At 62.5% G+C, this 57,553-nt stretch carries 51 protein-coding genes and 1 tRNA gene (2 of these 52 cut by a window edge); 18 read left to right on the top strand and 34 right to left on the bottom strand.

What is annotated here, in order from left to right; genetic code table 11:
- The 5 genes from EV286_RS01595 to EV286_RS01575 all read left to right on the top strand — a co-directional run.
- A protein-coding gene (locus EV286_RS01595; protein ID WP_165932764.1) for an NUDIX hydrolase crosses the window boundary here: on the top strand, positions 1-267 show its 3' portion. It extends 231 nt beyond the left edge of the window; 267 of the gene's 498 nt are visible here — the last part of the coding sequence; the start codon falls outside the window, past its left edge; it ends in the stop codon at positions 265-267.
- Positions 268-345: 78 nt separating this feature from the next.
- Positions 346-1,848, top strand: a complete 1,503-nt coding sequence (locus EV286_RS01590) for an inorganic phosphate transporter (protein ID WP_132955245.1) — start codon at positions 346-348, stop codon at positions 1,846-1,848.
- Between the two features lie 13 nt (positions 1,849-1,861).
- Entirely contained in the window at positions 1,862-2,599 is a 738-nt protein-coding gene (locus tag EV286_RS01585) for a 16S rRNA (uracil(1498)-N(3))-methyltransferase (RefSeq protein WP_132955244.1), read from the top strand.
- A gap of 148 nt (positions 2,600-2,747) precedes the next feature.
- A complete protein-coding gene (locus EV286_RS01580) occupies positions 2,748-4,121 on the top strand; it encodes a glutamate--cysteine ligase (RefSeq protein ID WP_132955243.1) in 1,374 nt (457 codons plus the stop codon).
- 95 nt (positions 4,122-4,216) lie between these two features.
- Positions 4,217-5,116 carry a DUF937 domain-containing protein gene (locus tag EV286_RS01575; protein ID WP_132955242.1) on the top strand — a complete coding sequence of 300 codons (900 nt, stop codon included), beginning with the start codon at positions 4,217-4,219 and terminating at the stop codon, positions 5,114-5,116.
- A gap of 88 nt (positions 5,117-5,204) precedes the next feature.
- On the opposite strand, the gene EV286_RS01570 is transcribed toward EV286_RS01575, so the two are convergent.
- Positions 5,205-5,492, bottom strand: coding sequence for a DUF1127 domain-containing protein (locus EV286_RS01570; protein ID WP_132955241.1), 288 nt, complete (start codon positions 5,490-5,492; stop codon positions 5,205-5,207).
- A 203-nt stretch (positions 5,493-5,695) separates the two neighbouring features.
- On the opposite strand from EV286_RS01570, the gene EV286_RS01565 reads away from it, so the two are divergent.
- Positions 5,696-6,649, top strand: coding sequence for a LysR substrate-binding domain-containing protein (locus EV286_RS01565; protein WP_132955240.1), 954 nt, complete (start codon positions 5,696-5,698; stop codon positions 6,647-6,649).
- Positions 6,650-6,682: 33 nt separating this feature from the next.
- Here EV286_RS01565 and EV286_RS01560 read toward each other — a convergent pair whose 3' ends face one another.
- Together EV286_RS01560 and katA are read right to left on the bottom strand one after the other, a co-directional pair.
- Positions 6,683-7,327 (bottom strand): TetR/AcrR family transcriptional regulator, encoded by a 645-nt coding sequence (locus tag EV286_RS01560; protein ID WP_132955239.1) that lies wholly within the window; start codon positions 7,325-7,327, stop codon positions 6,683-6,685.
- A gap of 178 nt (positions 7,328-7,505) precedes the next feature.
- Positions 7,506-8,990, bottom strand: a complete 1,485-nt coding sequence (katA, locus tag EV286_RS01555) for a catalase KatA (RefSeq protein ID WP_132955238.1) — start codon at positions 8,988-8,990, stop codon at positions 7,506-7,508.
- Positions 8,991-9,119: 129 nt separating this feature from the next.
- On the opposite strand from katA, the gene EV286_RS01550 reads away from it, so the two are divergent.
- Positions 9,120-10,025, top strand: coding sequence for a hydrogen peroxide-inducible genes activator (locus EV286_RS01550; protein WP_132955237.1), 906 nt, complete (start codon positions 9,120-9,122; stop codon positions 10,023-10,025).
- 4 nt (positions 10,026-10,029) lie between these two features.
- On the opposite strand, the gene EV286_RS01545 is transcribed toward EV286_RS01550, so the two are convergent.
- From EV286_RS01545 to EV286_RS01525, 5 genes are all read right to left on the bottom strand, one after another.
- Positions 10,030-10,905: a dienelactone hydrolase family protein gene (locus tag EV286_RS01545; RefSeq protein ID WP_132955236.1), complete on the bottom strand. Its 876-nt coding sequence runs from the start codon at positions 10,903-10,905 to the stop codon at positions 10,030-10,032.
- Between the two features lie 143 nt (positions 10,906-11,048).
- Entirely contained in the window at positions 11,049-11,465 is a 417-nt protein-coding gene (locus EV286_RS01540; protein ID WP_132955235.1) for an MAPEG family protein, read from the bottom strand.
- Between the two features lie 95 nt (positions 11,466-11,560).
- On the bottom strand, positions 11,561-12,112 hold the full coding sequence (locus EV286_RS01535) for a hypothetical protein (RefSeq protein WP_132955234.1): 552 nt from the start codon (positions 12,110-12,112) through the stop codon (positions 11,561-11,563).
- 2 nt (positions 12,113-12,114) lie between these two features.
- Entirely contained in the window at positions 12,115-13,614 is a 1,500-nt protein-coding gene (gene guaB / locus EV286_RS01530) for an IMP dehydrogenase (RefSeq protein ID WP_132955233.1), read from the bottom strand.
- Between the two features lie 213 nt (positions 13,615-13,827).
- Positions 13,828-14,820 (bottom strand): MBL fold metallo-hydrolase, encoded by a 993-nt coding sequence (locus tag EV286_RS01525; RefSeq protein ID WP_132955232.1) that lies wholly within the window; start codon positions 14,818-14,820, stop codon positions 13,828-13,830.
- 224 nt (positions 14,821-15,044) lie between these two features.
- Between EV286_RS01525 and EV286_RS01520 the strand changes: the two genes are divergently transcribed.
- Positions 15,045-16,463, top strand: a complete 1,419-nt coding sequence (locus tag EV286_RS01520) for a DHA2 family efflux MFS transporter permease subunit (RefSeq protein WP_132955231.1) — start codon at positions 15,045-15,047, stop codon at positions 16,461-16,463.
- Positions 16,464-16,525: 62 nt separating this feature from the next.
- Here the strand turns inward: EV286_RS01520 and EV286_RS01515 are convergent, their stop codons facing one another.
- Together EV286_RS01515 and EV286_RS01510 are read right to left on the bottom strand one after the other, a co-directional pair.
- Entirely contained in the window at positions 16,526-17,248 is a 723-nt protein-coding gene (locus EV286_RS01515; RefSeq protein WP_132955230.1) for an RlmE family RNA methyltransferase, read from the bottom strand.
- Between the two features lie 115 nt (positions 17,249-17,363).
- The gene (locus EV286_RS01510; RefSeq protein WP_132955229.1) at positions 17,364-18,944 is read right to left on the bottom strand and encodes a Ppx/GppA phosphatase family protein; all 1,581 of its coding nucleotides are present in this window, start codon (positions 18,942-18,944) and stop codon (positions 17,364-17,366) included.
- 248 nt (positions 18,945-19,192) lie between these two features.
- Between EV286_RS01510 and EV286_RS01505 the strand changes: the two genes are divergently transcribed.
- Positions 19,193-19,266: transfer RNA gene (locus tag EV286_RS01505), tRNA-Gln, on the top strand.
- A gap of 70 nt (positions 19,267-19,336) precedes the next feature.
- Here EV286_RS01505 and EV286_RS01500 read toward each other — a convergent pair.
- From EV286_RS01500 to EV286_RS01485, 4 genes are all read right to left on the bottom strand, one after another.
- On the bottom strand, positions 19,337-20,839 hold the full coding sequence (locus EV286_RS01500; protein ID WP_132955228.1) for an FAD-dependent monooxygenase: 1,503 nt from the start codon (positions 20,837-20,839) through the stop codon (positions 19,337-19,339).
- 75 nt (positions 20,840-20,914) lie between these two features.
- A complete protein-coding gene (locus EV286_RS01495; protein WP_245500582.1) occupies positions 20,915-21,223 on the bottom strand; it encodes an MliC family protein in 309 nt (102 codons plus the stop codon).
- 72 nt (positions 21,224-21,295) lie between these two features.
- Entirely contained in the window at positions 21,296-22,636 is a 1,341-nt protein-coding gene (locus tag EV286_RS01490) for a sensor histidine kinase (protein WP_132955227.1), read from the bottom strand.
- Complete coding sequence (locus EV286_RS01485) at positions 22,633-23,292, bottom strand: response regulator transcription factor (RefSeq protein ID WP_132955226.1); 660 nt, start codon at positions 23,290-23,292, stop codon at positions 22,633-22,635. Before EV286_RS01485 ends, EV286_RS01490 begins: the two co-directional genes overlap by 4 nt.
- Positions 23,293-23,550: 258 nt before the next feature.
- On the opposite strand from EV286_RS01485, the gene cmoA reads away from it, so the two are divergent.
- The 6 genes from cmoA to EV286_RS01455 all read left to right on the top strand — a co-directional run bounded on the left by cmoA (position 23,551) and on the right by EV286_RS01455 (position 32,042).
- Complete coding sequence (cmoA, locus tag EV286_RS01480) at positions 23,551-24,312, top strand: carboxy-S-adenosyl-L-methionine synthase CmoA (RefSeq protein ID WP_132955225.1); 762 nt, start codon at positions 23,551-23,553, stop codon at positions 24,310-24,312.
- Between the two features lie 13 nt (positions 24,313-24,325).
- Positions 24,326-25,072 (top strand): isoprenylcysteine carboxylmethyltransferase family protein, encoded by a 747-nt coding sequence (locus tag EV286_RS01475; protein WP_132955224.1) that lies wholly within the window; start codon positions 24,326-24,328, stop codon positions 25,070-25,072.
- A 736-nt stretch (positions 25,073-25,808) separates the two neighbouring features.
- A complete protein-coding gene (locus tag EV286_RS01470; RefSeq protein WP_132955223.1) occupies positions 25,809-26,945 on the top strand; it encodes a cupin domain-containing protein in 1,137 nt (378 codons plus the stop codon).
- A gap of 128 nt (positions 26,946-27,073) precedes the next feature.
- A complete protein-coding gene (locus tag EV286_RS01465) occupies positions 27,074-27,628 on the top strand; it encodes a TetR/AcrR family transcriptional regulator (protein ID WP_132955222.1) in 555 nt (184 codons plus the stop codon).
- Positions 27,629-27,674: 46 nt separating this feature from the next.
- Complete coding sequence (locus tag EV286_RS01460; protein ID WP_132955221.1) at positions 27,675-28,862, top strand: efflux RND transporter periplasmic adaptor subunit; 1,188 nt, start codon at positions 27,675-27,677, stop codon at positions 28,860-28,862.
- A 9-nt stretch (positions 28,863-28,871) separates the two neighbouring features.
- The gene (locus tag EV286_RS01455) at positions 28,872-32,042 is read left to right on the top strand and encodes an efflux RND transporter permease subunit (protein ID WP_132955220.1); all 3,171 of its coding nucleotides are present in this window, start codon (positions 28,872-28,874) and stop codon (positions 32,040-32,042) included.
- A 125-nt stretch (positions 32,043-32,167) separates the two neighbouring features.
- Here the strand turns inward: EV286_RS01455 and EV286_RS01450 are convergent, their stop codons facing one another.
- On the bottom strand, positions 32,168-33,409 hold the full coding sequence (locus EV286_RS01450) for an MFS transporter (RefSeq protein ID WP_132955219.1): 1,242 nt from the start codon (positions 33,407-33,409) through the stop codon (positions 32,168-32,170).
- A 126-nt stretch (positions 33,410-33,535) separates the two neighbouring features.
- Here EV286_RS01450 and EV286_RS01445 point away from each other — a divergent pair, with 126 nt between their 5' ends.
- Positions 33,536-35,056, top strand: a complete 1,521-nt coding sequence (locus EV286_RS01445; protein ID WP_132955218.1) for a winged helix-turn-helix domain-containing tetratricopeptide repeat protein — start codon at positions 33,536-33,538, stop codon at positions 35,054-35,056.
- 45 nt (positions 35,057-35,101) lie between these two features.
- On the opposite strand, the gene EV286_RS01440 is transcribed toward EV286_RS01445, so the two are convergent.
- The 4 genes from EV286_RS01440 to EV286_RS01425 all read right to left on the bottom strand — a co-directional run bounded on the left by EV286_RS01440 (position 35,102) and on the right by EV286_RS01425 (position 38,726).
- Entirely contained in the window at positions 35,102-35,821 is a 720-nt protein-coding gene (locus EV286_RS01440; RefSeq protein WP_132955217.1) for a hypothetical protein, read from the bottom strand.
- A gap of 156 nt (positions 35,822-35,977) precedes the next feature.
- A complete protein-coding gene (locus EV286_RS01435) occupies positions 35,978-37,216 on the bottom strand; it encodes a Zn-dependent hydrolase (RefSeq protein WP_132955216.1) in 1,239 nt (412 codons plus the stop codon).
- Between the two features lie 21 nt (positions 37,217-37,237).
- Entirely contained in the window at positions 37,238-37,882 is a 645-nt protein-coding gene (locus EV286_RS01430; RefSeq protein ID WP_132955215.1) for a TenA family protein, read from the bottom strand.
- Between the two features lies 1 nt (position 37,883).
- Positions 37,884-38,726, bottom strand: coding sequence for a BtpA/SgcQ family protein (locus tag EV286_RS01425; RefSeq protein ID WP_132955214.1), 843 nt, complete (start codon positions 38,724-38,726; stop codon positions 37,884-37,886).
- Positions 38,727-38,752: 26 nt separating this feature from the next.
- Between EV286_RS01425 and EV286_RS01420 the strand changes: the two genes are divergently transcribed.
- Positions 38,753-39,652 (top strand): PfkB family carbohydrate kinase, encoded by a 900-nt coding sequence (locus EV286_RS01420; RefSeq protein WP_132955213.1) that lies wholly within the window; start codon positions 38,753-38,755, stop codon positions 39,650-39,652.
- A gap of 8 nt (positions 39,653-39,660) precedes the next feature.
- On the opposite strand, the gene EV286_RS01415 is transcribed toward EV286_RS01420, so the two are convergent.
- The 13 genes from EV286_RS01415 to EV286_RS01355 form a co-directional block, all read right to left on the bottom strand.
- Entirely contained in the window at positions 39,661-40,431 is a 771-nt protein-coding gene (locus tag EV286_RS01415) for a glutamine amidotransferase (RefSeq protein WP_132955212.1), read from the bottom strand.
- Between the two features lie 33 nt (positions 40,432-40,464).
- Complete coding sequence (locus tag EV286_RS01410; protein WP_132955211.1) at positions 40,465-41,532, bottom strand: phosphotriesterase; 1,068 nt, start codon at positions 41,530-41,532, stop codon at positions 40,465-40,467.
- Positions 41,533-41,539: 7 nt separating this feature from the next.
- Entirely contained in the window at positions 41,540-42,538 is a 999-nt protein-coding gene (locus tag EV286_RS01405) for an ABC transporter permease (RefSeq protein WP_132955210.1), read from the bottom strand.
- On the bottom strand, positions 42,535-43,350 hold the full coding sequence (locus EV286_RS01400) for an ATP-binding cassette domain-containing protein (protein ID WP_132955209.1): 816 nt from the start codon (positions 43,348-43,350) through the stop codon (positions 42,535-42,537). Before EV286_RS01400 ends, EV286_RS01405 begins: the two co-directional genes overlap by 4 nt.
- Positions 43,347-44,303, bottom strand: a complete 957-nt coding sequence (locus tag EV286_RS01395; RefSeq protein ID WP_207909711.1) for a substrate-binding domain-containing protein — start codon at positions 44,301-44,303, stop codon at positions 43,347-43,349. Before EV286_RS01395 ends, EV286_RS01400 begins: the two co-directional genes overlap by 4 nt.
- 33 nt (positions 44,304-44,336) lie before the next feature.
- Positions 44,337-45,362, bottom strand: a complete 1,026-nt coding sequence (locus tag EV286_RS01390; RefSeq protein WP_132955208.1) for a LacI family DNA-binding transcriptional regulator — start codon at positions 45,360-45,362, stop codon at positions 44,337-44,339.
- 127 nt (positions 45,363-45,489) lie between these two features.
- The gene (locus EV286_RS01385) at positions 45,490-46,560 is read right to left on the bottom strand and encodes a nitronate monooxygenase (protein ID WP_132955207.1); all 1,071 of its coding nucleotides are present in this window, start codon (positions 46,558-46,560) and stop codon (positions 45,490-45,492) included.
- Between the two features lie 65 nt (positions 46,561-46,625).
- Positions 46,626-46,862, bottom strand: coding sequence for a 4-oxalocrotonate tautomerase family protein (locus EV286_RS01380; protein ID WP_132955698.1), 237 nt, complete (start codon positions 46,860-46,862; stop codon positions 46,626-46,628).
- Between the two features lie 52 nt (positions 46,863-46,914).
- The gene (locus tag EV286_RS01375; protein WP_132955206.1) at positions 46,915-47,625 is read right to left on the bottom strand and encodes an SDR family oxidoreductase; all 711 of its coding nucleotides are present in this window, start codon (positions 47,623-47,625) and stop codon (positions 46,915-46,917) included.
- A 283-nt stretch (positions 47,626-47,908) separates the two neighbouring features.
- Positions 47,909-48,865: a LysR family transcriptional regulator gene (locus EV286_RS01370; RefSeq protein ID WP_132955205.1), complete on the bottom strand. Its 957-nt coding sequence runs from the start codon at positions 48,863-48,865 to the stop codon at positions 47,909-47,911.
- Between the two features lie 137 nt (positions 48,866-49,002).
- Entirely contained in the window at positions 49,003-50,067 is a 1,065-nt protein-coding gene (locus EV286_RS01365) for an alpha/beta hydrolase (protein WP_132955204.1), read from the bottom strand.
- A gap of 170 nt (positions 50,068-50,237) precedes the next feature.
- On the bottom strand, positions 50,238-50,654 hold the full coding sequence (locus EV286_RS01360; protein WP_132955203.1) for an organic hydroperoxide resistance protein: 417 nt from the start codon (positions 50,652-50,654) through the stop codon (positions 50,238-50,240).
- Between the two features lie 60 nt (positions 50,655-50,714).
- Positions 50,715-52,004, bottom strand: coding sequence for an epoxide hydrolase (locus EV286_RS01355; RefSeq protein ID WP_132955202.1), 1,290 nt, complete (start codon positions 52,002-52,004; stop codon positions 50,715-50,717).
- A 292-nt stretch (positions 52,005-52,296) separates the two neighbouring features.
- On the opposite strand from EV286_RS01355, the gene EV286_RS01350 reads away from it, so the two are divergent.
- A complete protein-coding gene (locus tag EV286_RS01350; RefSeq protein WP_348633503.1) occupies positions 52,297-55,176 on the top strand; it encodes a winged helix-turn-helix domain-containing protein in 2,880 nt (959 codons plus the stop codon).
- Between the two features lie 105 nt (positions 55,177-55,281).
- On the opposite strand, the gene EV286_RS01345 is transcribed toward EV286_RS01350, so the two are convergent.
- Positions 55,282-56,487: an NAD-dependent formate dehydrogenase gene (locus tag EV286_RS01345; protein WP_132955201.1), complete on the bottom strand. Its 1,206-nt coding sequence runs from the start codon at positions 56,485-56,487 to the stop codon at positions 55,282-55,284.
- Positions 56,488-56,730: 243 nt separating this feature from the next.
- Positions 56,731-57,553: the 3' portion of a LysR family transcriptional regulator gene (locus tag EV286_RS01340; protein WP_132955200.1), read on the bottom strand. 98 nt of this gene lie beyond the right edge of the window; 823 of the gene's 921 nt are visible here — the last part of the coding sequence; the start codon falls outside the window, past its right edge — the gene reads right to left on this strand; it ends in the stop codon at positions 56,731-56,733.

Below are 57,553 nucleotides of genomic sequence, written 5' to 3'. Positions count from 1 at the left end.
CGTGGCTCCGTCGATACAGAAACGCTCGGCAGCTACGGCTACCAGAAGGTCCTGAAGGACGGGATCAAGGTCGATTGCAAGGTCAAGGTCTACGGTCTACAGGTTTCCGACCTTGCGAAGACCTACAAGGAAAAGGGCGAGCGCGAGATCGAGTGGGTCTCCTGCAACGAAGCCGTAAAGCGCGTCAACGAGCCTGAACTCAGGGACATCATCCTGGCTTTCCAGCGGAAGATGGCAGACCAGCCTGCGACCAAGGACAAGAAATAAACGTCGCGGGACAGTCGCGGAACTCTTGCATATCGGCCCACCTGGGGCCAATGCAGGAGCCTCGACCGAGGAAATGCCATGCCTGACCGACCGGCAATACTGACGAAGCGGACACTCGACAAGGACCTCGACAAGCTCACCCATGTCGAGGACGCGACGAAGCACGTCTCGCGGAGCCTCGTCGCGCCTGGAATCGGCCTCATCTTCCTCGGCCTGGCGATGCTTTCCGCCGGTGTCTATGTGTTCAATCGTCCGGACGCCGTCCTGATCATCGCCGCGTCCGCGCTGGCCGCCTACATGGCCATGAACATCGGCGCGAACGACGTGACGAACAATGTCGGCGCGGCTGTCGGCGCGCGCGCCATGACGATGGCCCAGGCACTGATCATCGCGGCGATCTTCGAGGTGCTCGGCGCCATGATTGCCGGCAACGAGGTGGTGAAGACCATCTCCTCGGACATCGTCGATGCGGTTCATGTCGGCAACAATGAGATACTCGCGTGGATCATGATGTCGGCGCTCATTGCCGCCGCGCTCTGGATCAACCTCGCCACATGGCTACGTGCGCCGATTTCAACGACCCACGCGATCGTCGGCGCCGTCGTCGGCGCCGGCATTGCCGCCGTCGGGCCGGCGCCGGTGAATTGGGAGGTGATGCTGGAGATCTCGGCCGGATGGATGCTTTCTCCCATCCTGGGCGGCATCATCGCGGCGTCCCTGCTCTTCTTCATCAAGACCTTCATCATCTACCGCGACGACAAGATCGCCGCCGCCCGGCGCTGGGTCCCGGTCCTCGTAGCGATCATGGCCGGCGCGTTTACCTCCTATTTGCTGTTGCAGCTGCAGATATCGGCAGGTCTTTCCAGACTGACGGTGAGCCTCCTCGGCGTTTTTGCAGGCCTGCTTTTCTGGCTTTTTGCGCACCCGTTTGTCGCGCGTCAGGCAGAAGGCCTTGAGAACAAGAACAGTTCCCTTCGTTCGCTGTTCCGCCTGCCGCTCATAGGCTCCGCAGCACTCCTTTCTTTTGCCCACGGTGCGAATGACGTTTCCAACGCCATCGGGCCTCTGTCGGCTGTGGTGCGCTCGGCCGAGGCCGGCCTTTTATCCCGCGATGCGCCCCTTCCGATCTGGGTCATGCCGATCGGCGCTTTCGGCATTTCGGTGGGATTGCTCCTCTTCGGGCCGCGCCTGATCCGGCTGGTCGGCGAGCAGATTACTAAGCTCAACCCGATGCGCGCCTATTGCGTAGCGCTTTCGGCTGCGCTCACCGTGATTGCGGCCTCGTGGCTCGGGCTGCCGGTAAGCTCGACCCACATCGCCGTCGGCTCGGTCTTCGGCGTCGGCTTCTTCCGTGAATGGTACACCCGCCACTCGAGGCGCCGGCTCGCCTATATGCGCCAGAAGGCCGAGCACTGGCACATCGACGAGCCCGAGGAGCGCAATGCCGACGAAGCGCGCCGGCGCTATCTCGTTCGCCGCTCGCATTTCATGACGATCATCGCCGCGTGGATGATCACCGTCCCCGTCACGGCCACGCTTGCGGCAGCGGTTTATTGGGTTATGTTCGCGCTCTTTGTTTGAGGAACGGAGCGACATGCGGGCCAATTTTCGTATGCAGCGGCTTTTTGTCGAGCAGGCGCTCGGCCGGGGTGCCGAGGTCGAGGCCAACGGCGAGCAGTTCAACTACCTCGCCAATGTGCTGCGGTTGACCGAGAGCGCGGAGATCCTCCTTTTCAACGGCCGGCACGGTGAGTGGAAGGCGCGGATAGGCTTCCCCAGCCGCAAGCGGATCACCATGACCGCGATCGAAGAGACACGACCGCAGCCGGAGCCCTGCGACCTCCACTACCTCTTCGCGCCGCTGAAGGTCGGGCGGTTGGACTATCTGATCCAGAAGGCCGTCGAAATGGGCGCCGGCGTGTTGCAGCCGGTGATGACGCAGCACGTGCAGGGCAAGATCACCAACCTGGAGAAGGTGAAAGCCAATGCTATCGAGGCGGCCGAGCAATGCGGCGTGCTCGGCATTCCCGAGGTGCGGGAGCCCGTGAGGCTACAGGATCTCCTCGACGGCTGGCCGAAGGAGCGGCGCATCATCTACTGCGACGAGGGCGATGCCGGACAGAACCCGCTGCCGCTTCTCTCCAGGATCACCGAGAAGCATCTGGCACTCCTGATCGGGCCCGAGGGAGGCTTTTCGGAGGAAGAGCGCGCCATGCTTCGCGGCCTGGATTTCGTCACGGCCATCCCCCTCGGTCCCCGCATCCTGCGCGCGGACACGGCGGCGGTCGCGGCGATGGCATTGATCCAGGCAAGTGTCGGCGACTGGAATTAACCCTGGCATCGCCTGCCGGCAGAATACGCTGCTATTTTTTTGATGAAGTGTTGAAACGATTTCACTTGCAACATACGTGGGAGCGGTCCTAATCACCCTTCCAATCGCCCGGTTTTTTCCTGGCCCCTCCCATTGCAGGTAGACTTGAATGGCTCGCGATACCACGGACCAGACGCCGCTCTCTTCGGTTCAGGAGCTGACCGATTATCTTGCCGAGGGGAGCAAGCCGAAGGAGAAATTTCGCATCGGCACCGAACACGAGAAGTTCGCCTTCTTTCGTGCCGACAACAGCCCCGTGCCCTACTTCGGCGAGGCGAGCATTTCCGCATTGCTGAAGGGACTGCAGGAGAAATCGGGCTGGGACCCGATCATGGATCGCGGCAATATCATCGGGCTTGGCGAACCGAGCGGGATGGGCGCGATCTCGATCGAGCCGGGCGGGCAGTTCGAGCTGTCGGGTGCACCGCTGGAGACGATCCACCAGACCTGCAAGGAATCGAACCAGCACCTGGCGACGTTGCGCGAGATCGCCGAACCGCTCGGCATCCGCTTCCTGGGTATCGGCGGCAGCCCGAAATGGACGCTCGCAGAGACGCCGCGGATGCCGAAGTCGCGCTACGAGATCATGACGCGCTACATGCCGAAGGTCGGCTCCAAGGGCCTCGACATGATGTACCGGACCTGCACGATCCAGGTTAACCTCGATTTCTCCTCCGAAGAGGACATGCGCCGCAAGATGCGCGTGTCGATGAAGCTGCAACCGCTTGCGACGGCGCTGTTCGCCTCCTCGCCCTTCACCGAAAGCAAGCCGAACGGGCTCGTCTCCTGGCGCGGCGATATCTGGCGCGACACCGACAACCAGCGCTCCGGCGTCCTCGATTTCAGTCTGAAAGAGGATTTCCAGTTCCGAGACTATGTCGAGTGGGCGCTTGACGTACCGATGTATTTCATCGTGCGCGATGGCCGTTATCGCGACTGTACCGACATCACTTTCCGCCAGTTCATGAACGGCGCGCTGAAGGGCGAGATCGTCGATTGGGAACCGACGATGGGAGACTGGACCAATCATCTCTCGACGCTCTTCCCTGACGTGCGCCTGAAGCGTTTCCTCGAAATGCGCGGCGCCGACGGCGGTCCGTGGCGCCGCATCTGTGCGCTGCCGGCCTTCTGGGTCGGCCTGCTCTATGATGACGCAGCGCTCGAAGCTGCAGATTCGTTTACACGCGACTGGACCTATGCCGACGTCATGGCCATGCGCAACGCCGTGCCAACGCGCGGCTTGCAGGCGGAACTCGGTGGTAGAGGTCTCCTCGACGTGGCACGCGACGTCGTCTCCATCTCGCGCGACGGCCTGAAGTCGCGCGCGCGACTGAACGGTGAAGGCCAGGACGAGAGCATATTCCTGGCGCCTCTGGAGGAGGTGCTCGCAAAGAGGGCGACACTCGCCGACGATCTGCTGATGCTTTATCACGGGCGCTGGAATGGCAGCGTGGAGCCGGTTTTCGAGGAATATCAATACTGAGCGCTTGAACGCGCTGGGAAAAACCGGTTTGCGCGTTTCTTTTTCCGGATATAGTGGTCTGAATGCACGCATGTGACTCGGGGAAAGGAACATCGATGCTGCCACTCTTCGAAATGATGATGCAGGCGCAGAACGGAGCAGCCATGGATGCCATGGCCAAGCAGTTCAACCTGGCTCAGGAGCAGGCGACCAAGGCCATGGCCGCGCTCATGCCCGCATTTTCCTCCGGTCTCAGGCGCAGCACCGAAAATCCCTATGACTTCATGAGCTTGATGCAGTCCGTTGGTACCGGAAACTACGGCAAATATTTCGAGGACATGAGCCGCGCCTTCACGCCGGAAGGTATTTCCGACGGCAACAATATCCTCGGGCAGCTCTTCGGATCGAAGGAGGTTTCCAAGGCGATTGCTGCGCAGGCGGCGCAGATGACCGGCATCGGCCAGGAAATCTACAAGAAGATGCTGCCGGCGATGGCCGATACGCTGATGGGCGGGCTCTTCAAGCAGACGACCGGGCAGATGAGCGCCCCCGTCAATCCCTTCGTCAACACTGCCATGGGCGAGATGGTGCAGAAATGGCTGGAGAGCACGGGCTTTGCCCCAAAGCCGCAGAAGGCGCCCGAGCCCAGCATCTTCGACAATCCTTTCACACAAGCGATGCAGCTGATGTTCGCGCCGCAGGCACCGAAACGCAGTGATGCGCCGGTCGCAAACCCTTTCCTGGACAATCCATTCGCCAAGGCATTCCAGGAGATGATGGGTGGTTTCGCTCCAAAACCGGCGGCGCAACCGCAGCCTGAGCCCGAGCCAGAACCGGCGCCCAAGGCAACGCCCGCCCTCGACCTCACTGCCTACAGCGACATGCTGAACTCGATGTTCGACAGCGGGCTGGAAGTCCAGAAGAACTACCAGAAAAGCATGGAAGCCATCTTCGACAGCTACAGCAAGGCGCCGGAAAAGCCGGCACCTTCGCGCAAGGCTCCGAAGGGCAAATAAAAAGCCCGGAGACCGCTTGGGAAAGCCGGTCACCGGGCAGTCGGCAGGGCTAATTGGCTATCACCCTGCGGGGAAAATCGGGCCCCTGCTAGTCAGCAAGAGTGAGGCGTGCGCGCTGGCGCGCCGTTCGTGCAAGCTGGGACGACGGATCTTCAAAAAACGTCGCATTCAGGAGCGCAGAATTGAGGTCGGCCCGCGTGAGGCCGATATCCCTCAACTGATTGTCGTCGAGCTCGTGGAGCTGGTTGACTTCCATCCGATTGCGGAAAACACGCAGGGCGGATGCAACCAATGTCCAGCCGCTGGCCACACGTCCGAAGAACGTCGTTGCCGGCTGGCCGAGCTCGAAGTCTATAATCCGGTCTGTCGTGCGCATCGGTGTATCCTTTCTTTGAGGCGCGCAACAACCCACTCCTCCCAAGAGGTCCTTCGGGAGAAAGCTAGGTTGAAATACAAGCGGACAGACAGTGGGTCTGTCCTTCATTCTGCTGATTTGCATCGTGAAGATGCCAAAGACCTATTGATCAGTCCAACGAATGTTTCTAATGGTTATCATCATATCTTTTCATAGGTGAGATCATGTCGGCACCGCTTGATATCGACCAGTTGCAGACCTTCATCGCCATCGTGGACTCGGGTAGCTTCACCAGAGCGGCCGAGCGCGTGTTCAAGACACAGTCGGCCGTCTCGATGCAGATGCGCCGCCTGGAGGAACGCGTCGGGAAGCAGCTTTTCATCAAGGACGGCCGCGGCAACCGGCTGACTGCCGAAGGCGACAAGCTGTTGAACTACGCTCGCCGCATCATCCGCCTCAACAACGAGGCCATTGCCGCCTTCGACGACAACCGTCTGGAGGGAACGCTGCGCATCGGCACGCCCGACGACTATGCCGACCGCTACATGCCGGAGATCATCGGCCGCTTCGCCAAGACCCATCCGAGCGTCGAGCTCTATATCGTCTGCGAACCGTCGGTCGACCTGGCCGAGCGCATGAGCCGCGGCGAGCTCGACATCGCGCTCGTCACCCACAATCCGCGTGAACGCATGTCGGACGTGGTGCGCACGGAGCCGCTTTGCTGGGTCGCATCGGCCAACCATCCGATCCGGGACGACGCGCCGGTTCCGCTCGCGGTCGGGCGACGAGACTGCCAGTGGCGCCAGCTTGCCTGTTCGGCCCTGGATGCCGTTGGGCGCGAGCACCAGATCCTGTTTACCAGCTGGTCCTGCACAGTGGTTGCGGCCGCGGTGCTTGCGGGCATGGCCATTTCGGTGATGCCGGAGTCGGCGCTGCGCACCGGCATGAAGGTTCTGACCCAGGCGGACGGCTTTCCCGCCCTGCCCCCGGTACAGATCGGCATCATGAAGCGGCCGGGCGTTTCCTTGTCTCTCATGAATGCAATCACGGCACATATCACCGCCTGCCTCGACAACATCACGCCGGCGGCGGTCGATGACGGCCTCGAGTCGGACGTAAAGACCTATGTGCGGAACTATCCGCGTCAAAGAGCCGGGCAGGTTTTGCCGAGCTGGTAAGGCCCAGAAGCGGCGGGGCCCTGGCGGCCTCGCCTATGCCTTGCCCGCGGCAGGCTCGGGGGCAAACAGGGCGATACGGATCGCCTGTTTCCATTCCGCCATCATGCGCTTTGCCAGCGCCTCGTCGCTGAGAACCGCCAGGCGGATCGATGCACCGATCAGATGACTGAAGAGGTTGAAGCGTGCATGCCAGTCCACGCTGCTATCCGGCGGCAGGAGATGCGCGACAGCACCCTGGAAGATATCCGCGACGCGGCTGCTGTGTTGAATATTCAGACGCAGCAGATCCTGGTCGGTCTCGGTTCCCATCCATACGCCGAGATAGGTCGGATCGGTGCGGTAGGCATGGTAGTACCAGTCGATCATGCCGCAGGTAAGGTCCAGTGCGTGCTCGAGCGAATGGACCGAGCTGAAAGCTTCGGCTGTCTTTGCCTGGATTGCCGACGCGTGCCGGTCAAAGAGGGCCTTTACGATCGCCGCCTTCTCCGGAAAGTACTGGTAGACGGACCCGATCGGCACCTTCGCGACGGCGGCGAGCTCCGTCATTCGCATTCCATTCACGCCCTTGGCCGCGATCAGTTCGGCGGCAGCGGAAAGGATGGTGTCGAGCCGCTGAATGCTGCGTTCCTGCTGGGGCTCCCGACGAAGCGTGATGCGGCTCAACCCAGTGGCACTCATGGTGTCCCTATAAATCCCTAAGAGCGAACCGAGCCTGTCCAATACCTGCCCAGCGGCCCGATATGACATGCACAGGTTCACTCCCGGTAAAAGGAACATGTGGCATTTTAAGGATGCCGTCCCACCAAAAAAATCGGGGCCGCAGGCCCCGATTCTGTAGGTATTCCAATAGATAACGCTACTCGGCGGCGGCGCTGATCGTATCCGGATCGTAGCCGTGGGCAGCCTTCAGGGCAGCCCGGACGCCGGCTTCATAGTCCGGATGAATGAGCTTGAAATGACCAAGCTGCCGCTCGACGATCTCTTTCGGCACACCGCCCATCGCGGCCGCAATGTTGGAGAACAGGCGCGCACGCTGACCTTCATCGAAGAGATTGAAGAGTGCGCGGGGCTGCCCGTAGTCGTCGTTACCTTCGCGGTGGTTGAAGCGCGCCATGTCGCCGACGATCCGCAGCGGCGGTTCCTGGGCGGCAGGTTGCTCGACCGGTCCGCTGAAGGAATTCGGCTCGTAGTAGGCGTCCGGGTTGCCGGTGCGGATGCCGCCAAACGTATTCATCTGCCCATCCCGATGATAGTGATGGATCGGCACCTTCGGCTGGTTGATCGGAATGTTTTCGTAGTGGGTGCCGAGACGGTGGCGATGGGCATCGGCATAGGAGAAGATGCGGGCCTGCAGCATCTTGTCCGGCGAGAAGCTGATCCCGGGCACGATGTTGGAAGGCGAGAAAGCCGCATTCTCGATTTCGGCGAAGTAGTTTTCGGGATTGCGGTTCAGCTCCAGAACACCGATTTCGATCGGCGGATAGTCGCCATGCGGCCATACCTTGGTCAGGTCGAAGGGGTTGTACGGTGTCTTGTCGGCATCGAGCTCCGGCATCACCTGCACCTGAACGGTCCAGCGCGGATAGTTACCCTGCTCGATCGAGCCGTAGAGGGCCTCCTGATAGCTCTCGCGCGTCTTGCCGATCACCGATTCAGCCTCGGCATTGGTGTAGAACTTGTGGCCGTGCTGGGTCTTGAAGTGGAACTTGACCCAAAAGCGTTCGCCCGCATCGTTCCAGAACGAATAGGTGTGGGAACCGTATCCGTTCATGTGGAGCGGCGACGTGGGACAGCCGCGGTCGGACATGAGGATCGTTACCTGATGCAGGGATTCAGGCGAAAGCGACCAGAAGTCCCACATGGCGGTCGCCGACCGCAGGTTGGTCTTCGGATGGCGCTTCTGGGTGTGGATGAAATCCGGAAACTTGTAAGGGTCACGGACAAAGAAGACCGGCGTGTTGTTGCCAACGAGGTCCCAATTGCCCTCCGAGGTGTAGAACTTCAATGCGAAGCCGCGCACGTCGCGCTCGGCATCGGCCGCACCGGCCTCACCGGCAACGGTTGAGAAGCGGGCAAGCATTGGCGTTTCCGCGCCGGGCTGCAGCGCCGCAGCCTTCGTATACATCGAGATGTCGCCGGTGATCTTCAGCGTACCATGGGCACCCCAGCCCTTCGCGTGAACCGGGCGTTCAGGGATGCGCTCGCGATTCTGGTGGGCCAGCTTTTCGATGAGCTGGTAATCCTGAAGCATAACGCCGCCGCGCGGACCTGCCGTGATGGAATTCTGGTTGTCGGGGACGGGCGCGCCGGCGGTCGTCGTCAGTGGTGGGCGATCGGCCATATCTGTATCCTCCTTTGGGACGGGAATTTCATCCGAGCGTTCTCCTGAGCTCGAGCCTTGAAGTTGTCCCATTGACCGACGATAATTTCCAATCGTATTTACTGTCCCGGTCAATCGGAAAAACTGATCGTGCTGACGCTCCGACAGATGCGCTACTTCGAAGCCCTTGCATCCACTCGCCATTTCGGGAGGGCGGCGGAACTCGTCCATATCAGCCAGCCTGCGCTCTCCGCGCAGATCATGGAAATGGAGGAATATCTCGGCGCAAGACTGGTCGAGCGGGTGCGCGGCAAGACGATCCTCACGCGCAAGGGGGAAGAAATCCTCGCGCATGTGCGGATCATTCTGAACGAGGTCAACCGGCTGGAGCGGAGTGCAAGGAGCGACGGCGGCACGCTGCAGGGGCTGATCCGAATCGGCATCATTCCCACGGTTGCGCCCTATCTGGTGCCGCAGTTCATTCCGCAGCTGCGACAGGGGTACCCGGCCGTCGAGATAGAGCTGAAGGAGGCCGTCACCAGCCGCCTGATCGCCGACCTCTCCGAAGGAAAGCTGGATGTCGTCATTGCGGCAATGCCGATTGAGGCGGAAGGGATCGCCACGCGCTCGCTTTTCACCGACCGCTTCTTCATGGCGGTCGCGGAGAACGGAGAGGCGGTGCTGATGTCACCGCTGACCGAGACCGAGGTGAACGTGGATCGCCTGCTGCTGCTCGAGGAGGGCCACTGCCTGAGAGACCAGGCACTTGCCGTCTGCAGCGCCGGCAAGCGAAGCCTCGTCAATTTCGGCGCGACATCGATGGCAACGCTGCTTCAGATGGTTTCGCACGACATGGGGATGACGCTCATCCCGGAGATGGCGATCCCGACCGAGACGAGCCGAAACGCCATCCGCATCGTTCCCTTTGCCGAACCTCAGCCTTCTCGCGAGATCGGCCTTGCCTGGCGCCGCAGCGACCAGCGTGACGCAGACATGGCCGCTCTGGCGGAGGTCATCATCGCCGCCAGCCCATCACCCTATGAAGAGGCCGCCTGACCGGTCAGGCGAGGTTCTTCTTCAGGAAATCCACCGTCCGCTGCCACGCAAGATCGGCCGCCGCCTTGTTGTAACGTGCAGCCGAAGTGTCGTTGTTGAAGGCGTGGTTCACGCCATCATAGATGAAGATCTCGAAGTTCTTGTTGTTCGCCTGAAGCTCCTTGCGGTAGGCGTCGACGCCAGCATTGATGCGGTCGTCCAGCCCGGCATAATGGAGCAGCAGGGCAGCCTTGATGTTGGGAACCGCGTCTGCCGGCGGCTGCATGCCGTAATAGGCAACGCCCGCCTTTAGCTCCGGAGATTTCGTGGCAAGGCTGTTGACCAGGCCGCCGCCCCAGCAGAAGCCGATCGCGCCGACATTGCCGTTGGTACCCGGCACCCTCGAAAGATAGAGGACGCTCGCCTCGGCATTCGCGATTGTGGTTGCCGGATCCAGCTTGCTGAACATCTCGCGTGCCTGATCCTCGTTTTCGGGCGTGCCGCCCTCCGGCGACAGGAAATCGACGGCGAGAGCGACAAAGCCCTCCAGCGCCATGCGCCGCGCAACGTCGCGGATATGAGGATTGAGGCCGCGGTTCTCGTGAATGACGATGACGCCGCCGAGCGGCGCCGAGGCATCCTTCGGTCGTACGAGATAGCCTTTCATCTCGCCATTGCTGCCCGGAAAGGTCACGTCCTCCGCCGTCAGGCGACTGTCGTCTGACGCGACCATCTCGGCCGCAGCCTTGTTGGCGGCAAGCAGCGGCACGATGATCGCCGCACTCGCTGCCGAGCCGGCAAGCTTCGTCAGCTTGTCCATGAAGGCGCGTCGGTCCAGCGTAAGGTGCGTATACTCGTCATAGGCGTTGATCATCGCCTGGGTGATGTTCGGCCTTTCCATGGGTTTTCCTCCTTTTTCCCACCCGGACGGCGAGCTCCGCGCCGGCGCCATCCTCCGACAGGATATGTCAGCGGGTGGTAACGGAGGAACACAACTGCGTTACCGCGGCCCGCGTGGCCGCTGGAATTGCGCAACCGCAGAGATCAGCTTGCAAGCATCCACGAGGCGAGCCAGGCCCACATCGCGCCCAGCACCACGTAACCCGCGGCAAAAAGCGGGCTGCGATAGCGCAGGTTGTTGCTGGTGATATGGACATAGGCATGCAGGAAGCGCGTCGCGACAAACGCCCAGGCAAGCCCGACCGCGATCAGATTGTCGGCCTCGGTCATATAGAGAAGGATGCAGCAGAGGTGGAAGAGGACGGGCAGCTCGAACTGATTTCCGATGCTGTGACGAACCACAAGGCTCTCGGGCGGCTCGTCTCTGTTGAGGCGAAACTGGTCCTGGGTCGCCTTGCCCGCCTTGACGACCGCGCTGCGGCGCAGCCCGAGCACGCCATAGAGGCCAAACACGAGCACTACGTGAGCGATCATGGGCCAGAACATTTCATAGCCGGTCATAGAACACTCCCTTTCCCCTCTGACGCTTGCGCCGAGCAGTAGCCGAAAGGCAGAGGAGATGCCAGTGCCCGGGCGGCACCGCCGGGCAGCCGGCTTCAGTCGGAGCGCGGGAGCGTACGGACCATCAGAAAGCGGACGATGAGGATCAAGCAAATGGCGAGGCTTGCGAATTTCAGCCGCGTCAGCCACGGCAGAAGTGCGGCGGCGATCCCTGACGAGGGACTTTCGCCGAAGGCGAGCAAGCCTGCGATATTCTCGGCGTAGTCTGCCAGTCCGTAAATTAAGGGCAGGACATAGGTGATCCTGCCAAGGACCGGGTGGACGCTCCGCCCGCGCCAGGCGTCTATCGGGCCAAGCCTCATGAAAATCAGAAGAAGCAGCGCGGTCAAAGCCGCCGGCAGGACGAGCTCCGGGCCGAGATACATGGCCCGCAAGATGCCGGCCGCCGTCTCGTTCTGGGCGAGAAGCTGCTGCATGCGGACGACGGTCGAAACGTCGTAGCCGGCGAAATAGGTGTCCAGCATCGCCTGCCCCGTATCGTGCTGGAAGGGCAGGACGTAACCGAAGATGTCCCAGGCAAGAAGCGCGGCGCAGACGGCCGCGAGCAGCACCATGATCCAGGTCGGAATCGCGCTGCCCGCCGTCATTCTCAGCCGCCGGCGCCCGGATAGTTCGGGCTTTCGCGCGTGATGGTCACGTCATGGGCGTGGCTTTCGCGCAGGCCTGCGCCGGAGATGCGCACGAAGGTGGCGCGCTCCTGGAAATCCTTGAGGTCGGAGCCGCCGACATAACCCATCGCCGCCTTCAGGCCGCCTGCCAGCTGGTGCAGCACGCCGGAAACGGGACCCTTGTAGGGAACCTGACCTTCGATGCCTTCCGGCACGAGCTTCAGCGTATCGCGGACTTCCGCCTGGAAATAGCGGTCGGCCGAGCCGCGGGCCATCGCGCCAACCGAGCCCATGCCGCGATAGGCCTTGAAGGAGCGGCCCTGGTAGAGATAGACCTCGCCGGGGCTTTCATCCGTGCCGGCAAGCAGAGAGCCGATCATGCAGGCGGAGGCGCCGGCTGCGATAGCCTTTGCAAGGTCGCCCGAGAACTTGATACCGCCATCTGCGATCACCGGAATATTGGCGGCCTGTGCCGCGTCGACGGCCGACATGATTGCCGCAAGCTGCGGCACGCCGACGCCGGCGACGATACGGGTCGTGCAGATCGAGCCAGGACCGATGCCGACCTTGACTGCATCAGCGCCGGCATCGATCAAGGCCAGCGTTCCGTCGCGGGTCGCAACGTTGCCCGCCATGACGCGGACCGAGTTTGAGAGCTTCTTGACCCTCGTCACCGCGTCAAGAACGCGCTGTGAATGGCCATGCGCGGTATCAACGACCAGCAAGTCTACGCCAGCAGCGATCAGGCGCTCGGCGCGGTCGAAGCCGTCGTCACCCACGCTGACGGCGGCGGCGACGCGAAGCCTGCCCTGCGCATCCTTGGAGGCGTTCGGATTGAGCTGGGATTTCTCGATATCCTTGACGGTGATGAGACCGACGCACCGGCCCTCGCCATCCACGACGAGCAGCTTTTCGATGCGATGCTGATGGAGAAGCCGCTTGGCCTCCTGCTGGTCGACGCTTTCCTTGACCGTGACCAGGTTTTCCCGCGTCATCAGTTCGTAGATCTTCTGCGACGGGTCGGAAGCAAAGCGGACATCGCGGTTGGTCAGGATGCCGACTAGGCGGCCACTGCGGCCGCCACCGCCATTCTCGACGACCGGAATGCCGGAAATGCCGTGCGCCTTCATGAGGCCCAGGGCATCGGCAAGTGTCTCATCCGGGCCGATCGTCACGGGATTGACGACCATGCCGCTTTCGAACTTCTTCACCTGATGAACCTGCTCGGCCTGTTCGACCGGCGTCAGGTTGCGATGGACGACGCCGATGCCGCCGGCCTGCGCCATGGCGATGGCGAGCCGGCTCTCGGTCACCGTGTCCATGGCTGCGGAGATGATGGGAAGGTTGAGATCGATATCCTGCGCGATGCGCGTCGCGATATTCGTCTGGCCCGGCATCACTTCGGAATGCCCGGGCTGAAGAAGCACGTCGTCGAAGGTTAGCGCGTCCGCGCCGGTTGCCGTCTCTATGATGCGTGCCATGGCCAATTTCCTCGTCTTAAAGAAAATGCAAAAGCCTTCCGGAACGAATCGTCCGCCCGGGCGGTTTCACAAGGGTTTCTTGGAAGTTGGCGAGGGCTGGTAACACGTCTATGACAGGAAGGGAATAGCAAAAAGCCCGGCGAGGGTACCGGGCTTGAGATGGCTGCTATGCGTTCCAAGCATCGGCGGAGAGCGAAAGAACGCGCCTTTCCATCAGATATCAAACTGATAGGTCTTCGGCACGAAGCGGTAGCCGGTCTCATATCGCTCGACGAAACCAACCGCGGGGAACGGCATGTGATAGCCGAGAAACGCGATCCGGTCTGTCGCGACCATGTCGAACACCTTCTTGCGTGAAGCGGCGGCATCGGCCTTGTCCATGTCGAAACGGACTTCCCAGTCCGGTCTCTGCAGGGACAAGATGTAGTGATTGGCCGTGTCGCCCGTCATCAACAGTCGCTTGCCGTCCGACTCCACATGGAAGACCATGTGGCCCGGCGTGTGGCCGGTGGCGAGCATGGCCGTGATGCCGCTGACCACCGGTTCGCCCTCCTTGATGAAAGTCGTCTTCTCGGCAAGCGGTGCGACATTGCGCAAGACCAGCTTGTGGCCGTTCTCGGCAGGCGTGCCTTCTCTGGCCTTGTCCGACCAGAAGTCATATTCGGCCTGGCCGGCGACATACCGCGCGTTCTTGAAGGCGGGAGCGCCGTCCTCCATCAGGCCGCCGATATGGTCGCCGTGCATATGCGTAAGCGCGACGACCGTGATCTGGTCGGGGGTATAGCCTGCGGCGGCAAGACCGTCCTTAAGCAGCCCCATGCCGCGCTCGCGCGAAGCCGCCCCGAGCCCCGTATCGACAAGGATCACGTCCGTTCCGGTGTCGACAATCGCCGGCGAGTAGCTGTTCACGAACTTGTCGGCCGGCAGGAAGTTGGCCGACAGCAACTGATCCACCGTCTCCGGCGCCTGGTTCGTCCCGAAGGTACTGCCGGGCTTCTCGATGACGTCGGAGCCGTCCTTGACGACCGTGACCGTAAACGAGCCAAGCTTGAAGCGATTGATCTGGGGTGGGGTTGCAGCATTCATTTGGTTTTCCGTTCCGCTCGTTGCCGCCATGGCATATCGCGTATTGATGATCGGCGCAGCAAGCAGTCCCAGCCCTGCGGCCAGCACAGTGCGCCTGTCGATAGAAATCAAATTCGTCATCGCCACCCTCCTCATATGCGGCCTGTCACCGCGGCATGCGTTCGAATTCAATACAAACCAGTCTCGACAAGCCGCGGTTGCAGGGCAAGTGGGCTCACGCAGACGTGATGCAATCGTGTAGGGCGAGCGCGATCAGGGATTGGCAGGGGCGGTGACTGGCATTACACAGCAAATGCCGATCCAAGGCCTCCCCTGCCTCCAGACTCCCATCAAGGCTTTTGCCGATGAATCGTATCGTGCCCCTGATTCTTGCCGTCGCGCTCTTCATGGAGCAGATGGATTCAACCGTGATTTCCACTGCACTGCCGGCAATCGCAACCGACCTCCACGTCGGGCCGATCACCCTCAAGCTTGCGCTTACTGCCTACATGGTGGCACTCGCGATCTTCATCCCGATCAGCGGCTGGATGGCGGATCGATACGGCGCAAAGAGGATCTTCCGGCTCGCCATCTGCGTCTTCGTCGTCGGCTCGGTCTTCTGCGCCTTCTCTTCCGGGCTTGTCGAATTCGTGCTTGCGCGCTTCCTGCAGGGCATGGGCGGCGCGATGATGACCCCGGTCGGGCGTCTCGTACTTCTGAGGACGACCCAGCGCAGCGAGCTCGTCTCGGCCATGGCGCTTCTCACCATTCCCGCGCTGGTCGGCCCGCTCGCGGGACCGCCGCTCGGCGGCTTCATCACCACCTATTTCAGCTGGCACTGGATCTTCCTGATCAACGTGCCGGTCGGCATCATCGGCGTCTGGCTTGCGACGATCTTCCTGCCCGAGGTCGAGGCGACGGCTCCGCCGCCACTTGACGTTACCGGCTTCATCCTCACGACGCTTGCCGCAGCCGGCGTCGTCTTTGGGCTTTCGGTGGTGAGCCTGCCCGCCCTGCCCCCGATCATCGGCATATCGGCGACGGTGGTCGGCCTGGTGTGCGGCGCCCTCTATGTCCGGCATGCGCGGCGACATCCGACGCCGATCCTCAACCTCAAGCTCTTCCGCAACGCCACCTTCCGGGCGTCAACGACGGGCGGCACGCTGTTTCGCATCTGCATCGGCGCGATGCCCTTCCTGACACCGCTGATGCTGCAGCTCGGCTTCGGCCTGACGCCATTCCAGTCCGGCCTCATCACCTTTGCCGGCGCGATCGGCGCAATCACCACCAAGTTCATGGCCCGGCGGGTCTTTGCTGCCACTGGCTTCCGCACGACACTGCTGTCAGCGGCTGCCGTGACGACCGTCGTCACCGTCATCACCGGCCTCTTCACGCCGGAGACCCCTCACCTCCTGATCATCGGCGTGCTGCTGATCGGTGGCTTCTCGCGCTCCTTCTTCTTCACCGGGGTCAACGCGCTCGCCTATGCGGACATCAACGATGCGGAAGCGAGCCAGGCGACCTCGATCAGCTCCGTCATGCAGCAGATCAGCCTCGCGCTCGGCGTTGCGCTTGCAGCCTCGATTCTCGAGACATCGACGTATTTCCACGGCGAACCGCTGCAACTCTCCGACTTCCATCTCGCCTTCTTCGTGATCGCGGCCCTGACCGTCCTTGCGACCATTCCCTTCATCCGCATGGACCGCCACGCCGGCGCCCTGGTTTCAGGCCACGGAGCCAAGCGTTCCGCACCGATGGAAGCGCAGCGCCAGGCAGCGAAATGAGAACGACGCCGCAGATTTGCCGTGGCTAGTCGCCCCGGCCATATTCGCGCAGGCTGCGCCGCTCAGGCATCATCCGCTGCCTGGGCTTCCTCGTTCCGACCCTTGAAGCCCTTTGCAAGCAGGAACATCTCGACGGATTCGGCGCGAGACGAGGCCGGCTTCACATGCACGACCTGGCGGAAATTCTGCTTCAGCATGGTGAGAAGATCGCGTTCCGTGCCACCCTGGAAGGTCTTGGCGAGGAAATGGCCCCCTTCCGCAAGAACCTCCACAGCGAAATAGGCAGCCGCCTCGCACAGGTGCATGGTGCGCAGATGGTCGGTGCGCTGGTGGCCGGTTGTCGGCGCCGCCATATCCGAGATGACAAGGTCCGGAACGCCGCCGACCGCCTCGACCAGCTTGCGCGGGGCTTCCGGGTCAAGGAAATCGAGCTGCAGGATCTGGACGCCAGGCAGGGGCGCCATCTCCAGGAAGTCGATCGCCGCGACGCGGACGTCCTCGTCCGTCGAGTCGGTGACCTTCGCCGCAATCTGGGACCAGCTTCCGGGAGCAGCGCCGAGATCGATGATGCGCCGCGCACCCTTGAGGATGTGATGCTTCTCGTCGATTTCCAGAAGCTTGAAGGCGGCGCGCGCGCGGTAGCCTTCCAGCTGCGCCCGCTGGACATAGGGGTCGTTGATATGGCGCTGCAGCCACTGCCGCGACGAGGCCTTCAGCTTTTTCTTCTTCACCCGCTGGCCGAGCTTCCGGCCCGTGCGGTTTGCCCCGATCGGTGGCTTGGTCATCAATCCCCTCGCAAACTATCCGCCGCGTCCTGCGCACCCGCTGCTGATGAGCCAGGGAAGCAGCAAGGCATCGAAACGCGCAATCCTTTTCGCAAACCGGTCGAGACGCCGCCCATCATGCGCTGGAACGCTGGCTTCGGCGATGGCGCGCGCGGCGCCAGACACCGTCCTCTGCCATCATGTCGGTCAGCAATCCTTCCCGAAGCCCGCGGTCGGCCACGCGCATGCGCTCGCTCGGCCACCGGCGGCGAATGGCCTCCAGTATGGCGCAGCCCGCCAGCACCAGGTCGGCCCTGTCCGGACCTATGCAGGGGTTGGCCGCCCTGCCGGCAAAATCCCACGAGAGGAGCTTCGCCTGCATGGCCGACACGTCCCTGTCTGAAAGCCAGATGCCGTCCACCTTGCGCCGGTCGTATCGCGGCAGGTCGAGGTGGACGCCGGCAAGCGTCGTGACAGTGCCGGAGGTTCCGATCAGATGAAAATCGCTGGGGCGGGCAGCCGTTCCGACAACGTGGACAGGGGGGCAATCGAAGCGGCCGAGCATCTGCTCGACCTCGGCGACCATGGCGCCGAAGACCTCCGGGGTCACGTCCCGCCCGCCGTGGCGCTCGGAAAGCGTCACCACGCCCACGGGCAGCGAGGTCCAATGCGTGATGTGGTTGGCCAGACGGCTCGACCGGTTCTCGCCGATACGGATGACGGCGATTTCGGAAGAGCCGCCGCCTATGTCGAAGAGAACCACCGAGCGGGTCTCGCGCCCGACGAGCGACGAGCAGCCCGAAACGGCAAGCCGTGCCTCGGTCTCGCGGTCGATGATTTCGAGTTCCAGCCCCGTTTCCTCGACCACGCGCGAAAGGAATTCCGAGCCGTTGTGGGCGGCCCTGCAGGCCTCGGTCGCAATCAGCCGCATGCGGCGGATTTCACGGTTCCGGAGCTTCGAGGCGCAGACACGAAGCGCATCGACCGCCCGGTCCATGGCATCGGTCGAAAGCCGGCCGCTCGCCCCGAGCCCTTCCCCCAGCCGCACGATGCGGGAGAACGCATCGACCACGCGAAACTGCCCCGGCCGCGTGGGCTGGGCAATCAGCAGGCGGCAATTGTTGGTGCCGAGATCGAGCGCGGCGTAAAGATCTTCCGGCCGTGTGCCTTTTTCAGCCCGAGGGCGCACGCGCTCATGGCCCGGACCGTTTTGCACGGCGGAAACAGCCTGGCGTTCCGGCGCCTGAATGGCCGACGGCGCCGGACTGCGCTGCGGCGAGACCGGTGGCGGCGCTGTCACATGGGCGTCGTGCGTCGGCGTCAGGGGACGCCCCTGCAGGCCGCGCTTGCCGCGATGTTTTCGCCGGTTCTTCTTGTTTCCGGAAAATGCGCCCGCATCAGGCTCGGGAGCCGGCTGCGCCACGGCGCGATGCGCCTGATGGTGGCCAAGCTCGGAGGCCTGCACCACCTTGGCCTGCGCCCCCGCGTGCGAACGGCGGCGACGCTTGCGCTTGCGCGACGGAGTTTCTGTCTCGCTGTCTAAGGGGCGTGCTGCCTCACCGGCAGCGCCGGCCTGGCCCGCATGAGCAGAAGTGGCCGCGCTTCGAGCATGCCCGCCGCGCTTGCCTTTTCGACGCCGGGACTTTCCGTCATCCCCGCGTCCTGCCACCGACGCCCCGCCAAATGACGGCTTTACGCCGTTCTCGGGGTCTTTCACGTGTCTTTTCCACCGCGCCGCGCAAAACCCCTGGGGGATGCAGCAGGCGCTCGCTAGATTTTCGTTGGCGCCAAGATATCAGCGACAGGATATTTCGCCAAATTCTTTTTTCCGCCGCCCGCCCCGGCCATCCGCAATCATGCCGCGCGGATACCTGTCTATTTTTTTCGAAACAGTATTTGCAATTCACAATCTTTTGGCTATAAGCCCCGCACACCGACGGGCAGCCCAATTGGGCGCCGCCCCGTTGGGGAATAGTTCAATGGTAGAACAGCGGACTCTGACTCCGTCGATCTTGGTTCGAATCCAGGTTCCCCAGCCAATTCTCCCTAAAAGCCCTTAATTCCTTGTTTTTTTCGGACGTGCTGGTCCCGTTTTGATGTGGCGGTCGATCAGGGGCGCGCAGCGACGCGGCCGGAGTGCTGGTCTTTCAGCTGCGCAAGATAGGTCCGTACTGCCTGCCAGCCGCCGAGGCGGGCGGTCATTGCGACGTAGCCGTCGGGACGAACGAGCCAGATGCCGCGTGGGTCGATCGGCGGGCGCAGATGGCCCTCCAGCAGCGCTGAATGCTGCGCCAATTCAGCGGCGGCTTCGCTTTCGGTGGCTGGAGCAAAGATTGCGAAGAGGGGACGGTCGGCTGCGCCTATCGCTCCGCTATCGTCCGGCGGCAGTCGATGTCCCGGCGATGGACCCTTCAGACCGCCGGCGTGGCTGCCGTTGAGTGGACTGGTCTCGTAGCCGATGGAAAGCTCGGCCAGCGTCTCGCCGGCAGCCCGCTGCACCGCCTGCAGCCCGATAAGGTGCCGCGCGACGAAATCCCGTGCCGCCTGGGCGAGGCTGTTGCGAAGCATCGCCACCCTGGTCAGCCGGCCGGCATCGGCAATCACCTTTGCTGCCACGGCGCTGCGCTCGATGCTGTAGCTTTCGAGAAGGCGCTGGTCGCAATCGCCATGGCAAACGAGCGCCAGCTTCCAGGCCAGATTGATGGCATCCTGCATGCCGGTATTCATGCCCTGGCCACCGGCCGGGCTGTGAACGTGTGCCGCGTCGCCGGCGAGGAACACCCTGCCGTAGCGGAAATCCTCTACTTTTCTCTCGTTGATCCGGAACCGCGCCATCCAGACCGGATCCGAGGCGACAAGGCCGCCCGGTCCGCGTTCGTCGATGATTGCCTGGACTTCCCGAAGCTCCGGTTCGCGCGCTTCTTCGCCCGCAGGCGTACCAGTGCTCCCGATGAGACGCGTCCGGCCGCCGGGAAGCGGAAGCAGGACGAGCACGCCGTTCCTGTGCCAGAAGGTCACGATTTCGTTGGCCGGCAAGGTTCCTGAAAGCCGGATGTCCGCTAGGACGAACTCCGTCGGCACGGTCTCGCCCGGGAACTCCTTGCCGAGCCCGTGGCGCACCAGGCTGTGGGCACCGTCGCAACCGACGAGCCAGTCGGCGGCGACGGTCCCGGAGCTGCCATCGGGCCGCTCGACGGTTGCCGTCACCATCTCTCCGTTGTCGGAAAACGCCTTCAGCTCCACCGAACGCTCGACCACGACGCCAAGCGCCGCAAGCCGCGCCTCCAATATCCGTTCGGTTTCGGACTGGGGGATCATCAGCGCAAAGGGATAGGGTGTGTCTAGCCGGTCCATAGTCACGCGACCGATGCTTTCGGTGCCCGCGACGATGCTGGCGGCCCTGACCTGAACGCCGGCAGCAATCAATTGGCCCGCGAGGTCTGCGCGGTCGAGCAGTTCGAGCGAGCGGCTCCAGACCGCGACGGCTTTTGACTTGTCGGTCCGCGCCGACGCCTTCTCGATGATCCGCACCGGGACCCCGTATCGCGAGAGTTCTATTGCGAGGGTAAGGCCAACGGGGCCGGCACCCACGATCAGGACTTTCGGGTTCATGCCTGTTCCCCCTCGCAAATGATGCCTATCCGGCCTTGCCACAACGGATTGCCAACGCTCTCCGTTGGTCCGATCTCAGTCGGTGCGGCAAGTCTCGCTCTTGCCGCCACGCGTCAGCGTGGCCTCCCTGCCCTTGATCCAGAACTCGATATCGTCATTGGCGTAGCGACCGCCATCGGCAGACACGACCTGAGGCAATGTGATCTCCCCGGGCGAACCCGCAAAGACGAGCTTGACGTTTCCGGGCGACGAGCTGACCGGCGAAAAGGCTGCGTGGAGCTTTGTTCCACCGCTGCACTCGTAACTTGCCTCGGCCGAGAATGCGTCTCCCGCCGTTGCCACAAGCATTGCAAGCGCCATTATCACGATGGTTCGGGCTGTCACGGCTGCATTCCTCCATGCTGCAACGGATCGGTATAAGGCGACGAGGCTGCGTATTTCGTCAAGTAGGAGCGCTTACCCGCGAGCCGGCTCGGGCAGGATCAGGCGAACCTCGAATCCGGACTGCCTTCCGGTTGCCGGCGAGATCAGCTCCATTCTGCCTCCCATCTGCACAGCGATGCGTTCGGCGATCGCGAGGCCCAATCCGGAGCCGACCGACTGGGTCTTCCCGCGGCGGAAACGTCCCTTCAGCGCCTCAAGCTCATCCCTGTCCAGCGGGGCGCTGTCGTTTTCGATGCGGATGACGCCATCCCGCTCCAGGCTGATGTTCACGGGATGGTCCGGATCACCGTGCAGCAGGGCATTTTCGATCAGGTTGCGCATGACGATGCCGAACGCATCGACGTCGACATTGCGAAGCAGCGTTGCACCTGGCGCAACGTGATACTGCAGTCGATTGGCCGCCCTGCTGTCGACCCGGTAGTCGTGTACGACTATGTCCAGCACCCTGCGCAGATCGGCCAGCGTCTCGCTGGTACCGATGCCGGCCTCTGCACGCGAAAGCTGCAAGAGCTTCTCTGCAAGCCGGCCGAACCTGACGAGCGAGGACTCGATCTGTCGCGCGCGCCGCTTGGTACTGCCATCCGGGAGCTCGTCGATAAGGCGTTGCGTCTGCGCAAGGGCGCCGGCAATCGGCGTCCGCAGTTCATGTGCGCTGGTGGCGGTGAATTCCCGCTCCGCATCAAGGGCCGAGCGCAGGCGGTCGAGTAGCAGGTTGACCGAGCGGGCGATCGGGCGCAATTCCTTCTGCAGGCCCGTTTGATCGATCGGCGCCATGTTGCCGCCGTCCTTCGTCGCGATCTGCTGCCGCAGCAGGTCGACCGGCCTCAGTGCCCGCCTCACGATAAGCCGGACTGCAACCATGCTGGCGGGAATAAGAATGAGGAGCGGAATAAGAAGGACCAGCGCGGTTTCGCGCACGGCTTCGCGCCTGTTGGCGAAGCGGTCGGCCACGTGCAGAAAGAACCGGCCATCCGGTGTTGCCGCCGTGTAAAGCCGAATCTGGCTGGCGTCGTAAAAGCCGGCTTTCAACGGCACGGCGAACGGCTCTTCCGGGGCATCCGCCGAACGCAGCATCACACGACCGTCAGCGTCGCGGAGCTGGTAAGTGAGATACTCGCGCCCGTTCGATGCCAAAAGGCCGTCAAGGTGATCTCCGTCATTCAGGTGGCTGATTCGCTCGACGGCAAGCGTCAGAAGTATCTGCGCCGTCTCCGTAAGCTCGCTGTCGAAGATCTCGTCGAATTCCTCGCGCATGGTCTGAACGCTGAGACCGATCGCGAGCAGCCAGAACAGCACCAGGACGCTGACGATCGCGAGAACCAGTGGGCGGATGAGGCTCGGTTCCCGCTTCATTTGTCCTCCAGACTATATCCCACCCCGCGCACGGTCGTGATCCGATCCTTGCCGATTTTCTTGCGCAAGCGGCTGATATAGACCTCGACGGTATTGCTCTCGATCTCCGATCCGAAGGCATAGAGCGCCTCCTCGATTCGATCCTTCGGAACGATCGAGCCGACGCGCGCAACGAGAAGGTCGAGGATGGCCCATTCGCGGCTCGTCAGCACGACCTGCTCGTCCGCCACCGTCAGCTTGTGCTCCGGGCGGTCGATCTCGATATCGGCGAAGCGGATGACGGGATGCGGCACGCTGTCGTGCCGGCGGGAGACGGCCATCATCCTCGCTTCCAGTTCACCGAGGTCGAATGGCTTGACAAGATAGTCGTCGGCGCCGCTGTTCAATCCTTCTATCCGGTCGGATATCTGGTCGCGCGCCGTGATGACTATGACCGGCGTCGCATTGCCCTGTCGCCGAAGACGTTTCAGGAGCTCGATCCCGCTGCCGTCCGGCAGTTGAAGATCCAGGAGAACCAGACCGTAGTTTACCGCTTCGAGCGCCGTCGAGCCGTCGGACAACATGCGAACCCAGTCCACGGCATAGGAAGACGCCACGAGGTGGTCACGCACCGCGTCCCCAATCATCAAATCATCTTCGACCAATAGAACCCGCAAGCCGACCCTCCCGATTTAGCTAGCGCGCAAAGCTCCCGGGGGTCAAGTGCGGCCACCTTGGCTGCCGGCCCGGCCCGAAACTGCGTGGATTCGGCGTTCAGGTGTCTGTCAGCTTCGAATGCATGACTCCGCAGGAGCTTTGCGCCGAGTCGGCCCTGCGGATCGAACGGCACAGCCAAATGCCGGTATTGCGATTGTGGCCGAACCATTCCGGATCGCCTGGCGAATAGCGGCAAACGCACAGAAGGAACAATTGAAATGGCGAAGATCGTGGCAAGCATACCGCTGCGCACAGAGCTAAGGGACGAAGTATTCGCCGAGGCGGAACAACCGGTGGGTGACTTTACCTTCAATGCCAAGGTCGCCGACGTGTTCGACGACATGGTGAGCCGATCGGTACCCTTCTACGAGGAAATCCAGCGCATGGTTTGCGAACTGGCACGCGATTTTGCCAAGCCGCAGACAAATCTATACGACATCGGCTGCTCGACGGCGACGACATTGCTCAGCCTCGACGCTCTTGTCGATCCAAGCGTCAATTTCATTGGCATCGACAACGCACCCGACATGCTGGAGAAAGCCGGGCAGAAGGTGCAGCGTTCTGGTGCGCGGCACAACATAGACCTGCAGGTGGGCGACCTGCACCAGGGAATTCATCTTGAGAACGCCAGCGTCGTCACCATGCTGCTGACCCTGCAATTCATCCGCCCCCTCTATCGCGAACGGGTGATGAAGACGATCTTCTCCGGCTTGAACGACCAAGGCTGCCTGCTGCTCGTCGAGAAGGTCACGAGCGAGGACACCATGTTCAACCGTCTCTTCATCGAGCACTACTACAACTACAAGCGCCGCAACGGCTATTCGGAGATCGAGATTTCCAAGAAGCGGGAAGCGCTCGAAAACGTACTCATTCCCTACCGTCTGGAGGAAAACATGCAGCTTCTGAAGGAGACTGGCTTCAGCAGTGTCGAGGTTTTCTTCCGGTGGTACAATTTCTGCGGTATCATCGCAGTCAAGTAAGGTGACAGATCTCATGAAGTCCGCGATGGTGCACATCGGAAACTTCTTCTTCCGGTTCCGCAACCTGGCGTTTCCCGGCATCATCGTCGTGCTGCTTCTGATAAAAGCGCCGCCGTCCGAGATATTCGGCAGCCATGCGCTGGAGCGGCTGAAAGACATTATTGCATTGGGCATCGTACTCTTCGGCCTGGTCTTCCGGGCCGTGGTCATCGGTTACGCCTATATCCAGCGCGGCGGATTGAAGAAGAGGGTCTATGCCAAGGACCTGGTAACCGAGGGCATGTTCGGCGTTTGCCGAAATCCGCTCTATGTCGGCAACATGCTTATCTACTCCGGCGTGTTCCTGATGCACGGCGATCCGCTCGTCGTCTTTGTCGGCATTGCGTCCTTCGCCTTCATCTATCAGTGCATCGTTTATGCCGAGGAGGCTTTCCTGGAGGGCCGTTTTGGCGACGGATATCGTGCCTATTGTGCCGACGTGCCTCGCTGGCTGCCGCGGATCGGCAACTTCGCAGCAGCCACTAGGGGCATGGAGTTCAACTTCAAGCGGGTCATCGCCAAGGATTATTCGACCGTGTCGGCGGCCTTGATTGCCCTGCTGCTGGTGGAGATCTACAAGTATCTCGCCGCTGCCGAGCCGGGCCAATACATCGTCTACCCGTCTTTGCTGGTGATGATGATGGCACTTGTCGGCATCGCGACGGCGCTGGTCAGCTTTCTCAAGAAGCGTGGCGTCTTCAGCGAAGGCAAGCCTGCTTGAGGCGCGCGAACCCGGCGCCGGCTGGAGATCAGCCGCCGGCGCCGTGGGCACTGCCCGGTTCGAGGCGATTTAAAAAGCTCGTCGCATTTGTCCCTTTCGCGGCATTCCTCCGTCGCGCGCAATTCTGACGGCCCCGGCTGCGCAATCCTTCCTACAGGGCCAACTCATCCTGGCGGAAAGCGTCCTGCGCGCGGCGAGAAAAGAGACGGCTCGAAATAGGACCTTGATCCTCATGCAGCGCGACCCTGCCGCCAAGTAGGCGCACTCCATTAACTCACCACTTCGCACCCCTCGCCATCGCTGCTGACACAATAAGCCGCGGCCCAATGCCGGCCCGCCTGCCGCCTTTCGCCGGGAAGATACAAGACGGCGGCCATCGGCTGGCCCGACGATGCGCCACCTTTCCTTCCGTGGTCGGCCTGTCGCCCGCGGCCGGTTTTTTCCGACGCAGAGGAGCTGTTGTGGTGGAGAGCTACCGCACTGGACAACCGAGCGACGCCGACAATGCCTCGAGACGCGGCTCCTCCAAGGTCGCCGAGTGCATCCTTCCACACAGTTCCTCTCAAAATAGACAGATCCAGCCATCCCATGGCGCCATGTCAGATCCGATCCTCACCGATCAGTTGCCCGATGACTTTGCCGCGGGGTTTGGCGGCCACTTCGTCCAGTGCGGTCGAGGCAGATTCTAGTTGTGACAGCCAAAGGCATTCAACGGTTTCAAAAGAAGGAGCGAGAAATGGATGACATGTCAGTTGCCCAACCCATCAACGGAACGCACGGAGCCAGCGTTGCCGGTCCGCGAAACATCCAGCTGGAAGGCCAGGTGCCGGACATCTTTGCCGCGCCGCTCACCGACAAGGGGTCGCTGCCCAACCTTCATTTTCCATTTGCCTTTGCGCACAACCGGCTCGAGGACGGCGGCTGGGCGCGCGAGGTGACGGTACGCGAAATGCCGGCGATGAAGGAGTTGGCAATCGTCAACATGCGCCTTGGTCCGGGGGTCGTGCGCGAACTCCATTGGCACAAGGAGGCCGAGTGGTCCTATATCACCGCGGGAAAGGCGCGGCTGACGGTCGTCGACGCCGACGGATATCTTTCCGTGGATGATCTCGAGCCCGGCGATATCTGGCTCGTGCCCTCGGGCGTGCCGCATTCGATCCAGGGCCTCGAGGAAGGCACGGAGTTTGTCCTCGTCTTCGATGACGGCAATTTCTCGGAGAACCAGACCCTGCTCATCACCGAGCTCATGGCGCATCTGCCGCCGAGCGTGGTCGCCAAGAATTTCGGCCTGCCCGAAGCGGCGTTCAAGGGCTTGCCAAAGGAAGAGAAGTACATCTTCCGCCTCCCCGTTCCGGCTTCACTTGACGAAGTGCGCAAGCAGCTGCCGAACAATCCGCCTCCCCAATCCTACGTGTTTCACGCGTCGAAAGTTCCCCCGAACAAATTCGACGGCGGCTCGACCAAAGTGGTCGACGTCAAGCAGTTTCCCGAAACGACACTCTCGGCGCTGATCATCGAACTCGAACCCGGTGCGATGCGTGAGGTGCACTGGCACCCGGACGGCGACGAGCTGCAATACTATATCAAGGGTGAAGCGCGCATGACCGTCTTCGACGCGACCAACAATGCCCGCACGTTCAACTATCGCGCCGGCGATGTCGGATATGTCCCGAAGACGCTTGCCCACTACATCGAGAACACTGGCACCGAGCCGGTTCTCGTCATCAACGTGTTCAGCACGCGCCGCTACCGCGATGTGTCCCTGAACCAGTGGATGGCGCTGACACCGCCCGACATGGTGCGTGGCACGCTGGACATCGACGATACCGTCATGAAGGCGCTGCGGCGGGAACGTCGGCCTGTCGTGCGCTGAAAGCCTGCGCGCCGCCTTGGGAATACCCAGGGCGGCGCTTGCCCGCCGGATGAAATCCTCCGGCGATTTTTTTGCTTGCATAAAAACACGAACGTTCGTATTTAAATCGCGAATTTTCGGAGTGCAACGTGACAAGAACCCGCAAGATTACCGCTGACGACATCCTCGACGCTGCCGAACGCGTCGTCGTTCAGCATGGTGCGGCCGGCTTGTCGATTGACGCTGTCGCTCAGGAGGCGGGCGTCAGCAAATCGAGGGTGGTCTACGATCACAAGACCAAGAGCGCGCTTCTCGCCGCATTGGTCGACCGCCGTATCCAGAGGGATATGGAGGCGGTAAAAAAGGCTGTCGAGGACAGCAAGGACACCCCGCATCCCGAGCTGTTCGGGCGGATTGCCTTCGCCGAACCAGTGCCGGACGAGGCCGAGATGGCGGTGGCGATGGCTGTATGCGCTTCGATGTCCAGCGACGAGAGCCTGCAGCAGCAGATGCGCGGTTGGGTGGCGCGGGATCTACAGGCGATGGCAAGCGGGGCCCGCCCGAAGGCGGCGCTGATTGCCTACCTGGCATTGACGGGTTTGTTTTGCACGGAGCTCTTCGGTTTCCATCAATGGACCGGCGGTGATCGTCGCGAAATTCTCGATGGAATTCGGGCCACTTACGCAACGTTCCCCGAGACTTGATAGCAGACGGCAGTCGTTAAACTCAATTTCAGTAAGGAAACCTTCCATGCCCAGCAGCCGACAGCTGCCGCGCCTCAAGGCGCTGTTTACAGCAGCTTCCCTCACCCTTGCCACCGCAGGAGAACTTGCAGCTCAGCAGGGTATGGAGATGCCGCCGCCCGCGGTGAGCGTGCTCGAGCTGAAAGCCCATGCCGTCCCCGTCGTCAGCGAACTGCCGGGACGCGTCGCCGCCACCCGCGTTTCCGAAGTCCGAGCGCAGGTCTCGGGTATCCTTCAGGAGCGGGTCTTTGAACAGGGTACCCTCGTAAAGCAGGGCGACGTTCTCTATCGCATCGATCCGCGGCTGTTCAAGGTGCGCGTCGCCAGCGCCGAGGCATCGCTTCAGCGTGCGAAGGCCACGCAGACGAACGCGCAACAGCAGCTCGATCGCCAGAAGTCGCTGCGGGATCGGAACATTGCGAGCGGCGTCGACTACGATACGGCAGCCGTCAATCTGGCGCAGGCCGAGGCCGACGTGGCGCTTGCGCAGGCGGCACTTGACGAAGCCAAGATCAATCTCGACTACACCGAGGTTCGCGCTCCGATCACAGGCATCATCGGCGGCGCCCTCATCACGGAAGGTGCGCTGGTTACCGCAGACGGAACCCAGAATCTCGCCCTCATCCAGCAGGTCGATCCTGCTTACGCCGATTTCACCCAATCCGCGCAGGAGCTTCTGTCGCTGAAACGGGCTGTTGAAAGCGGCAAGCTCGCAAGTCCGGCTCCGGGCGAAGCGACAGTCGAGCTCGTGTTCGACGACGGAGCGGTCTATCCGAAGGCTGGCCGCCTTCTCTTCGCGAGCGCCAACGTCGATGCCACGACCGGCCAGGTCACCCTGCGCGCCGAATTCCCGAATCCTGATCGCGATCTGCTTCCCGGAATGTATGTCCGCGTGAGGGTAGCCCAGGCAGTACGCCAGGACGCGATCACGGTACCGCAGCGATCGGTGCTGCGAACGCAGGACGGGCGGGCGCAGGTCTACGTGGTCTCCAAGGATGCGACCGCCGAGGCCCGCGACATTAAGCTGGGTCAGGCACTTGGCTCCGAATGGGTCGTGGAATCGGGCCTCCAGCCGGGCGAGCAGATCGTCGTCGACGGAGCGCAGAAGGTGCAGCCGGGTGGCAAGGTCGCACCCGAACCGTGGAAGCCGTCCGAAGGACAGACCCCGGCAGCTTCCGAACAGACGAGCAAGTAAGGCAGCCCCATGGCACAGCTATTTATCAGACGGCCTATCCTTGCCTGGGTATTCGCCCTCTTCATCTCGATCGCCGGCATCATCTGCCTTCCGTTCCTGCCGATTGCGCAGTACCCGAAGGTTGCGCCGCCGCAGCTCACGATCTCGACGAACTATCCGGGCGCCTCCCCCCAGGAGATCTATCAGGGCGTGACCCGCCTGATAGAAGACGAGCTGAATGGCGTCGACGGGCTCATGTACTTCGAGTCGACCTCCGATACCTCGGGCTCCGTTTCCATCAACGCCACCTTCGAGGCCGGCACCAACATCAACCAGGCATCGGTGGACGTGCAGAATGCCATCCGCAGGGTGGAATCCAGGCTTCCGTCCGCGGTGACGGCACAGGGGGTGAACGTGGAGGAGGCGTCATCCGGCTTCCTGATGTTCGTGTCCCTGACCTCGACCAACGGCGCGCTCGATGAGGTGGCGTTGGGCGACTACATCACCCGCAACATCATCGGCGAAATTCGCCGACTCGACGGTGTCGGCCGTGCGCAGCTCTTTGCTGCGCAAAGGGCGATGCGCGTGTGGATCGACCCGGACAAGATGGTCGGTCTCAATCTCACCACAGCCGACATCAATGAGGCGATCGGCTCGCAGAATGCGCAGGTCGCGGCAGGCCAGGTCGGTGCGGCACCGAACCCGATCACCCAGGACCTGACGGCGACCGTGCTCGTCAAGGGCCAGCTCGCAAACGCCGAGGAATTCGGGAATATCGTCCTTCGTGCAAACGCCGATGGCAGCACCGTCAGGCTGCGTGACGTGGCGCGTGTCGAGCTCGGCGCCGAAAGCTACAACTTCTCGAGCCGCCTGAACGGCCAGCCGAGCGCGGCACTTGCCGTCCAGCTGTCCTCGACGGGCAATGCCGTGGCGACCTCTGCAGCCGTCCGGGAAAAGATGGAGGAACTGTCCAGCTTCTTCCCGCCGGGCGTCGAATACAGCGTCCCCTATGATACCAGCCCCTTCGTCTCGGCATCGATCGAGAAGGTGCTGCACACGCTTATCGAGGCCGTCATCCTCGTCTTCTTCGTGATGCTGATCTTCCTGCAGAACTTCCGCTACACGATCATCCCGACGATCGTGGTACCGGTGGCGCTGCTGGGCACCTGCGCAGTCATGCTGGCCGCGGGCTTCTCCATCAACGTGCTGACGATGTTCGCTATGGTGCTCGCCATCGGCATCCTCGTCGACGACGCAATCGTCGTGGTCGAGAACGTCGAGCGCATCATGGCGGAGGAAGGTCTTTCGCCGAAGGAAGCGACCAAGAAAGCCATGCGCCAGATCACCGGCGCCATCCTCGGCATCACGCTGGTACTCTCCTGCGTGTTCATCCCCATGGCGTTCTTCCCGGGCTCGACCGGCATCATCTATCGCCAGTTCAGCCTGACCATGGTCGTGTCGATCCTGTTCTCGGCGTTCCTGGCGCTATCGCTGACGCCCGCGCTCTGCGCGACGTTCCTGAAGCCGATCAAGAAGGGCCATCACGAGAAGAAGGGCATTGGCGGCTGGTTCAACCGCAAGTTCGACGGTCTGACGAAGCGCTACACCAGCGCCGCATCGGGCATGGCGCGCCGCGCGGGCCGGATGATGATCATCTATCTCGCCCTCGTCGCTGGCCTCGGATATCTCTTCATCAATCTCCCCAGCGCCTTCGTTCCGAACGAAGACCAGGGCTTCCTGATCGTGGACATCCAGGGCCCACCTGAGGCCAGTGCCAACCGCACACTTGCCTCCATCGAGCAGATCGAAGGCATCTTCCGGACCGAGCCATCCGTCCGCGACGTCGTCGCGATCCAGGGCTTCAGTTTTTCGGGCAACGGTGCCAACGCCGCGCTGATGTTCGTCACCCTCAAGGACTGGAGCGAACGCGGCGCGGGCCAATCGGTGCAGGACATCGCAAATCGCGTGAACATGCAGCTTTTTGCCCTCAAGGACGCGACCAGCTTCGCGCTCTCCCCTCCGCCGATCGAAGGCTTCGGCACGACAGGCGGCTTCTCGTTCCGTCTCCAGGATCGCAATGGCCTCGGCCAGCAAGCGCTTTCTTCAGCCGCGGCCGAACTCATGCAAAAGGCCGGGCAGAGCCCGCTTTTGGCAGGTATGCGCATCGAAGGCCTGCCCGATGCCGCGCAGGTGCTGCTGGTCATCGACCGCGAGAAGGCCAACACCTTTGGCGTGACCTTCGCCGACATCAACAACACCATCACGGCCAATCTCGGCTCGTCCTACATCAACGACTTCCCGAACTCCGGCCGCATGCAGCGCGTGATCGTGCAGGCACAGGACCGCGACAGGCTGCAGGTCGAGGACATCCTCAAGCTCAACGTGCGGAACGCGAGCGGCGGCATGGTACCCTTGTCCTCCTTCGCCATCGCACAATGGCAGAAGGGTTCGCCCCAGATCGTCGGCTATAACGGCTATCCGACAGTGCGCATCGGCGGCGAGCCCGCACCGGGCACGTCATCCGGTGTCGCGATCGCGGAGATGGAGCGTCTCGCCTCGCAACTGCCTAATGGCGTCGGTTTCGAGTGGACGGGGCAGTCGCTGGAGGAAATCAAGTCCGGCACGCAGGCGCCGATCCTGTTCGGCCTCAGCATCCTCTTTGTCTTCCTGTTGCTGGCAGGTCTCTACGAGAGCTGGTCGATCCCGCTCTCCGTCATGCTCGTCGTGCCTCTCGGCATCATCGGATGCGTGCTCGCGGTGATGCTGCGCGACATGCCGAACGACCTCTATTTCAAGGTCGGCCTGATAGCGATCATCGGCCTGTCGGCGAAGAATGCGATCCTGATTGTGGAGTTCGCAAAGGACTATTACGCGGAGGGGCGCTCGCTCACCGATGCCGCCGTGGACGCCGCGCGGGTGCGTTTCCGCCCGATCATCATGACATCGCTTGCCTTCACATTGGGCGTCGTGCCGCTTGCCATAGCCACCGGCGCCAGCGCGGCCAGCCAGAATGCGATCGGCACCGGTGTTCTCGGAGGAATGATCACGGCGACCGTTCTCGCAATCTTCTTCGTGCCGGCCTTCTTCGTCTTCGTCCTGAAGCTGTTCAGGACGAAGCGGCCCGACGCAGAGCGCGAGACCGACGAGAAGTTGCCCGTGGCGTTGGCGACTTCGGAAAGCAAGACCAGCACACCGGCTTGAGCCGGGCCGGCGTGCTCCCTGCCTTGCATCCTCCGGACCAAGGCAATTGCCCCCGAAACGCCGCAACTGGACGAAGTTCCAGTTGCGGCTGGGGTCTGACTGCTGTCTTGAGGCGAGTGCCTCGATCAGGCCCGCTGCCTCTGCGCCATCAGAAGCACCGCCAGCAGACAGCTGAGCAAGCCAAGGGACGATGGCAGCCCCTGATGCCCGATCAGTTGCATTGCCAGCCCTGTAGCCGGCGAGCCCACGATGCCGCCTAAGCCCCATACGACGGCGAAGGCCGCGTTGCCGGCGATCAAGGCCTGACCGGTAAAACGCTCGCCAAGCTGGATCAATGCCATCGTGTAAATCCCGAACGAGACGCCGCCCCAGACGAAGACAAGCGGCCAGATGAGCCACGAGCTGAAGATCAATGGCAGCAGCAGGCAGCCGGCCAGGCAAGCGAGAACACAGGACAACATGGTCCGCGTCGAGCCAAAGCGCTCGGCCACGCGCCCGAGCACGATCTGCAACACGGCATTGCCCGCGATGAAGCAGGTGATGAGCGAAGCGATGCGCTCTTCGGCGCTGCCGAGTGCTGTGCCATAGACCGCGAACAGGGAAAGCAGGATCTGCTCGAAGGCGGCAGCCGTGAAAACCGCGAACAGCAGCAACGGTGCCAGCGCGAAGAAGCCGCCGACCGATGTTGCCTCGCCTTCATGCGGCATGTCAGGCAGGCGCGGCACGACCGCAAGCACGACCGATCCGCAGAGAAGGAAGGCCACGATACCGATCACAAAGGGCGGCCAACCCTGCGTGCCGACCAGACCGAGCGACAGCGGGCCGATGGCGAAGCCACCCGAAACGATCGACGAATAGAGGCCCATGATGCGGCCCCGGCGTGATTTGGGCGTTATCCAGAGCAGCCAGGTTTCGCTGATCACGTACAGCGGATTGGCAAAGAAGCCGAGCAAGAAGCGCAGCGGCATCCAGGCCCAGACCTCCTGCATCCAGGCAATCGCGACCAAGGAAAGTGCGGCCAGCACCGAACAGAGGATCGCCAGCCGTGCCGCGCCCAGGCGCCGCGCCACTGCCGGAATGAAGGGGGCGGACAGGATGAAACCGAGCGGCGTCATCGCCGCCGACAGGCCGATGAGCCCGGGCGTCGTCCCCTGCCGCTCCAGGATGAAGCTGAGCAGCGGATAGGTCAGTCCCTGCGCCACGGCGAACACCATGACGGTCGCGATGATACCCGCCATCGCGGCCCATGGAATCCGATTCTCGAGCGGTGATGTCGCACTATGCAAGCCCCGATACGGCAATTCCGCCCCCGCGGCCTGATGCCGAGCCGACGCGAGCCTGGTCGTATCGTTCATTGCAACCTCCATAAGGGTTTGAGGGCCTTGCGTCCCTCGACCCGAAAGAGACTGGATTCTGCGGGGTGCGGACCGCGTCGTCCTTAAGCGCTCCCAAAAAGTTCTCAAAAACTTCCAAACCGACTATAGATGCGCCTCATGCAGGGATCGCGCTTTGCCTTTGGTCCGTTCGTGCTTGATCCGGCTGCGGGAACGCTCCTTCGGAACGGTGATCCCGTGGCCGTCGGCTACCGCGGAGTAAGGCTGCTCGCGGCGCTCGTCGAACGGTCCGGCGAAATCCTGAGCAAGGCCGAACTGATGGACGCGGCGTGGCCGGGCACGGCCGTCGAGGAAGGCAACCTCACCGTCCAGATCGCGCAACTCAGGAAGCTGCTCGGTGCTGCCGGCGATGACAGTGATGGCGGCGTTGACTGGATTTCCACGATTCCGCGCGTCGGCTACCGCTTCACCGGGGCCATCGAACGGCTCGGTGGCGCGAAGCGAAAACCCTTGCCGCTGCCTGACAAACCATCGATCGCCGTGCTGCCCTTCGTCAATCTCGGCAACGATGCCGAGCAGGAATCCTTCGCGGACGGGTTGACCGAAGACCTGATCACCGACCTGTCCAGGGTCTCAGGCCTGTTCGTCATCGCCCGCAACTCGGCCTTTGCCTACAAGGGAAAGGCGATGGACGTGCGCGCGATCGCCGAGGACCTTGGCGTGCGCTACCTGCTGCAGGGCAGCGCAAGGAGGGCCGGAGGGCGCGTGCGTATCAACGCCCAGCTGGTGGATGCGGTGAGCGGCGATCACCTCTGGGCGGAACGCTTCGATCGCAGCCTGGAGGATATCTTTGCCGTCCAGGACGAGGTCACGGCCAAGATCGTGGAGGCGCTGCTCGGCCGGCTGCGCGCACCACCGCCGCGCAATCGCCCCAAAAATCTCGAGGCTTATGATCTCTGTGTGCGGGCGCGCAGGCTGATGGACGATTCACCGCAGTCGGCGCAGGAAGCGCATCTCATGCTGACGCGCGCGGTTTTTCTCGATCCCGAATACGCCGAGGCCTATCGCTGGCTGGCCATGAACCACTGGATGGGATGGGTGCACTCCGGCGGACCAGAGGAGCCTGCCCGCAGGGTTGCCCTGGAACTGGCGCGCAAGGCTGTTGCGATCGATCCCAATGACGCCGGCTGCCGCTGGATCCTGGCCTACCTGCTTGCCTATGAGCGCAGTTTCGCGGAGGCGGATGCGGAATTCGCCAGGGCGATCGAACTTGACCCGAACGAGGCCGATACCTTTGCGGCACTATCCGACATCGCGGTTCTGGCCGGGCGGGTGGACGAGGGCCTTGAGCACATCGCCAAGGCGTTCCGGCTGAACCCGTTTCCGGCAAGCTGGTACTATCTGGCGCTCGGCCAGGCGCAATATGCGGCCGGCGACTACGAAGCCGCTGTCGAGACACTGCGCAGGGACGAGACCTATCGGACAAGCTCACGCCGTTTCCTGGCGGCAAGCCTTGCGCAACTCGGCCGGCTCGATGAGGCGCGCGCCGAGGCAGAACTGTTCCTCGTCGGCAATCCGCATTTCACAACCAGCCATTGGGCGGCGACCGAGCCATTCCGCGATGCTGCGACGCTCAAGCATTTCGTCGATGGCTTCCGCAAGGCTGGTCTGCCGGAGTAACGCGCCACTCACTGGCTTCATCGTGGTCAAATCCGTCCACACCGCCTACTCGAAGCTGATCTCGGTGAAGTCGATTGTCACCATAAGCATGTCCAGGACAGGGCGCCGGTCGGGCCCGCGGGTGTAGGCTCGACGCTTGGTCGGCACGGCAAGGCCGTTGACGACGACATAGTCGGAGATCAGCTGCGCAGCACCGAAGCCGCCTGCGATATTCACGTTATAGTCATGCCGGCGCAAAATGAATTTCTCGTCGAAGAAGAAGTCCTGGACGTAACTGTGCGTCTCGATCGAACCCGGGAAATAGGCGCGCAGGACGCGCCATGTTTCCGCACCCTCCTGCCATGCTTCTGTTTCTTCGACCTCGACGCCGTCGATCGCGAGAAGGAAGGGAGTGGTAAGATAGGTCCAGAGCGCCTCTCCGTTGAAATAGGCGCGCTGCAGCGGGTCCCAGGGCGTGTGCATCTGATGGCCGGCGAAGGACTCCTTGGGCATCCGGCGCTGGGCGACGATCGTGCCGTCGAGCTTTTCGATGGTGACACGATCGGGCGTGAACATGGTGCGCTGGTCCGGGGCTCCGTAAGGCAAGACCGACGAACGCTCCTCATGGAGCCAGACTGTCATCCGGCGCGGAGTTGAATCCTGCATCAGTCCCTTCAGCGCGAAAAAGCCGCCGCCGGTGACGATCATCGCCTCGACCTTCTCGAAGCGCCTCCAGCGATCCATGCCGCCATGTGCATCGATGACTTTGCTCAAAAGCTCGCTCATTCGGGATCTCCGTTGGCTGCCGCGTCCATCCGCGGCGTTTCATTCTCGGAGTATGGGGCGGAGGCACTCCATTGACACGTTAGGAGTCGTAAAGAGGTGTAAAGTGACGAGCCCACGTTCGCCTTGCCACCCATCGGCGGCGCAGATTCCCACGAGCTAGGAACGGCTTGCCAGGCTCATCGTGACCGCCGCCAGCAGCCGGCAACCCGCCGCGGCGTGGTCCGGCTCGACATATTCGGCCTCGTTATGGCTGAGGCCATCCCTGCAGGGGACGAAGATCATCGCCGAGGGCGCAATCCGGCTCACGAAGAGCGCGTCGTGGAAGGCGCCGGAGAGCATGCGCTTGCTCTTAAGACCCAATTCGGTCGCCGCAGACTCAATTGTCGCAACGATCTCCGGCGCAAATCGACCCGGCGGCATGTCGAACAGCCGCGAAACAGTGGCCACGCAGCGCTGCCGCCCCGACGCCTGCGATACCGTTTCGATCACCTGCCGTTCGATCGCATCCAGCCGGGCCGGATCCGGATGGCGGATGTCGACGCTGCAGCGAGCGGTCTCCGGAATTGCATTGATCGATCCGGGTTCGACCGAAATGCGGCCGATGGTGAAGCGGGCATCGGCGTCCACAGGCATGACGGCATCATAGAGCCGGCCGAGCGCCGCCGTCAGCGCACGCAACGGATCCCGCCGATAGGCGAGCGAGGTCGTCCCGGCATGCGCCGTCTGGCCGGAGACCGTGACCTCCAGCCATCGGGTACCCTGTATGCCGGTGACGACGCCGATCGGAATATCCTCCGCCTCCAGCGAAGGTCCCTGTTCGATATGAACCTCGACGTAAGCTGCCACCGCAAACCCGAGCGGGCGCATGGCGGCCTGCGGCAGGCTCTCGAGTGTCGCGCTTAGTTCGTCGGCAAAGAGCGAACCATCTGCACTACGCTTGCCGGCCCAGTCCGCCGGGATGCTGCCCGCGGCGAATGCCATGGAGCCCATGCAGCCAGGCGAGAAGCGGCATCCCTCCTCGTTTGTCCACGCGACCACCTCGACGGGGTGCATCGTCTCAAGATTGCTGTCTTCGAGGCTCTCCAGGACTTCGAAGGCGCTCAAGGTGCCGAGCGCTCCGTCGAAACGGCCACCTGCGGGCTGGCTGTCGAGATGGCTGCCGATCAGAAGCGGCGGCAGGTCGCTCCGGCTTCCGTCGCGGCGGATGAAAAGATTGGCCATCGGATCCTGGAATACGGCAAAACCACGCGAGAGCGCCAACTCCGCGAGCAGCCGGCGCGCCTCACGGTCGCCCTCCGTCAGCGCCTGCCGGTTGACGCCGCCCCTTGCGGTGGCGCCGATTGCTGCAAACTGTTCGAGCCTGCTGTTCAACCGTGCTCCGTCGATGCGAACCATGGCGTTTCCTACCTCGCTGTCTCAGAGATAGGGCGCATGGTGGAACGCGATTTCGAGCTCCTGCGCCCTGCCAAAGATGCCGCTGAGGCCAGCCCGCTCAGTAGCGTCGAGCCCCTCGCCTGCGTTGTCGAGTTCCGCCTTCAGCCACAGCGCCTGGGCCGCAAAATCGTCATGCGCATGAAGGTCGATCCACTCCTTGAGCAGCGGATCGCTGATCCTGCAGGCACTCGCCTGCTTCGACCATGTCCAATACATCCACTCGGCCGCGAACATGGCGGCAACCGTGTCGAGATAGCCACCGTCGCGCGAGATCGCGAGCATGCCATCACGGAAGGCGGCAACCTCGGGGATGGAGGCGTCGAAGGCGGCTGGATCGATGCCGCGCGCCGCGAAGGTCTTTTCGAAATAGGCGATCTGCTGGTTGGCGAGCGCGTCGAGCACGCCGATAAGCCACCGCTTCTGCTCGATCGTTTCGGCCTTAGCCGTGGCAAAGGCGAAGATCGAGATCGCGGTATCGACGAAAGCGCCTTCGAACACGAGATATCGCTCGAAGACCTGCTTCGGCAACCGGTCTGCCTTGATGTCCTCGACGAAGCGGTGGTTCACCATCGCATCGAAGACCGCCTTGTTCTCACGCAGGATCTGCTCCGAAAGCGTCTCGGCCATGTCAGGCTTCCAGCGCCGGGCGGGCGGCTTCGACAAAAGCCTTCACGCGATCGATATCGACCGGGTTCCACCAGACGCCACCATGCTTCAGCGACGAGGCGACGATGACGCCACTGGTGCGTTTCAGGATTTCGACGACGTTGGATTTGTCGACACCCGAGCCGACGAGCAACGGCAGATGCGTAGCGGCGCCGATCTCCTCGATCTCCTCGATCGTCGCGGCATTGCCAGTACGCTGGCCGGTCGCGATGACGGCATCGGCATCGAAGAAGGCGAGATCGCGGGTGAGCTCCTGTATCGTCCGGTCGGCGGTGATCGCGTGGGCGCCATGCTTCACATGGCTGTCGGCGAAGACCTTGACGTGTTCGGCCCGCAGAAGCGAGCGATAACGCATGGCCTCCGCTGCACGGCCTTCCATGAAGCCCTCGTTCGCCACATAGGCATTGGCCCACTGGTTGACGCGGATGAACCTCGCGCCGCCGGCCACGGCGATCGCAATGGCCGGGATCGGCGCATTGGCGAGCACGTTGATACCGAGCGGAACACCGGTCGCCTGCGATATCCGGTCGGTGACGACGGACATGAAGGCGGCGGTCTCGTGACCGATGTCTTCGGGTTTGGAGAAAGGAATGTCGCCGTGGTTCTCTATGACCAGACCATGCATGCCGCCTTCGATCAGCGCCTCGGCGTCACGCATGCAGGCGTCGTAGATCCCGGCCATGGGTGCGCTGCGGTAGCGGGGAGCACCGGGAAAGGGCGGGCAATGGATCATGCCGATCAGCGCCTTGTCAGTGCCGAATATTTCCCTTATGGCGCTTTGGGTATTGTCAGATATCTGCTGCATTTTCTTCCCTTTGTCGAAAGTCTGCCATGCGTGCCTATGTCATCGGTAACGTCGCCGTAGACGAAACCATCTCCGTATCGTCCATGCCGGAGGCGGGAGCCTCGATCCTCGGCCGCGAGGAGACCCGCGACCTCGGCGGCAAGGGCGCCAACCAGGCGGTGGTCATGAGCCGCACTGGCCTGCCGACCACCCTCGTCACGGCGGTAGGCGAGGATTTTCGCGCCCAGACCATCCGTGACCAGCTTGCCGAGGAGCAGCTTCAGGCGCATCTCGTGACGCTCGCCGGCCGCTCCAGCGACTTCTCCATCATCTTCACGACGCCCGACGGCGAGAACGCCATCGTCACGACGACCGATTCCGCGGGCTCGCTGACACTTGCGGCAGCGCTTGCGCCGCTCGACAGTGCCGACGTCGGCGATCTCGTCGTGCTCCAGGGCAACTTGGCCGAGGAGGTGACCCGTGGCCTGCTCGCCGAGGCAAAGCGCCGCGCGCTCGTGACCGCCTTCAATCCTTCGCCGCTCAGACCCTACTTCGCCGATCTCTGGCCGCTTGTCGACATCGCCTTCCTCAACAAGGGCGAAGCCGAAAGCCTTGCCGGCTCGTCCGGCGAAACCGCCGCCCGCCGCTTGATGGAAGCGGGCGTCAAGCAGGTGGTCCTCACGCTCGGCGGCCAGGGCTCCATGCTGGCCGTCGACGGTAAGCCGATCATTACAATTCCTGCCGTCTCGACGAAGGCCGTCGACACGACCGGAGCCGGCGACACCTTCATGGCCGTGGCACTCGCCTCGGCGGCGCTGCGCGGCATCGAGATCGATGCCCGCGCCATCGCAGATGCCTCGGCAGCAGCATCCCTGACGGTCAGCCGCCGCGGAACCCGGTCGGCCTTCCCGACCCGCGAGGAGTTGAAGGCCATTCTCGCAGGCTGAGGCGACGCTCAGCGCGCTTCGGTCAGCCAGCCGAGAATGTTCTTCCACAGCCGCCCGTATCCTTCCCATTCGCAGAAGGCGGGCGACAGCCAGTGCGGGCCGATATCCGATGTCCAGGCCGCCGTGCGTCCCTTTCCGAACTTGCCGGTCACGAGCAGAGGATGGCTGCCCTGGTCTTCCGGCAGGCGAGCGACAACTTCGACGTCGGCGCGGTCGCGCACTTCGACCTCGTTGACGCCGAGCAGCGGCGGCCATTCGCCGGAAAGACCCGCGACGGTCGGGTGGCTTGCCTTGACAACGACCGCCGTCGATCCCTCGGGCATCTCGACCCGGTCGTCATAGGGCAGGCAGGTCACGGGCAGCACGTCCTCGACGGCCGTGCGGCGCCAGCGGGCCTTGCCGTCGATGCCCTGGAAGGAGAAGTAGCCCCCGACCATCAACAGGCCGCCGCCCTTTTCGACCCATGCCTTGATGAGCTTCAGGCGGTTCGGCACCGTCTTCGAATGCAGCCAGACCGCCGGTGGCAGCAGCAGCGAGTTGGCGCCGATGTCGGACAGGATGATCGCGTCGTATACATCGAGGCCCGCCATCTCGAAGGGGAATTTCTCCACCGCCTCATGGGCCGGCATGTAGGTGAGCTCGTACTCGCTTCCCTCAAGCACCTTGACCAGCGGCTCAGCGCCGAGATGGAAGGTCACGCTGCCGAACTGATCGAAGCCTTTGTAGTGGGTGGCGGAGCTAACCCAGCTCTCGCCGACGAGAAGAACTTTCTTGGTCATGATCTTTCCGTTTCTTGAACTCGTTCGCGGGCCTCAGGCTTTCGCCTCGAAGACCGATCGTGGATTGTCCCGCATCAGGATGTCGATGCTCCTGTCGTCCAGGCCGTGACGTTTGAGCCGGGGCAGGAAGTGGCGAAGGATGTAGGCGTACCCATTACCGCCGTAGCGCGTCAGCATCATCTTCAGGAAGACGTCGTGCGAGAGCAGGATGCGGTCGAGATAGCCCGTCTCCGCCAGCCTGGCGATTGCGCGCGCGGCCTCCTCGTCACTGGGGCATTGCACCTGCTGGTCGGCATAGAAGAAGTCCATGCCGATCATGTCGTATTCGATGAAGGCACCGCGCGCTGCGAGCTCGCCCTGGTAGTTCAGGTCGTCATGCGACGGATTCATGTGGCAGAGCACCGTATGCCGCAGTTCAGCACCCTCCGAGGCGACGACGTCCAGCACCTTATGGCCGAGGCGAAACCAGCCCGGCAGATGCACCATCAAGGGAAGGCCGGTGCGGGCTTGCGCCTGTGCGGCCCCCCTCAACGATTTCTCTTCCCCGGCAGTGAAGTCCGAGGAGACGCCGATCTCGCCAATCAGGCCGATCTTGATGTCGGTGCCATCGGCCCCGATGATCGCCTCCCGGACGATCTCGTCGGCGATCTCGCCGACCGTCATGGCCGCGACCTTGGCGGGATGCGAGGAGCCGAGATAGTAGCCCGCGCCCATCACCACATTGAGGCCCGAAGCCCTGGAAATGCGCTGGAGCGCGCGCGGATCGCGGCCGATGCCCTGGCAGGTGGGCTCCACCACCGTATGCCCCCCGGCCTTGGCAAAGTCTATGAGCTCCCTGATCGCCAGCGGCTCGTCGTCAAGCGTGATGTTGTGCTTGTTGACGAAGGGGTCCTGGCGAAGCTCGCCAAGGATTTCCATACAGACGAAGCCATCGGCAAGATATTGCCGTTCCGGCGTTTTCGGCGCATGCCACCAGCACCGGCAGTCGTTGAGGATGTGCTCGTGCATGAGGGTGACGCCGAGCGCCGAGGCCCCGATCGGCCCCCTCACCGTCATCACCTTGCCTGAGCGCACATGGGCTTCCGATAGATCGCTCGCCATCACGCCCTCACCTTCTGCCGCCGAGACGGAAATTGGTCGTGAAGATCCGCGTGTTGAGCCAGATGGCCACCAGGATGATCGCGCCCGTCACGATCTGGGTGAAGAAGGGCGAGATGTGCATGAGGATGAGCCCGTTGCCGATGACGGCGATCGTCAGCGTGCCGAGGATGGTGCCGAGAATGCTGCCTCTGCCACCCATCAGCGATGTACCGCCAAGCACCACGGCCGCGATGACCTGCAGCTCGAAGCCGACGGCGGCATTGGACGAACCCGAGCCGAGGCGGGCTGCAACCAGCAGGCCGGCAAGGGCACAGGCGACACCGGACACGACATAGACGGAGGCGACGATCCATTTCGCTGGCATGCCGACACGGCGCGCTGCCTCGAGATTCGAGCCGACGGCCACGACCTGCCGACCGTATTTCGTGGAGGCAATGACGACATAGCCGACCACCGCGACCGCAACCGCGATGACCGCCGGCACGGGAATGCTGAAGAACTCGCCGCGCCCCAGCGCAAAGAAGCCCGGCACGTCCTTGATCGGGATCGAATATCCCTGGGTGAGGTAGAGCGCGAGCCCGCGCAGGATCGAAAGGCCGGCCAGCGTGACAATGAAGGCTGGGATGCCCTGATAGGCGACGAACCAACCCTGCGCGATGCCGAGAAACGCGCCGAAGACCAGCATGCCGACAACGACCACCGGCCAGGGAAAGCCCATGGCGAGGATGATCGCGGCAACGGCATTGACGAGCGCCACCTGAGAGCCGACGGACAGGTCGATGCCGCCGGTGATGATGACGAAGGTCATCGCAACGGCGACGATCAGGATGGGCGCCGCCTGCCTGACGACGTTCAGGATATTGCCGAGCGTCAGAAACGTGTCCGTCGTCACCGAGAAGAACAGGAAACAGGCAAGGAAAAAGACGGTGATCGAAAGCACCTGGGCGTGCTCGCTCAGAAAATCGGCGACCGGGGAGCCGGCCTTGCGTTCGGAATAGACACTCAATGCCGTTCTCCTCCCACGATGAGCTTGACGAGGTCCTCGAGGTTGGTGTTGCCGATATCGCGCTCGGCGACCTTGGTACCCTCGTACATCACGGCGATACGGTCGCAGACGCGGAAGAGATCCTGCAGGCGGTGGGTGATGAGAATGACCGAGACGCCCTTCGCCTTGACCCGGTTGATGAGCGCCAGCACGGCTTCGACTTCGGCGACCGCAAGGGCGGAAGTCGGCTCGTCCATGATCAGGACCTTGGGATTGAAGGACGCCGCACGGGCGATTGCAATCGCCTGGCGCTGGCCGCCGGACAGCTTCTCGACCTTCGCCGAGAGCCTGGGAATGCGGATTTCGAGGGCGTCGAGCATGGCCCGCGCCTCGGTGAGCATCCTCGGTCGATCGAGGAACGGCCCCTTGGTCAGCTCGCGTCCGAGGAAGAGGTTGCCGACGACATCGACATGGTCGCAGAGGCTGAGATCCTGGAAAACCATCTCGATATTGCGGGCACGCGCATCCGCGGGTCCGGTCAAATGGACATTCTCGCCGTCGATCGTGATGGAGCCGTCGTCCGGGAGGTAGGTGCCGGAAATGATCTTTGTCAGCGTCGACTTGCCGGCGGCATTGTCGCCCACCAGACCAAGGCACTCGCCCGGATAGAGGTCGAGATCGACCCCACGCAGCGCCTCATGCGAACCGAAGGTCTTGCGAATTCCGCGCAGGGATACGCGCGGGCTTCGCTCCGTCTGCCTTCCGGATTGCCGGGAGAGATCACCTCCCCCGGCTCCGGCGACAGCGGTTGGGTGCTGTCGGTCGGATATCATTTGAAGGTTGCCCGGTAGGGATCGACGTTGTCCTTGGTCACGATGGTGACCGGAACGGCAATCGTCTTCTCGACCGAACCGCCTTCGGAAAGCTTCTTCAGCGCATCGACAGCGGCAGCACCCATTGCGGACGGATCTTGCTGGATCACGCCGGCCACATAGCCCGCGTCAATACCGGCGATCGCCTGGGCCGTCAGGTCCCAGCCGAATACCTTGACCGAACTCTGCTTGCCCTGGCTTTCGACGGCGGCGATGGCGCCCATCAGGGCCGGCTCACCGGTCGCATAGACGGCGTTCATGTCGGGATTGCCGGTGATCAGGTTTTCTGCCGCAGCAAGGGCATTGTCCTGAATGTTCTGGCCATCGACGACGCCCGCCTTTTCAATGCCCGCAACGCCGTCCAGCTTCTTCTCGAAGCCTTCCTGGCGGATGTTCTGGATGAAGGAGTTCAGCGCCCCCACGACGCCGACCTTTGCCTTGCCGTCCATGTTGGACTTCACGTATTCGAGGAAGAAGGCGCCGATGTCGCCGCCGGCCTTGGCATTGTCGACGCCGATCTGCGCCTTCTGCGGGCCGTCCGGCAGGATGGCGTCGATGGCGACGACCGGGATGCCGGCGTCTGCAGCCTGCTGCACGGCCGGCATGATGCCGTTGACGTCGATGGCGACAACGGCAAGGCCGTCGACCTTCTGCTGGATATAGGTTTCGATCGCGCTGTTCTGCGCGGCCGGGTCGTTGTTGGCATTGAAGATCACGAGCTTGACGCCGGCGGCGTCAGCGGCCTTCTGGGCACCTTCGTTCATCTGGTTGAAGAAGAGCGCCTGCTGGTTGATCTGGACGAGTGCGAAGGTCTTCTCAGCCGACTGGGCAAAGGCCGCGCCGGAAGAAAGGCCCGCGAGGGCGGTGGCCGCGAGAGCCGCGGTAAATGTCCTGCGTGTAATGTTTCTGATCATTGGTTCATCCTCTGGTTTGCTTATCCGTTGCAATTATTGTTTCGACGGCGGCGCAACGGAGCTCCGCACGACGATTTCTACGGGCAGCAATTCTTCGGCGTGGGTCGCCTCCGGCTGCTGCCAGTTTGTTTCAAGAAGTAGGGCAAGCGCCCGTTGCCCGATCGCCCTCACCGGCTGGCGGATCGCTGTCAGCGGCGGCGAGAAGAGATGAAGCGGTCCGACATCGTCGAAGCCGACGACCGAAACGCCTTCCGGAATGGACACACCCTGCGCACGAAGGACCTCGATAAGGCCGATTGCGATTTCGTCCGAGCTCGCGAAGATCGCCGTGGCGGGCATGCCTTCGTCGAGGAAGCGCTTCGCTGCCGCCCGGCCGAACTCCGCCGTGTAGTCCCCCTCGTAGCGGAACAGCTCGACCTTGCCGGTTGCGCGTTCGGTCATTGCCTTTTGGAGGCCGTGGAATCGCCGGCGCGTTGAAATCATCTCCTGCGGACCGCCGATGTAGAGCACACGGCGATGGCCGTGCTCGGCAAGATGCTTTCCGGCGAGATAGCCGCCGAGCTCGTTGTCGCAGAAAAGCTTCGGGACGGAGGCGCCCGGCACGTCTTCGTCGACGACGATTACCTTGCCGGTCTGGTTGATGAGAGAGGCGAGTTCGCCATCGTCCGGGTGATTGGTCACGAAGACCAGCCCGTCGACATGGTTGCGGTCGAGCAGGCGCAGATAGGCGATCTCGCGGCCCGTCCTGTTGAGGGTCGCGTAAAGCGAGAGCGCCAGACCGCGCCGATCAGCCTCTCCCTCGACGGCGGACACAAGCGTCGCAAAGAACGGATTGGCGATATCGGGGACGACGAGCCCGATCGTATCCGACCGTCCGCGACTGAGGCGCCGGGCGTGGGGATTTGGCTCGTAGTTGAGCTTCTGTATCGCGGTCTCGATGCGCTGCTTGGTCTCGACCGGCAGTTCCAGGGAACCGTTGAGCAGCCGCGAAACGGTGGTGACCGAGACGCCCGCCGCTGTCGCGACATCCTTCAAGCTGGTGGCACGTTCCCTCGTCATCGGCTTCCCGCAACAGCTCTAGTAAAGCGCTTTACTAAACCCCTTTAGTAAAGCGCTTTACAATTAGGCATGAGTTAACGGGTGGAGTCAAGGAGCGTTTCGGTGAGGCCGCGCCTCAGCGAGCCGCTCAGGCCTCCTGCATCTCCTGCATCAGGACTTTCATAAGTTCGCTTGTTGGCATTGCGCGGGCGAGCGGAGCGCCCTGCCCCGCCCATTGGGCTCCGAAGCCCGCCTCGCCCTTGGCCTTGGCTGCGGCATTCAGCGCCTTTCCGAGGTCGTAAGCGACCGGATAAGCCGGCACTTCAATATCCAGGATAGTCTCGCCGGCGGCAGTGAACCGGCTGGAAAGTGAACGTGCTGGCCTGCCGGAAACTGCACGCGTAATCACCGTATGGTTGGCAGCATCGCTGCGAAGCGCCTTGCGATAAGCTTCGTCCGCAAGAGATTCATCCGACAGAATGAATGCAGTGCCCATCTGGGCCGCGGCGGCGCCCATGCGCAGCGCGGCCGAAATTCCCGCACCGTCCATGATGCCGCCAGCGGCAATCACGGGGACGCGGACATTGCGCACAAGGATCCTCGTCAAGGCGATGGTGCCCAGCCGGTCATCCCTGCCATTCTCGTCGAACATGCCACGATGGCCGCCGGCCTCGTAGCCCTGTGCGACGATCGCGTCGATGCCCGCAGCTTCAAGTATCTTCGCCTCGGCAAGGCTGGTTGCAGTTGCGATGAGTACAATCCCGGCGTCGTGCAAAGCCCTGATACTGTTCGCGCTGGGCACGCCGAAATGGAAGCTGACGACCTTCGGCTTCTCTTCAACCAGCATCGCGAGCATGTCGTCATCGGTCGCAAAACTCTCGTAGATCTCCTTAAGCGTCGCTGGTGGTACGGCGTCGAAGCGTTCGAACTCTTTCGTGAATCGTTTGACCCAGGCCGCCTCGCGACCGGGATCGCGTATCGCGGGACGGTGAACGAAGAGATTGACATTGAATGGGCGCTCCGAGACGCGGCGGATCGCCTGGATCGTCTCGCGGGCGCCCTTGGCGTTCATCGCGCCGACGCCAACCGACCCAAGGCCACCCGCGTCAGAGGCCGCCGCCGCCATGGACGCCGACGACACTGCTGCCATCGGCGCCTGGATGATCGGCAAGCGAATGCCGGTGAGCTCGAAAAGCCTGCTCTGTGCTTCGTTCCCCATGGTTCTTCTCGCTTTGCTCTGGCTCGCCGCAACTTGCCGGCCCGGATGGACCGATGGATTTCAGGTCAACCCTTCTCCGCCGCTAGCTGCGCGCGGTAGGCATCGACGGGAAGACCGCCCCACCCCCAGTTTTCCTTTTCCACTTCTTCGATCACCACGAACGTGCCCCGCATGGGTTTCTTCAGCACGTCGAGGAGCAGTTCGCTGACACCCTTGATGAGTGCCGCCTTCTCCTCGGCGGTGGCCGCCGAGGCTCCGGGTGTCGTGCCTTCGCGTGTGATCTGGATCGTTACAATCGGCATTGTCTTGGTCTCCCTCAGAAGCAGTTGAATACCCTTGGAGGCACCTTCGACGTCAATGACCGGCCGCCTGGCCGCCATCGACATGGAGGATTTCTCCGGTGACAAACTCCGCCGTCTCCAGGTACAGGACGGCATCTACAATATCGCCGATAGAACCCATCCGGCCAACAGGGTGCAGCTTCTCGAGGAACTCGTAGGTTTCGGGACCGTGCATCGGCGTCTTGATGATGCCCGGCGACACGGCGTTCACGCGCACGCCCTTCTGCGCATACTCGATGGCAAGCGACTTGGTAGCCGCGCTCAGACCGCCCTTGGTCAGCGAGGCGAGCACGGAGGGAACGTTCGAATTGGGGTGGTCGACGAGGCTGGTCGTGATCTGAACGACGTGGCCGCGGCCGCGCTTCGCCATTTCGCCGATCGCGAGCTGCGTGATGTGGAAGAAGCCCCCCACGTTGACGGCGACAACAGCCGCGTAGTCCTCCTTCGTATAGTCTGTGAACGGCTTGGCGATGAAGATACCGGCGTTATTGACCAGCGTGTCGACGCGGCCGAACTTTGCAAGCGCCTCGGAAATAACGCGATCTGCGGTCTTCGGGTCGGCGATATCGCCGGCCACGGAAATAACATCCGGATCGTCTGACGGCTCCACCGTGCGTGCGGTGGCGACGACACGATAGTTGCGGTCCCTGTAAGCTGAGACCAGTGCCGCACCGATGCCCTGCGAGGCACCGGTAATGATTGCCACTTTCTGTTCAGCGGTCATGATACACCTCGATACTGTTTGTTGCTTCGGATATACTCTTCTTCGGGCCAATGGCTCCGATGCAACAAACGTAGTATCGATCGATCTTCGAGCGAATGCCTGCGATACGGCAGACACTCTTCCGCAATGAGGAAGAATGAAGAGCGTTAGATCCGAAATTCATGAATAAAACCATGCATTTCGAAGCTCGCCTACGACATCGTAGTCTATTGTATATTACCGCTCGATAGATTGCAGCTTTTACTTCAGCTGGCAGGACAATGGCAGAGTTTGCGGGACAGCGCTACACACCCTCGTAAGCGGGCCGGACGCTGGATGCCGCCGAGGTCTGGCTTTTCAGCTTTCCGAACTCGCTGCGCAGCCGCGGCAGCGCGAAATCGACGAAGGCCCGGACCTTGGGGATCGCAAGCCTGCCCTGCGGCACGATCAAATACACTGGGAGCGGCGCGTGTTCGTCGCCCTGCAGTATGATCTCGAGACGTCCATCGGCAACCTCAGGCGCGACGTGATAGGAAAACATCCTGATCACTCCCCTCCCCTCGACTGCGGAGGCGACCGCGGCCCTGATGCTGTTGACGACAAAGCGCGGGGAAAATTGCACGGCCCTCGGCACCGACGAGCCCTCCAGTGGGGGAAAACTCCAGGAATCGATGCCGAAATGCGTCATCGCAACGATCTGCTGCTTTGTCAGATCGTTCGGTTCCGTGATGGGAGGATGTTCCGAGAGATAGCGCGGTGCCGCCGCGACCACGCGCCTGACCTCACCGACCCTCATAGCGATCAGGCTTGAATCCGGGAGATGCGCGATCCTGAGCGCTATGTCCATGCCCTCGTCGATCAGGTTCACGGGACGGTCGAGAAGGTGCAGGCGAACCGAGACGGTCGGGTACGCGTCCATGTATTCGTCGATCAATTGCCGCAGGACACTCTCTCCCGTGGCAACGGGCGCGGTGATATTCAGCATGCCGCGCGGCGTCGATCGTTGGCCGGCAGCGATGGTGTCGGCCTCCTCCAGCTCCGCAAGTACGCGCCTGCAGGCGATCGAATAACGCTCGCCTGCCTCGCTGAGCTTCATGCTGCGCGTGGTCCGATGCAGCAGCGGCATGCCGACGTGCTCTTCCAGAGACGCGATCGCCCTGCTGACGGCCGCCGGGGAACGGCCGAGCTTTCGCCCTGCTGCCGCGAGGCTTCCCTCGTCCAGAGCCGCGATGAACACTTTCATGGCATCGATACGGTCCAATGGAGCCTCCCGGGTGAACGCATTTGATGGAGATCAACCGGATCATTCCATCACATGACCGTTCTGGAGTACACGGCGAAAGGCGTGGCGACCAGAGCTGCGCGTTCCAGGCGATGCAGCTCTGGTCGCCAATCTGCTTAGGCCGCGTCGATGTCCACCACCGCCTTGGCAAAGGCTTCCGGAGCTTCCTGCGGCAGATTGTGGCCGATGCCGCCTTCTATAAGCCGATGCATGTACTTGCCCGAGAATTTCTTGGCATAAGCCGCCGGGTCCGGATGCGGCGCGCCGTTCGCATCGCCCTCGAGGGTGATTGTCGGAACGTGGATCACGGGACCTTCCGCAAGCTTTTTCTCGATCTCGTCATATTTCGCCTCGCCCTTGGCGAGGTCCATCCGCCAGCGGTAGTTGTGGATGACGATGGCGACATGATCGTCGTTTTCGAAAGCAGCTGCACTGCGATCGAAGGTGGCATCGTCAAAATTCCACTTGGGCGAGGCCAGCTGCCAGATCAGCCTGGCGAAATCGTGCCGGTTGGCATCATAGCCGGCCTCACCGCGCTCCGTGGCGAAATAGAACTGATACCACCACTGCAGCTCGGCCCGCGGCGGCAGCGGCATCTTCCCGGCCTGCTGGTTGCTGATGAGGTAGCCGCTCACCGAGACAAGGGCCTTCACACGCTCCGGCCACAGCGCCGCCACGATATCGGCGGTGCGTGCGCCCCAGTCGTATCCGGCGAGAATCGCCGTCTCGATCTTGAGCGCATCCATGAACGCGATGGCATCGACCGCCAGCGCCGCCGGCTGTCCGTTGCGGATGGTCTCGCCAGAGAGAAACCGTGTGGTTCCATAGCCGCGCAGATACGGGATGATGACCCGATAGCCGGCGGCAGCGAGCAGAGGCGCGACATCGACATAGCTGTAGATGTCGTAGGGCCAGCCATGCAGGCAAATCACGACAGGACCATCTGAGGGCCCTTCCTCCGCGTATCCGACATTGAGGAGGCCGGCGTCGATCTGCTTCAATGGGCTGAAGGAGGTGTGGGTCCCCGGCTTGACCGCGGGTATCTGTCCACCGACCCCAGGCGAACCGCTATCGCCCGATTGCGCATTCGCGGACGGGGCTGCAACGAACTGGGCAGCCGCAAGCGTCATTGCCGCAGTGCCGAGAAAACGGCGGCGGACGTGGTCTATCTGATCGGGCATGAAACTTCTCCTTAGCCTGTCTTTCTACGTAGAGGATAGGCTCCCCGGTCCGGAGAGCCGCGCATCAAATGTGTCTCACCAGCACCCTCAGCGTGGATGTGGCCACCGCGACCGCGCCTGGGACGACCCACCCTCCGTCGCGTTGGAGAGAGGGCCGGCGGCGGTGGCGATCAGACGAGATTGATCGCCACCTCGATGTTCCCGCGCGTGGCCCTGGAATAAGGGCAAGTCTCGTGCGCCATGTCGACGAGGGCCCGGGCAACGCTCTGCTCCAGGCCGGGCAGACTGACATTGAGGCGGGCCCGGAGGAAGTGGCCGTCGTCACCCAGGCAGAGATCCACTTCGGCATCGATTGCCAGGTCCGAAGGCAGCGTGACCTTCATCTTGCGGGAGGCAAGGCCGATTGCCCCTTCGAAGCATGCCGACCAGCCGGCCGCGAAGAGCTGCTCGGGATTGGTGCCGCCGGCCTCGGTTCCGGGTGTCGAAAGCTTGATGTCAAGCCGGCCATCGGAGCTGCGCGATGCTCCGTCCCGGCCGCCGGTCGTATGGGTTCTGGCTGTGTACACTACTCTTGCCTGCTGGGTCATACCTGGTTCCTTTGAACGAATGCTGTTTGCCGATAGGGCATCTGCTGTTGCGACTGCCGACTACCGCAGGGGTCTGAACGCTGCCCGAAGTTCGGCACTGAAGAGCTCCGGCTCTTCCCAGGCAGCGAAGTGCCCGCCTTTGTCGACTTCGTTGAAGTAGATCAGATTGTGGTAGCTCTTCTCGACCCAGCTGCGAGGTGCCTGATAGATCTCGCCCGGGAAGATAGTGACCGCGGCCGGAATGGAAATGTCCACGGCGTTGAAATTGTTGGCATTGTTTTCCCAATAGAGCTGTGCCGAGGAAATCGCGCTGTTCGTCAGCCAGTAGAGCGTGATGTCATCCAGTATCTCGTCCTTCGTGAGCGACTTCTGCGCATCGCCGCCGCTGAATGTCCATTCGTTGAACTTGTCCAGCATCCAGGCGGCCAGTCCCGCAGGCGAGTCCGTCAATCCATAGCCCACAGTCTGCGGACGGGTAGTCATCATCGCGCCGTAGGCGCCGTTCTTGCTGAAGAAGGCGCTGAGTTTGTCGTAAGCGGCCTTCTCGTCGTCGGTAAGTCCGGCCGGCGCCGGCTCGCCTGCGCTCATCGCCTTTGCGGCCTCGGGCGGCACGGTTGCCGGCATGTTTACGTGGATGCCAAGCAGCCCGCTCAGGTTCTGGCGAGCCATCCTGTCCGCGATGACCGAGCCCCAATCGCCACCCTGGGCGACATAGTGGGTGTATCCCAGGCGCCTCATCAGCACGTCCCAGGCCAGCCCGATCCGGTCCGGACCCCAGCCGGATTCCGTCGGCTGCTCCGAGAAGCCATAACCGGGCATCGACGGGATCACGACGTCGAAGGCGTCGTCCGCGCTTGCGCCGTGCGCAGCCGGGTCGGTGAGTGGTCCGATGACCTTCAGGAGTTCAAGGACAGAGCCCGGCCAACCGTGGGTGATAATCAGCGGCATGGCATTCGGGTTCTTGGAGCGAACGTGAATGAACTGGATATCGAGGCCGTCGATCTCGGTCACGAACATCGGTAAGGCATTCAGCTTCGCCTCTGTTTTTCGCCAATCATAGTCCGTCCCCCAATAGCGGACGAGCTCCTGGAGCTTCGCGAGCTGGACGCCCTGGGATTGATCGGCGACGGTCTCCTTGGCGGGCCACCTTGTCGCTTTGACCCGGGTGCGGAGGTCGACGAGATCCTGCTCCGGAACATTCACGCTGAAAGGGCGGATCGATGTGGCATCCGCGGCCGTAGCTTGCGCAGGAAACAAGGTGAGGGCATTTGCAGCTGCCGAGGCGGCCAGCAATGCGCCCGAAGTTGCAAGAAAACTTCGACGCGTAGGGGATAGAGATACTGCAGGCATGATCGTTTACTCCTCGAAGCAAGTCGGACTCACTTTCACCGGAAGCTCGACGAGTGCCGGCAGTGTCCTACTTGCAGTGCGGCGATCTTGACCGAAGCCGTTGTTAGTTGCCCGTTATCAGCCGTTAGTTGCCGTTAGAAATCGGCAGCAGTGATGGAGTTGGACGCTTAACAACAGTGTTGGAGATGCATCGTGAACACGGTTCGGGATTGGCTCTCGCAGGTCGCATTGGAGGCGGGCAGATCGCCCGAGTTTGTAGTGCCACCCTTGTTACTGGCCTAGGATAGAGCAGTTGGACGACCTGGAGAGAAAACTGAAGATGGAGCCGGTCGCACGGGACAAGGAACTCGTAAGCTTCGGTCCCTTTACGCTGGTGGCGAAGGAGCGACTCCTCCTGAAGGAAGGGGAGCCCGCCGAACTCGGTGCGCGCGCTCTCGACATCCTGATTGCCCTGGTGCGCCGCGCCAACGAGGTCGTGGGCAAGAAGGAATTGATGGACGAAGTCTGGCCGGACGTCATCGTGGAGGAAGGCAGTCTCAGGTTCCAGGTCGCCGAATTGCGCAGGGTTCTGGGAGACGGCAGCGATGCACGCTATATCGCGACCCTCCCGGGGCGCGGCTACTGCTTCGTGGCACCACTCACGCGTTCAGGCGGCAACAAGCCGGCCTCCAGGCACTCCGAGGCCAACCATCGCCATGTCAACCTGCCGAGCCGGCTGGCACGGACGATGGGGCGCGCCGACGACGTTTCGGCCATCGCGACACAGGTGCATCTTGCGCGCTTCGTCACGATTCTCGGCGCCGGCGGAATAGGCAAGACGACCGTGGCCGTTGCAGTCGGCCATGAGCTGGTGGAAGCGTTTGACGGTGACGTTCTGTTCGTTGATCTCGGCATGGTCCGCGACGGCAATTTCGCGGCGAATGCTATCGCCTCGACGCTCGGGCTGTCGGTGCAGGCGACAGATCCCACGGCCTCCGTCGTCGCCTATCTGGCGGAAAAGCGAATTCTGCTGATCATCGACACCTGCGAACACCTCATTGAAGCGGTCGCCGCCCTGACCTCGCGGATCTTCGCAGCCGCGCCGGATGTGCACATCCTTGCAACGAGCCGAGAGGCGATCCGGATCGAGGGGGAGCACGTCTACAAACTCGCCCCGCTTCCCTGCCCTCCGGACGACCCGGGACTGACAGTGGAGACCGCACGATCTTTCCCCGCCGCCCAGCTTTTCGTAGAGCGCGCGATTGCGAGCGGAGCCCGCCTGAACCTCGACGACGCCGAAGCCGCCATCATTGCCCGCATTTGCCGCAAGCTGGACGGCATGGCGCTCGCGATCGAATTGGCGGCGGGCCGTGTCGCAGCCTTCGGCCTCGAACAGACCGCTGCGCTTCTCGACCAACGCCTCAACCTCATGTGGACCGGTCAACGCAACGCGCCGGCGCGTCAGCAGACGCTTCAAGCCACGCTCGACTGGAGCTACGAGTTGCTTTCCGAACCGGAGCGCGCGGTACTGCGCCGGCTCGCCGTCTTCGTAGGCCATTTCACGATGGAAGCGGCGCTCGCAGTCGCTACCGATGCGGCCATAGACAACGCACTCGTTTTCAACACCATCGACAGCCTCGTTACCAAGTCGATGGTTGCCGCCCGGCCACTCGGCGCCATGATGCGCTATCGGCTCCTGGACACGACACGCGAATATGCCTTGCGAGCCAGCATCGACGCCGGCGAGTTCGATGAGGTCGCCGCGCGCCATGCACGCTATTTCAGGGGATGGCTGGATCAGGTCGGAACGGAATGGCCCACCTTGTTAAGTGCTGCCGAACGGGCCCCGCATGTCGCAGGTCTCGCCAATGTGCGCGGCGCCCTTGAGTGGTCCTTTGGCGACAGCGGCAACACGGAAATTGCGGTTACGCTTGCGACCACCGCGGCGCCTGTCCTTCTGGCGATGTCGTTGCTGGCCGAATGCCACCACTGGTCTGAGCGCGCGCTCCTTACCCTCGACGAGACCGCACGCGGAGGGCACACGGAGATGTACCTCCAGTCGGCGCTGGGCGTTTCGCTGATGTTCACGCGCGGCGGCAGCAATGCGGCGCGCGTCGCCCTGAACCGCAGCCTGCTGCTCGCCGGAAAATGCGGCGATGCCCTCGATCAGTTGCAGGTGCTGGGGCCGCTGCACATGTTCCACCTGCGGATCGGCGATTTCAGGACCACGCTGGACTATGCGCGGCGGTGCGCGCTTCTTGCAGACGATCTGAAGGATACGGCCGCGATTGCACTCGCGCATTCGCTGTCTGGCATTTCCCTGCACCTCGTGGGGGAACTCGAGGGCGCCCGCGCCGAGCTGGAAGCGGCGCTGCACCCCGCGCCAATCTCCGAGCGGCCCGCCAAGATCTACCTTGGGTTCGAAAGCAGGAATCTGGCCCGCGGCATCCTCGCGCGAAATCTGTGGCTCCAAGGCCGGCCGGACCAGGCCGCGGTGGTCGCTCGCGAGACCGTCGAGGAGGCGGCCGGCATGGAGCATCCGCTTACCCTGTGCATCGCTCTGATCTGGGCCACTTCCGTGTTCATCTGGTCCGGTGACCTCGAGGCCGCAGAGGAGCACACGGACTGGCTTGTCGCCCGCGCGACCGCTCATTCGATGGCGCCCTATCTTGCCGTCGGGCGCGCCTTCAAGGCGGAACTCGCGATACTCCGGGGCGACGCGGAGAGCGGAACCAGAAGCCTGCAGGAGTGTCTAGTGGAGCTCCACTCGGCGCCATACGAGCTGATGACCAGCCATTTCCGGATTGCCCTTGTCGGCGGCCTTGCTTCGCTCGGTCGGCTCGAGGAAAGCGCGTTGCAGGTCGAAGAGGCGATCCGATCGATCGAGGTCAATGGCGATCACTGCTATATGCCGGAGTTGCTTCGACTGATGGGCCGGCTCTTTCTCAAGAGATCCGGGCCGGATCCGGAGAGAGCCGAGAAATGCTTTCGACAGTCACTGGATTGGAGCCGCCGGCAGGGTGCCAGGGCATGGGAACTGCGTACGGCCATCGATCTCGCCGCGCTTCTTGCCGACAGCGGACATCCCGCCGCTGCACGCGACCTGCTCCAACCGATCTACGAGCAATTCACGGAAGGCCGGGCGACGAGGGATCTGAAGGCGGCGGCGGCGTTGCTTGCCTCGCTGGCGTGATCTGCTGCTGACCGGTGGCGGGCAGAGCATCATAGCCGACCGTCGCAGCAGCACGAAAAAGGGCGCGGTCCACTTGCACTTGGCCGCGCCCTCCCTTGGCACTCGTCAGGCGTGGTGTTTGAGCTTGGCGCGCGTATCCGATCCGCGAGTCGCGTCGCCGGCGCTATAGGAGTGCGCACCAGTGCCCGCGAGCTTGCCGCCATCGACGATCAGATATTCGTCGCGTATGGGCCGCTTCTCGAAGAAGCATTCAAGAATCTCGCGGGTGCCGGCGGCATAGCGGGCCTGGGCGGAGAGCGACGTCCCGGAAATATGCGGCGTCATGCCCTGATGTGGCATAGTCCGCCAGGGGTGGTTCTTGGGTGCCGGTTGCGGGAACCACACGTCGCCGGCATAACCGGCGAGCTGGCCGCTTTCCAGGGCTCGGACGATCGCGTCACGATCGCAGATCTTCCCGCGGGCAGTGTTCACCAGGTAAGCACCCCGCTTCATGTTGGCGATAAGCTTGTCATTGAAGAGGTTCTCGGTTTCGGGATGCAAGGGCGCGTTGATCGTCACCACGTCGCAAACCCTGACCATATTCTCGACGCTCGGGTGCCAGATCAGACCAAGTTCCTTCTCGGTGGCCTCGGGCAATCGGTAGCGATCGTAGTAATGGAGGTGCATGTCGAAGGGCTTCAGCCGCTTCAGGACGGCGAGGCCGATACGACCCGCCGCGACGGTGCCGACGTGCATTCCTTCGATGTCATAGGAACGCATCGCGCAATCGGCAATGTTCCAGCCGCCCTTGGTCACCCATTCGTGGGAGGGGATGTAGTTGCGGACGAGCCCGAGGATCATCATGACCACATGCTCGGAAACGCTGATGGAGTTGCTGTAGGTGACCTCGGCGACGGTGATCCCATGCGCGCTGGCGGCCTGGAGATCTACATGGTCGGATCCGACGCCGGCCGTCAGGGCAAGCTTGAGCTTGCGAGCCTTGGCAATGCGCTCGGCGGTGAGATAGGCCGGCCAGAAGGGCTGGGAGATGACCACGTCGGCATCCACGAGTTCTTTTTCGAATGTGGAGTTCGGGCCGTCCTTGTCGGAGGTCACGATGAAGGTGTGGCCATTCGATTCAAGATACTTTCGAAGGCCAAGTTCGCCCGAGACGCTGCCAAGCAGAGTGCCGGGCTTGAAGTCGATCGCCTTGGGCGACGGCAGCGTCTCGCCGCCGGGATAGCGGTCGATCTTCGGAAGTCCGTCGCGCGCGTAGGACTTCGGATAGCCATCGATCGGGTCGTCATAGAGAACGCAGACCACTTTTGCCATGTTCGTTTCCTCGAAGTTTGGGCAATAGGAAGCACCACCGGCGATGCGTGGGATCGCATCGTCGCGCTGAAGAATTCGCTTTTTCGGATTTGGCCACGTCGAATGGGTTCGGCGATATCTGGCCTATGGTGCTTCCTTGCATTGGTCCCGTTTTGCCGGGATACCGTTTCAACGACTCGATTGTCCCACGGCGGCGAAGGTCGGACAAATGAAAGCTTTCGACCAATCGATAGGCGCACTCAATCAAGTATGGGCAGGGGATCGGCGGTCGGAGTCGATGCCCAGATCGACACCGCGCAGCGCTTTCACTAGCGCCTTGGTCATGGGGGACTGCGGAGAGCGATCGGAAATGACGAGGCCAACGGCCTGGGTGTGGCTCGGGTCGGTCAGTTCTATCCATACGAGATCGGAGCTATCGCCGAACATGCGGAAAAAAGTCCGCGGCACGATACTGCACCAGAGGCCGTTGCGCAGATGAGAGCAGACCGCAAGGAATGAATTGCTGATGACGGACGGGCGTATCGTCAGGCCGAGGGAGGTGGCAATGCCGTTCAGGATCCGCCGGTTCTGCATGTCCTCGCTCAGAAGGCAGAGCGGCTCGGCGACTGCCTCCTTCCATGTCAGCGACATGCGATCGGCAAAGGGATGATCGGACCGGCAGGCAAAAACATACCGCTCCTGATACAGCGAGATACGCTTGACGTTTTCCAGGGGCTCGTTCTCGAGGTAGGTGATACCGCCGTCGATGTCGAACGTGTCGAGTGCATGCTGGATAGCGCGCGACGTCATCGACGTGATTTCGATGACTATGTCCGGATGGTGGTCGCTGAATCGCTCCGACAGCAGCGACACGGAGGGCATGGCGGCGGGAATGACGCCGAGCCGCAGCGTTCCGCTCAGGCTCCCGTGAGAATCGTTCAGGTCGTTCCTGAGGCTGTCGTAATCGAGAAGGATCTGGCGGCCCCACTCGAGCACCCTCTCGCCGTCACGCGTCAGGCCCATGAAACGGTGCCCGCGCACGATCAGCGTCACCTTCAGATGCTCCTCGAGCTTGCGAATGGCGGCC

The sequence above is a fragment of the Rhizobium sp. BK251 genome (assembly GCF_004345245.1).
Classification (GTDB): domain Bacteria; phylum Pseudomonadota; class Alphaproteobacteria; order Rhizobiales; family Rhizobiaceae; genus Rhizobium.
This window is presented reverse-complemented; position numbering and strand designations above follow the sequence as displayed.

What these genes read in the sequence shown, in the direction of transcription:
- EV286_RS01590 (WP_132955245.1), top strand. Translation starts at nt 346, where the DNA reads ATGCCTGACCGACCGGCAATACTGACGAAGCGGACACTCGACAAGGAC.
- EV286_RS01585 (WP_132955244.1), top strand. Translation starts at nt 1,862, where the DNA reads ATGCGGGCCAATTTTCGTATGCAGCGGCTTTTTGTCGAGCAGGCGCTC.
- EV286_RS01580 (WP_132955243.1), top strand. Translation starts at nt 2,748, where the DNA reads ATGGCTCGCGATACCACGGACCAGACGCCGCTCTCTTCGGTTCAGGAG.
- EV286_RS01575 (WP_132955242.1), top strand. Translation starts at nt 4,217, where the DNA reads ATGCTGCCACTCTTCGAAATGATGATGCAGGCGCAGAACGGAGCAGCC.
- EV286_RS01570 (WP_132955241.1), bottom strand. Translation starts at nt 5,492, where the DNA reads ATGCGCACGACAGACCGGATTATAGACTTCGAGCTCGGCCAGCCGGCA.
- EV286_RS01565 (WP_132955240.1), top strand. Translation starts at nt 5,696, where the DNA reads ATGTCGGCACCGCTTGATATCGACCAGTTGCAGACCTTCATCGCCATC.
- EV286_RS01560 (WP_132955239.1), bottom strand. Translation starts at nt 7,327, where the DNA reads ATGAGTGCCACTGGGTTGAGCCGCATCACGCTTCGTCGGGAGCCCCAG.
- katA (WP_132955238.1), bottom strand. Translation starts at nt 8,990, where the DNA reads ATGGCCGATCGCCCACCACTGACGACGACCGCCGGCGCGCCCGTCCCC.
- EV286_RS01545 (WP_132955236.1), bottom strand. Translation starts at nt 10,905, where the DNA reads ATGGAAAGGCCGAACATCACCCAGGCGATGATCAACGCCTATGACGAG.
- EV286_RS01540 (WP_132955235.1), bottom strand. Translation starts at nt 11,465, where the DNA reads ATGACCGGCTATGAAATGTTCTGGCCCATGATCGCTCACGTAGTGCTC.
- EV286_RS01535 (WP_132955234.1), bottom strand. Translation starts at nt 12,112, where the DNA reads ATGACGGCGGGCAGCGCGATTCCGACCTGGATCATGGTGCTGCTCGCG.
- guaB (WP_132955233.1), bottom strand. Translation starts at nt 13,614, where the DNA reads ATGGCACGCATCATAGAGACGGCAACCGGCGCGGACGCGCTAACCTTC.
- EV286_RS01525 (WP_132955232.1), bottom strand. Translation starts at nt 14,820, where the DNA reads ATGACGAATTTGATTTCTATCGACAGGCGCACTGTGCTGGCCGCAGGG.
- EV286_RS01520 (WP_132955231.1), top strand. Translation starts at nt 15,045, where the DNA reads ATGAATCGTATCGTGCCCCTGATTCTTGCCGTCGCGCTCTTCATGGAG.
- EV286_RS01515 (WP_132955230.1), bottom strand. Translation starts at nt 17,248, where the DNA reads ATGACCAAGCCACCGATCGGGGCAAACCGCACGGGCCGGAAGCTCGGC.
- EV286_RS01500 (WP_132955228.1), bottom strand. Translation starts at nt 20,839, where the DNA reads ATGAACCCGAAAGTCCTGATCGTGGGTGCCGGCCCCGTTGGCCTTACC.
- EV286_RS01490 (WP_132955227.1), bottom strand. Translation starts at nt 22,636, where the DNA reads ATGAAGCGGGAACCGAGCCTCATCCGCCCACTGGTTCTCGCGATCGTC.
- cmoA (WP_132955225.1), top strand. Translation starts at nt 23,551, where the DNA reads ATGGCGAAGATCGTGGCAAGCATACCGCTGCGCACAGAGCTAAGGGAC.
- EV286_RS01475 (WP_132955224.1), top strand. Translation starts at nt 24,326, where the DNA reads ATGAAGTCCGCGATGGTGCACATCGGAAACTTCTTCTTCCGGTTCCGC.
- EV286_RS01470 (WP_132955223.1), top strand. Translation starts at nt 25,809, where the DNA reads ATGGATGACATGTCAGTTGCCCAACCCATCAACGGAACGCACGGAGCC.
- EV286_RS01460 (WP_132955221.1), top strand. Translation starts at nt 27,675, where the DNA reads ATGCCCAGCAGCCGACAGCTGCCGCGCCTCAAGGCGCTGTTTACAGCA.
- EV286_RS01455 (WP_132955220.1), top strand. Translation starts at nt 28,872, where the DNA reads ATGGCACAGCTATTTATCAGACGGCCTATCCTTGCCTGGGTATTCGCC.
- EV286_RS01450 (WP_132955219.1), bottom strand. Translation starts at nt 33,409, where the DNA reads ATGGAGGTTGCAATGAACGATACGACCAGGCTCGCGTCGGCTCGGCAT.
- EV286_RS01445 (WP_132955218.1), top strand. Translation starts at nt 33,536, where the DNA reads ATGCAGGGATCGCGCTTTGCCTTTGGTCCGTTCGTGCTTGATCCGGCT.
- EV286_RS01440 (WP_132955217.1), bottom strand. Translation starts at nt 35,821, where the DNA reads ATGAGCGAGCTTTTGAGCAAAGTCATCGATGCACATGGCGGCATGGAT.
- EV286_RS01435 (WP_132955216.1), bottom strand. Translation starts at nt 37,216, where the DNA reads ATGGTTCGCATCGACGGAGCACGGTTGAACAGCAGGCTCGAACAGTTT.
- EV286_RS01430 (WP_132955215.1), bottom strand. Translation starts at nt 37,882, where the DNA reads ATGGCCGAGACGCTTTCGGAGCAGATCCTGCGTGAGAACAAGGCGGTC.
- EV286_RS01425 (WP_132955214.1), bottom strand. Translation starts at nt 38,726, where the DNA reads ATGCAGCAGATATCTGACAATACCCAAAGCGCCATAAGGGAAATATTC.
- EV286_RS01420 (WP_132955213.1), top strand. Translation starts at nt 38,753, where the DNA reads ATGCGTGCCTATGTCATCGGTAACGTCGCCGTAGACGAAACCATCTCC.
- EV286_RS01415 (WP_132955212.1), bottom strand. Translation starts at nt 40,431, where the DNA reads ATGACCAAGAAAGTTCTTCTCGTCGGCGAGAGCTGGGTTAGCTCCGCC.
- EV286_RS01410 (WP_132955211.1), bottom strand. Translation starts at nt 41,532, where the DNA reads ATGGCGAGCGATCTATCGGAAGCCCATGTGCGCTCAGGCAAGGTGATG.
- EV286_RS01400 (WP_132955209.1), bottom strand. Translation starts at nt 43,350, where the DNA reads ATGATATCCGACCGACAGCACCCAACCGCTGTCGCCGGAGCCGGGGGA.
- EV286_RS01395 (WP_207909711.1), bottom strand. Translation starts at nt 44,303, where the DNA reads ATGATCAGAAACATTACACGCAGGACATTTACCGCGGCTCTCGCGGCC.
- EV286_RS01390 (WP_132955208.1), bottom strand. Translation starts at nt 45,362, where the DNA reads ATGACGAGGGAACGTGCCACCAGCTTGAAGGATGTCGCGACAGCGGCG.
- EV286_RS01385 (WP_132955207.1), bottom strand. Translation starts at nt 46,560, where the DNA reads ATGGGGAACGAAGCACAGAGCAGGCTTTTCGAGCTCACCGGCATTCGC.
- EV286_RS01380 (WP_132955698.1), bottom strand. Translation starts at nt 46,862, where the DNA reads ATGCCGATTGTAACGATCCAGATCACACGCGAAGGCACGACACCCGGA.
- EV286_RS01375 (WP_132955206.1), bottom strand. Translation starts at nt 47,625, where the DNA reads ATGACCGCTGAACAGAAAGTGGCAATCATTACCGGTGCCTCGCAGGGC.
- EV286_RS01365 (WP_132955204.1), bottom strand. Translation starts at nt 50,067, where the DNA reads ATGCCCGATCAGATAGACCACGTCCGCCGCCGTTTTCTCGGCACTGCG.
- EV286_RS01360 (WP_132955203.1), bottom strand. Translation starts at nt 50,654, where the DNA reads ATGACCCAGCAGGCAAGAGTAGTGTACACAGCCAGAACCCATACGACC.
- EV286_RS01355 (WP_132955202.1), bottom strand. Translation starts at nt 52,004, where the DNA reads ATGCCTGCAGTATCTCTATCCCCTACGCGTCGAAGTTTTCTTGCAACT.
- EV286_RS01345 (WP_132955201.1), bottom strand. Translation starts at nt 56,487, where the DNA reads ATGGCAAAAGTGGTCTGCGTTCTCTATGACGACCCGATCGATGGCTAT.